The following is a 48,522-nucleotide window of genomic DNA, read 5'->3' as shown; positions in this document are numbered from 1 at the left end:
TTCAATCGTGGCGCATTAACCGCTTGATCCCGCCCGCGACCATCAGGCTTGGGGACTCCGCAGAAAAGAAAACAGCCTCACCGGAAAACCGGTGAGGCTGTTGATTTGTACCCCGTACGGGATTTGAACCCGTGTTACCGCCGTGAGAGGGCGGCGTCCTAGGCCGCTAGACGAACGGGGCATTAGGACGCGAGAGAAACTTAAAGTTAATCTTCGCTGCTGGCCTACCAGGACTCGAACCTAGAATGACGGTACCAGAAACCGTAGTGTTGCCAATTACACCATAGGCCAATCGTTAACACTGCGAGCATCTCCTTCTTGAGGAGCCCTGCGCTGTGCAACGATGACTACTATAGCCAGAAGCCATCGTCACACACAAATTGGCAGGTCGTCGCCTATTTTTAAACCTTAGTTCGCGGGCTGTTCAGCTTGGAATGGGGTCTGCTCCAAACCAGCGCGCAGGCGGGCCAGCGTGGAGCCCTTGCCCAGCAGTTCCATGGACTCGAACAGCGGCGGGGACACTGCCTGGCCACAGATCGAGACGCGCAGCGCACCGTAGGCCACGCGCGGCTTGAGCTCCATCTGCTCGATCAGTCGGGTGGACAGCGCCTTCTCGATCGCCTCGGTGCGGAAGTCCTCCTCCGCGATGGCTTCGAGCTCCTCGATCGCGGCAGCCAGTGGCTCCTTCGCAGCCTCCTTGAGGTTCTTACGCGCCGCCTTCGGCTCCAGCTCAAGGTCCTCGTCCTTGGTCAGCAGGAAGCGCAGCAAGCCATCGGCGTCCCCCAGCACCTTGATGCGGGTCTGCACCAGCTCGGCGGCGAAGGCGAACTTCTCCGCCGGGTAGTCGGCCGGCCAGTCCTTGAACTCCTCCAGGTAGGTGCGCAGACGCTGCGTGAAGTCCGCCAGATCCAGCATGCGGATGTGGTCGGCGTTGATGGCCTCCATCTTCTTGTGATCGAAGCGCGCCGGATTCGGCTTCACGTCGGCGATGTCGAAGTTCTCGATCAGCTGGGACATCGTGAAGATGTCCTCGTCGGCGGACAGGGACCAGCCGAGCAGCGAGAGGTAATTGAGCATGCCCTCCGGGATCACGCCGGCGTCGCGGTGGTTGAAGAGGTTCGACTCCGGGTCGCGCTTACTCAGCTTGCGGTTGCCCTCCCCCGTGACGAACGGCAGGTGCGCGAAGGTCGGCACTTCCTTGGCCACGTCGATGCGGATCAGCGCCTCGTAGAGCGCGATCTGGCGCGGGGTCGACGGCAGCAGGTCCTCGCCGCGCAGCACGTGGGTGATACCCATCAGCGCGTCGTCCAGCGGGTTGACGAGGGTGTACAGCGGCTGCCCATTGGAGCGGGCGACGACGAAGTCCGGCATCGTCTTGCCGTCGACGTCCATCTCCCCGCGGACCAGGTCGGTCCAGGTGTAGCGGCGGTCGTGGTCCATCTTCAGGCGCCAGACCGGCTTGCGGCCCTCCGCCTCAAACGCGGCGATCTGCTCCTCGGTGAGGTCGCGGTCGTAGTTGTCGTAGCCCAGCTTCGGGTCGCGGCCAGCGGCCTTGTGGCGCTCCTCGACCTCTTCCGGAGTGGAGTACGCCGGGTAGACCTCGCCGGCGGCCTTCAGCTTCTCCAGGACCTCGGCATAGATATCCATGCGCTGGGACTGGCGGTAGGGTTCGTGCGGGCCGCCGTTCTCGATCCCCTCGTCCCAGTCGAGGCCGAGCCACTTCAGGGAGTCGATGATGGCCTGGTAGGACTCCTCGGTATCGCGCTGAGCATCCGTATCCTCGATGCGGAAGATCAGCTTGCCGCCGGTGTGGCGGGCATAAGCCCAGTTGAACAGCGCGGTGCGCACCATGCCGACGTGCGGGGTGCCGGTGGGCGATGGACAAAAACGTACGCGAACTTCACTCATGGGCTCTTATCCTACCCGCGCTGCCCCGTCGCAAGATCGAGCGCCGGGGCTGAACCACAGGATCCGCCCTGAGAGCGCAAACCCCCGGGCTGTGCATCGCACACCCCGGGGCGGGCGCGGGTTATTTTCCCGCGCGTAGCACATGAATTACTTGAAGAAGTTCCAGGACTCCTGCGCAGCATCTGGACGGCTCGGGTACCAGGTGTGCTCGCCACCTGCGACCTTCTTCAGCACGGTCGTCGCGGCGCAGCCGCTGTAGCGGTAGGTCGTGATGTTGCCGTTCGTGGAGGCACTCGGCGCCTTGGAGAGGTCACACTTGTTCCGGGCAGCGAACTGACGGTGCACCTGGTTGATGGAGAGGTAGGTTGCACCGTGACGGGAACCGCCGTTGTAGTTCACGATGTCGTCGCCCGTGCCGTGGATGATCATGGTCGGCACCGAGGCATTCGCGCAGTTACTTACCGCAGGGGTGTAGTAGGCGCCGGACACACCAACAACGCCCTTGACCAGGTCGGGTGCGGCACAACCGAGACCGAGGGCCAGACCACCGCCATTGGACAGCCCGGTGGCGTAGACGCGGTTGCGGTCTGCCTTGCCCTCGCGGACCAGGGTGTTGACGATCTGGCGGACGAAGGCCACATCGGCGCTGCGGCTGGTGTTGGTGGCGTACGGGGCGCCACCCCACGCCGGGTAAGTCTCGCCCTTGAAGGTGCTGCGCACCGGCTCCGGGTACACGATGATCGCAGAGTCACCGGCTGCGGTGTTCTCCAGGCCGGCGTAGCTGCGGGCCTTGTTCGCGTCGTGCTGCCAACCGCCGAACATGAACACGACCGGCAGGTTGCTCCGCAGGCCGGACTTCGGCATCTTGACGATCGCCTTGCGGGTCTTGCCGTTGACGCTGAAGGTCCGCTCGCTCAGGTTGGCGTTATTGTTCGGGGCGGTACCCGCCCCGCCCCCGCCACCGTTTTCCAAGCCGCCGACGATGCCGTTGATGATGCCGGCGAGGTCCTCCAGGTCGCCCGCGGAAGAGCTGAGGCTTCCCATGGAGGACTGTGCCTGGGCTTCGGGGGATCCCTGCGGAACGAAAGAGAGGGAGAGGGCTGCTGCTGTGGCGAGTGCTCCGGTCAGGCCGCGGCGGAGAATGCGGCGGGACTGTGCCGGCTGCTCAGCGGGCTCACCGGCGCGCTGAGACAAATGGGGAAGAAAGTTCATGCGGCAAATGTACTCTATGCTCCCTAGGAAACCTAGCTACCCCGAAAATTGGTGCTTGAGGTGGCCATCGAGGAGCCCGCGGGGGCGGTCGGTAGACTGGCGGGTATGGATTCAGACAAAAGGCCGGTGACCGCTCCGGACTTTTTGCTGTCACGACCACATCACAGCATTCGGACTCAAGGGCGTAAGGCCACGTTCCCGGACCCTTTCGAGGCCAGCACGGCCCTGCGCGAGGGCACCGCTGAGCTGCTGGTCGGCGCGATTCCTTTCAACACTGGTTTTCGCGCCGCGCTCATGGAGCCGGAGAAGGTCGTCACCTTCGACGGCCCGCTTGAGCCACCCGCATACTTCCGGGGACGAGAGGCCGCCGAGTCCCTCGAGGCGGTCGAGGTCACCGTCGCGACCACGAAGGAAGAGCATCAGGCCCGGGTCGCCGCAGCGATTCAGACCATCCGCCGCACCAGTTTGGAGAAGGTGGTTCTGGCCCGCGTGGCGGATGTGTACTTCGCGGATACCATCGACCCGCTGCTCGTCGCCGCCCGCTTCATCGATCTTTCCGCCAACCGTGACGGCTACGCCGTGGACCTCTCCGCCACCGGACGCAAGGAGGACCAGGGGGCGATGTTCGTGGGCTCCTCCCCCGAGATGTTGGTCTCCCGGAAGGGCAGGACGGTTCGAGCTTTCCCGCTGGCGGGTTCAGCGCCGCGCACGGGCATTGCAGAGCGCGACGATGCGACCGCCGAAGAGCTGCGCTCCAGCGAAAAGAACCTCGTCGAGCACGCTCTTGTGGTGGAGCACTACCGCAGGATCTTGGAGCCGCTGTGTTCGGAGCTCGATATCCCCGCCGAGCCCCTCATTCACGAGACCACCGAGATGATTCACCTGGGAACCCCGATCGTCGGCACCCTGGCTGACGCGGACTACTCCGCTCTTGACCTTGCCCTGATGCTGCACCCAACCCCGGCGATCGGTGGCACCCCCACCGACGAGGCGGTGGGGATCATCGAGTCCGTGGAGGATCCCCGCGAGTTCTATGCCGGCGCCGTGGGCTGGTGTGATGCGGACGGCGACGGCGAGTGGATGGTCGCCATCCGTTGCGCCTGCGTGGAGGGGGATTCTGCGCGCGTGTGGGCCGGTGGCGGGATCGTCGCCGACTCCGATCCCCACGAGGAGGCGGAGGAAACCACCGCCAAGCTGCAAACCGCGCTGCGCGCGCTCAACGTCCCCGCCAGCATGCGAAACGTCTAACCCCCGCCCCCACGGCGCGGCGAACCTCCCCCGAGGCCGCCGACTCCGTATCTTCTAATACGCCTGAACCGGGTTGGCCAGCGTTCCCAGGCCTGGGATTTCCACCGCAATGCGGTCTCCCGGCACCATCTCCGCGGTTCCGGCCGGGGAACCGGTGCAGATCACATCGCCCGGCAGCAGGGTGAACGCGGAGGACACCCACTCGACGATCTCCGGGATATCCTTGATCATCTGGTTAGAGTTCGAGTCCTGCTTGGTCTCGGTCTTCCCGTCGTGGGTCAGGTGCGCCTTGATGGGCAGGCTGTCGATGTCGATCCCGTCGACGTTCGTCTCGATCCATGGGCCCAGCGGGCAGAAGCTGTCCAGGCCCTTAGCCCGAGACCACTGGCCGTCGGCGAACTGCAGGTCGCGAGAGCTGACGTCGTTGACGATGGTGAAGCCCAGGACGACGTCCTTCCAGTTGTTACGGTTGACGTCCTTGCACGGTCGTCCGATGACGATGGCGAGCTCGCCCTCGAACTCGACACGGGTGGCCCACTCCGGGATGCGGATCGGGGCTTCGGGGCCGACGACGGCTGTCGGGGGCTTCAGGAAGATGGTCGGTGGGAGGTGCTCCGCGCCCTGCTTGAAGACCTCCTTGACGTGGTCGGCATAGTTGCGGCCCACGGCAACGATCTTGCTGGGAAGGATCGGCGCGAGCAGCCGAACCTCCTCGATCGGCCACGACTTGCCGGTGAACTCCGGCTCGCCGAATGGGTGATTAGCGATTTCGCGGCAGGTGGCGCCGGTGCCGTCCGGCTGGCCACCCTCAAGCACCGCGAATGTCATTCCTTCTGGGTGAGCAATTCGGGCGATACGCATAGGTACCAACCCTACCTGGCTGTGCGCTCGATGATGTCGCTTAGGGTACTTGTTATCGAAAGATTATTTCTTTCGTGTTTCAGCATCGCGAGCAGCAGCTCCCCGCAGGCCAGCGCGTCGCTGAGCGCGTTGTGGGAACCGTAGTGCGGTAGCCCGTAGCGTTCCCGCACCCGTGGTAGCCGCAGATCCTCACCGCGCGGGTAGGTCGCCATGCGCTCGAAGTACCGGCGTTCGATGGCGAAGGTGTCGATGACCGGGACGGAGAGACCCGAACCGAAGTGTTGCCTGCACGCTTGCCCTAGGAACTGGGTCTCGATGGGCGAAAAATGCACGACCATCGCCCGGCCCCGGAGCGCCAACAGCAACCTGCTCAACACGTCGCGCAGCGGCTCCCCTGCCTCGATGTCCGTGTGGGTGATGCCATGGATCTTCGCCGATTCCATGCCGGCGGGTACGCGTTCCAGGACCTCCGGTTCGTGGTGGATCACCGCGTAGTCCGCCTCGGCCGGGGTGATGCGCCCGCCAGTCATGGGCACCCAACCGATGGAGAGAATGAGGTCCTTCTTTGGATCCAGGCCGGTGGTTTCGACGTCCACGGCCAGCAGTGGGGCCTCTCCGATGGGCTGGTTCACCTTGGCGCGGGGGACGTCGTAGTACTCCGCCAGGGCGCCCGTCGCCTTGCGGGTCCGCCAGGAAGTCCCCAGCCAGGGGGCCTGCCACCACTTCGCCATCGCTACTCCTTTAATAATCCTCTCGCTCGTTGCTGCACTACACGCTGCGCACCGGGAAACGCACCGAGAGCCCCGACTGGGCCTTCTTGATGATCTGGAAGGCATCCCGCAGGTGCTCCCGTTCCATCTTCTTCAGCTCCCCCGGGTCGACCCGGTAGTCCGGCGCCTCCCCTGCCGCGTCCTGCTTCGCCTGGTGATGAAGGCTGATGGAAGAGAGAAAATCGAAGGCATCGGTGAGGTCCGCCGCAGCCGATCGGCTGAGCGACTCCCCCGCCGCCGCGGCCAGCCGGGACCGGGTCGAAAGCTCGTGGCTGCCGCTCAGAATCGCGTGCAGGCGTGCGATCTGCACGACGGCGGCCAGCCCGCCCTTCTTGATGTCCAGGGTATGAGCGTGCTCGCCGCGTCGCCCCAGGATCAGGCCGCGGAAAACCCCGAGCGGGGGTTCCCGGCGTACCGCGAGCGCGGCGAGGTGCGCGTGCAGCCGGGGCGCCTGCTGGGCCGCAGCAGTTGCGTAGGCGTGGATCTCATCGACCATCTCCTCCCCGCCGCCGACGGCCCGCATGTCGAAGAAGGTCTGCGCGTGCAACAGGGCATCGGGTTCGGGGGCGGTGATCCAGTGGTGGAAGGTCGCCCGCCATTGGCTGACCGTCATCCGCCACTGCGGGTTGGAGGCCATCATGTCGCCGGGGCACAGCGGCTGCCCGGCGGTCGCCAGCCCCTGACAGACCATCTCGCCAAGGCGCCGGAAGTACTCGTCGTGCTCCTCGGGCTGGTATTCATCAGAGATGACCAGGGCGTTGTCCTGGTCGCTGGCGGTGCCCATCTCGCGGCGACCCTGGGATCCCAGCACGGCGAAGGCGAAGGGCACAGGGGCTGGCCCCAGTTCCTCCTCAGCGAGCGTGAGAAGCCGCCTCGTCAGCGCGTCGGTGGCCACGGTGAGCAGTCGCTGGGCCTCCTCAGAACTGGCCCCGCGCTCCAAGAAGCGGATGGCCACGGCCTTGGCGGAGCGATAGGTCTCGGCCAGCTCCTCCGGTGTGCTCTGGCGCGCGAGCTGGCCGGAAAGGTAAAGCGGGTCTGACTGCATGAGGCGCATGATGTCGGCCGCGGCGATGATGCCCGCAACCCTGCCGTCGTCGACGACCGGGATGTGGTGGATCCCGCGCTCCGCCATGAGCAGCATGGCCTCGAAGACGAGCGCATCCGACCCCAGGGAGATCGGGTTGGCGGTCATGGCCCCGGCGACCGGCGAGTCCCCGCTGATGTCCGCGGCGACGGAGCGTCTCATGTCGCGGTCGGTGATGATGCCGCGCAGCTCGCGGTCGTCGATGACCAGCAGCGAGCTGACGTTGTGCTCCCCCATGCTGATCGCGGCGTCCCGCAGCGTGGTCTGTGAGGTCGTGGCGGCGGGATCGGTGATAGCAAACGCCCCCAGCGGGGTGCGCAGCACCTCAGAGCTGGTGTTGCTGCGGGTCTGTTCCGCTGCGAGCCGGATGCGCTCGGAGAGGCTGGAGAAGTAGCGCAGGAAGTCGGCGAACTCTTCTGCGAGCGGGGCGAAGGTCTCCCGCGAGATGTAGATGATGAGGCTATCCTCCACAGCCTCCATCTGATAGTGGGATTCGGGCTCGGCAACGAGGGTGGAGTAGCCAAAGGTCTGGCCGATATCCCGGCGGTCCAGGAGGATGCCGTCCTCATCGATGACGTCCACGGCCCCGGAGCGGATCACGCCGAGCTCGTCGTTGACCTCCCCGTGGCGGATGAGGACCTCGCCTTTGCGGGCGTAGCCGATCTGGGTTCCCGCGGCGAGGGCGTTCAGTGCGGGTTCGGGAAGCCGGGAGAAGGGCTCGTGGGCGGCGAGGAAGCTACGGATCTCCTCGACTTCGACGCTTACTGGCGCATTCATGGCCTCAACCTACCCATTCGGACCTAGGTTTGGGCGCCAAACCACCGAAGTGTTTCTCACCGACGCGCCCAAGACATGACGGAGCCCGGGTCTTCACATGCGGAAAACCCGGGCGGGCGAGCTGGAGTGAGTGTGGAGCTAAGCCTGGACCGCTGCGGCGATGCGGTCGCCGACTTCGGCGGTGCGGATCGGGGAACCATCCCGGCCAGCAGCCTCGGCCAGCACGGCCTTCTCGATCTTTTCGGCGTTGGCCTCATCGCCGAGGTGGCGCAGCATCAGGGCCACGGAGAGGATCGCGGCGCACGGGTCGGCAATCCCTTGCCCGGCGATGTCCGGGGCCGAGCCGTGCACCGGCTCGAACATGGAGGGGTTGTTGTGGGTCGGGTCGATATTGCCCGAGGCGGCCAGGCCGATGCCGCCGGTGACCGCACCCGCCAGGTCGGTCAGGATGTCGCCGAAGAGGTTATCGGTGACGATGACGTCGTAGCGGGATGGGTCGGTGACCATGTAGATGGTCGCGGCGTCGATGTGGTTGTAGTCCACCTCGACGTCCGGGAATTCCTCACCAATGGTCTCGATGGCGCGCTGCCACAGGCCACCGGCATTGACGAGGACATTGGTCTTGTGGACCCAGGTCAGCTTCTTACGGCGCTCCTGGGCGCGACGGAAGGCGTCGCGGACGACGCGCTCGACGCCGAACCAGGTGTTCTGGCTAACCTCGCTCGCGACCTCCTGGTCGGTACCTTCGCGCAGGTTACCGCCGTTGCCGCAGTAGAGGCCCTCGGTGCCCTCGCGGACGACCACGAAGTCGATCTCGCCGGGGTTCTTCAGCGGCGAGCTCGCCCCCGGGTAGAGCTTGGAGGGGCGCAGGTTCACCGCGTGGTCGAGCTTGAAGCGCAGCGGCAGCAGCAGGCCGCGCTCCAGCACACCAGCCGGGACGGTACGCGGGTCGCCGATCGCGCCCAGCAGGATCGCGTCGTGCTGCTTGAGGCTCTCCAAGTCGGCGTCGGTCAGTGTCTCGCCATTGCGTAGGTAGCGCCGGGCGCCGAGGTCGTATTCCGTGGTCTCGACGTCATCGCGCACCGCCTTGAGAACCTTCAAGGCCTCCGCGGTGACCTCAACGCCAATGCCGTCACCATCAATAACCGCGAGTTTCATATAATGAACCCCTTCATCTCACTATTTGAACATTGTGAGTGTATCACCTCACAGCTTAGAGCTAAAAGAACCTCTATGGCCGTGGCGGAAATTCGCTCTCATCCCAGGGCACGCGGGGCCACTTTGCTAGCTTGAAAACATGAGTGAAGCCCATAGCATCCGCCCCTACCCCGGCAGCTCCGCCGACCGCCCCGACACCGACGAGGTGGCCTCCACCGCCCTGACGATGAGCGGACTGAGCAAGAGCTTCGGCGACACCCGCGCCGTCGATAACCTCAACCTTCGCATCCCGCGAGGCAGCATGTACGGCGTCGTCGGACCCAACGGTGCCGGAAAGACCACCGCACTGACCATCGCGACCGGGCTGCTGGAGCCCACCAGTGGCAACGCCTGGATCTGTGGCATCCCGATGTGGGATCACGCCTCCGCCGAGCAGATCATGGCAGCGAAGCAGCGCTTCGGGCTGTTGGCGGATGGGCTGCCCATCTTCGACCGGCTCACCGCCCGGGAATACCTCGACTACCTGGGCCACCTGCGCGGAATGGACCCGCAGGTCATCGAGCAGCGCACCGAGGAGCTCCTGGAGGCGATGGACCTCACCGGCGCAGAGGGTAAGTACATCGTGGACTTCTCCGCGGGCATGACCAAGAAGATCCTCCTCGCCGGCGCCATGCTCCACGGCCCGGAAGTGCTGATCCTAGACGAGCCCTTCGAGGCCGTCGACCCGGTCTCCGGGCAGGTCATTCGGGACATCCTGCGCCGCTATGTCGCGGCCGGCGGCACCGTCGTCATGAGTTCGCACGTCATGGAGTTGGTCGAGGGCCTGTGTGATCATGTGGCGATCATCGCCGACGGTCGGGTGCTGCGGGACGGCACAATCGACGAGGTCCGCCAGGGCCAACCCCTCAACGAGGTCTTCGTCTCCCTCGTGGGCGGCCGCAGCCTATCGCAGGGTTCCTTCAGCTGGCTCGGCACTCAGGGAGACGCCCAGTGAGCCTCTCCCCACGCCAACAACCCGCCCCAGCGCGTGCCACAAAGTCACTGACCAGGCACCTGATCCGCCTCCATCTGACAATGTGGCGCCGGAGCTTCAAAAAAGATTGGGTCCTCATTTTCAACGCCATCTTCATGGCTGTTTTTGGGATCGCCGGTGCCATCGGGCTCGGCGCGTTCAGCTACGCGATGCTCACGCAAGAACATGAGGTGCGTCTGCTACCGCTGACCATGGCTGCCGGCGCCCTCGCCTACCTCCTCATTGTGTTCGTGTGGCCCAGCCCGGAAAACCACTTGACCCCGCAGAAGTTTGCCACACTGCCGGTCACTGAGCGCCAACTATTTCCCGGGCTGACCTGCGCGGCGTTCCTGCAGTCCCGCGCCCTGCTCTCCCTCATCTGCTCGCTGATCATGGCTGGCTTCGGCGTGGCCGGAATCCAGGCGAGTGCTGCATCCGGCGCGGGTCTGCTCTCCGCGCTCTGGGTCATTGCCTGCCTCGCGCAGGGCATCGTCGCCGTCCTCCTGGGCGAGGCCTTAGGATCGCTGAGCTCGGCAATGGCGAACCGCGTGTGGTCGGAGCGCCTGGGTTACGCATTTTCCTTCCTTTTTCTCATCGCCATCATGGGGCTGAATTTCACCACCAATGGTGTACAAAGCCTGGATAAGCTGCTGGAGTTGGGCACGGTCTTTAGCTGGACGCCGTTTGGCGCAGCGGCTGGCGCGGCAGCCTCCGCCATCGAGGGCAACGCCGGCGCGGCGATCGCCCAGGGCTTCATTGCCGCCGCGACGATTCTGGGTTGCCTGTGGCTCTGGCGCACCGCCCTGCGTTTCGAGCTGACCCACCCGATCCGCAGTAGTTCTGATCAGGCCACGAAGCACACCGGTGGGGTCATGCTGCGGTGGGCCACTGCGGGTCCGCGCGACGCAGTCTATTCCCGCACGCTGCGGTATTGGCGCCGCGATGTGCGTTATTCCTATCAGGCCGTGGTGTTTATTTTGATCGGCGCCATGTTTCTCGCCCTTGGCGCGCTCCAGGGCACTGGGGTGCAGTGGTACGCGCCCTTCATCGTCGCGCAGGGCGTGCTGATGATCAACGGCAATGACTTCGGCCTGGATGGACCCTCCAACTGGGTGAACATGGTCTCAGGGGTGCGCCCGAAGGACCTCATCGCTGGCCGCCTGCTGGCTTCTCTGACGGTCATCGGCCCCATTTTCCTCCTCATCGTGATCGGGCTTGGGGCCATCGAAGACTTCCGCCCCCTCTGGGCGGGTATCAGCTTGCTCGCCGTGTGTTCCCTGGTGCAGTCTCTGGGGCTCAGTCCCGCTTTCGCATTGCGCTTCCCCTTCCCCAGCGCCGCACCGGGCACGAGCCCGATGAAGAACCGCTCCGGAACGTCCAGCAACGCGTTCATTCTTTCCATCGTCGGCCTGTTGGGGCTGTTCCTGCCGCTCATTCCTGGAACAGCGCTGCTGATCATCGACCTCCACGACGCCGATTCCTGGGCAGATGCATCCCGACTTAGCGCCATTGGCATCGGGGTGCAGGTACTGATCAGCGGAGCTATCGGGCTTTTCGGCTACCGCTGGGCGGTGAAGAACACCTCCCAGCGTTGGCCCAAGGCCTTCGCGAAGGTCCGAAACTGGGTTTAGCCTCGGCTTTCCTGGTTCATTCGCCCGCAGCGTCGTGTCCGGCGCCCAGCCGATTAAGCCTGCAGGCCCCGCCCAACACATGGCAAACCGCCCCCGGCGCAGAACATTAAGCCTGCGCCGGGGGCGGTTGCTGAAGAGAGCCTTGGCTCCGTTCGCTGCCCGCCGGTTGGCGGGAGGCGATGTGAGGAGTGCCTCTTAGAAGGCGACCTGGAAGGCGTTCTCGGCGGAGAGCTCCGCGTTAACAGCCTCCAGCTCATCCTCGGTCAGCACACGGTCGATGCGCAGCACGAGGGTTGCGGTGCCGTCCTCCGTGTTCGGGGACAGAGCTGCGGCAGCGATGTTCACGCCCTGCTTGCCCAGCAGGGTGCCGATGCGGCCCAGCGCACCGGTCTGGTCTGCGTAGACCAGGAAGAGGTTGGTGCCCTCGGCACGCAGGTCCAGGCCGCGGTCGTTGATGCGGACGATCTTGTCGACGCGCTCCAGGCCGGTCAGCGCACCAACGACGGTGGCCGAGGAGCCGTCAGCGGCGACGACCTTGACCTCCAGCACGCTGCGGTGGGTGACGGACTCGTCCTGGGAGTTCACCTCGAGAGCCACGCCGCGCTGCTCAGCAATGGACGGGGCGTTAACGAAGGTGACCTGCTCGTCCAGCACGCCGGAGAAGGTGCCGCGCAGGGCAGCCAGGCCGAGCGCGTCGATGGACTCGCTGGAGAGCTCGCCGCGGGCGGTGACGACCACGGACGCCGGAGCGCCGTCCAGCAGCTTGGCGGCAACCGCGCCCAGCTTCGTGGCCAGGTTCAGCCACAGGGCGACCTCCTCGGAGACCTTGCCACCGGAGACGTTGACGGCATCCGGGACGAAGTCGCCAGCCAGGGCCTTGAGGACGGAGGCAGCGACGTCGGTGCCTGCGCGGTCCTGCGCCTCAACGGTGGATGCACCCAGGTGCGGGGTGACGACGACCTCGTCGAGCTCGAACAGCGGGGAATCCGTGCACGGCTCGGAGGCGTAGACGTCGAAGCCCGCGCCACGGATGTGGCCGGACTTGATGGCATCGGCGAGAGCCTGCTCGTCGACGAGGCCGCCGCGGGCAGCGTTGATGATGATCTGACCCTTCTTGGACTTCGCCAGAAGGTCAGCGTCGAACATGCCGCTGGTCTCCGGGGTCTTCGGCAGGTGGATCGTCACGAAGTCCGAGCGGCCGATGAGCTCCTCAAGCTCAACGAGCTCCACGCCGAGCTGCGCGGCGCGGGCCGGGTTGGCGTAGGGATCGTAGGCGATGATCTCAGTCTCGAAAGCGGCGAGGCGCTGAGCGAACAGCTGACCGATGTGGCCGAAGCCCACGATGCCGACGGTCTTGCCGAGGATCTCCACGCCCTTGAAGGAAGAGCGCTTCCACTCGCCGTCGCGGAGGGTCTTATCGGCTGCCGGGATCTGGCGGGCGGTAGACAGCAGCAGGCTGATGGCGTGCTCGCAGGCGGAGTGGATGTTCGAGGTCGGCGCGTTGGCGACCATGACGCCGCGCTCGGTCGCGGTCTCGATGTCCACGTTGTCGAGCCCGACGCCGGCGCGACCGACGATCTTCAGATTCTTGGCGGCCTCGAGCACTTCCTTATCCACCGTGGTGGCGGAGCGCACGAGCAGGGCGTCGGCATCGACGACGGCCTCAAGGAGTTCTGGCCGGTTCGGGCCATCCACCCAACGGACGTCGACGGAATCGCCGAGTGCATCGACGGTGGACTGAGAGAGCTTATCTGCGATTAGTACAACCGGGCGGTTGGTGGTGCTCAAGGGAATTCTCCTGAAAAATTTTCACTTCCCCAGCGGGTGAAACGACCGCGTCACCCGAGGGGGCCCACGCCTGACCGTGTATGGCGCATGACCCCACAATCATATCCCTTGGCGGTGGCGTGTGTGTCGTAGGCCACCCTTAAAATCCCCCCGCTGGGCGGTGGTTTTGCATCTATTGGGAACCCCACCCCCGGCAGTGCCTTCACCGGCGAGCCCGAATCCTGGATTCGCCCAGATCATCTGCCCCTCACCCAGTAGGCACGAGCTCCAGTAACCAGCCCAACCATGTCGCGGCTGTTCACTCTCGCCCACTCACGTCGACCTCACTGCACCCCCTTGCAGCGGCGACCAACGTGAGTTGATCTGAGCCCCACCCCTGGTCCGCAACCCCGCGGACACCCAGGAATCGGGCTTGCCGGAAAGGTCGCCAGCCGAGCCCCGCCGCAGCGGTGCATCTTGCTGACAAAAACTAACCTAGGAAATTTGGTGAGCATTCGTTTCACCTTTTGCGTAATTGCGAAAAACTTTTCCCCTCACCACCCCCTGCATGTTCTATTGATTCCCCCGCTGCCAGCGCTTTTAAGAATTCTTTAGCACCCCCGTTAGCAGTCGCTCAGCGGACCGGTGGCGTTCGATTCACGCTCTGCGAGAATGATTCCCCGTGAATGCCTCCATGCTTGGCCCGCACTCTGGTCCGCAGCCCCCGCCCCGACTGGGACTTTCTCGCGCACCCGCCACACAGCCTGCCCAGCGATATGAGCTTTCCCAGCGGGCATACGACGTTCATCGCCGTCACGGTGGCTGTCAGCCTCATCGCGACGTATCGCGGTCTCGACCCGAGTCGATCCCGTTCGCCGGTGAGCTGGAGGGGGCTCAGCATCATCGCTGCGGTCGGTTGTGTCGCCATCGCTCTCATCGTGACCACCGTGATGGCCCGCGGCGTCCACTTCCCCAGCGACGCTGCCGGGGCCATTATCTTCTCCTTCACGCTGGCTCCACTGGTGTGGAAGCTATGGGAAAAGCTCGGGTTCCACCTTCTCCTTCGTGGTCGCTCACAGCACCTCAGGGGCTAGACCCCTGTGGCATGATTGGTGCCATGATGCACTCGCGACGCCACCCCACCGCCCCGATCCTGGCCCTCATGGGCATCGCGTGCGCCGGAGCAGCGCCCTGGCTTGTCACCGGAACGGCTGCTGCGGAACAGCCGGTAGCCCACAGCATCGTGCAGGCTCAAGCAGCACCGGCGGTTCCCCACGCCACGGTGGACGTCCAGGTCGCCGACGGCTCCGGCGTGCTGGGCGACGCCGCACGCCAGGGAATGATCGAACAGACTGCAAGGATCGATTTCCCCGATTCCGTCCAGAAGGTCGTCTACGTCCTCATCCCGGGCAGTAGCGATAACTTCAACGACGACGTCCTCGACTGGGCAGGCCGAAACATGCCGGAGCTGGTGCCCGACGGCACCGGCAAGGGTGCTGCATGGGAAAACGGAACGCTGATCCTGGGAGTGGGTACCAGCACCCGGACCAACGGTGTCTACTGCGGCAACGACGTCTGCCAGGACCTGGATATCTTCGAAGGCCCCCACTTGGACGCCTCCCTGGAGGCGATGAAGGACAGCTTCCGCCGCGGGAATTTCGCCAACGGCCTCGTCGAGGGCGCCAAGGTCGCCGCGGATACGGAGCTGGGCGCGCGCCTGGCCGAGGAGCAGGCTCGCGAAGACCGCAACGCCATGCTCGGCATCGGCGCGGTGGGCGTGGGAGCTGCAGGTGTGGGGGCGGCTGCCTGGCAGCGCCGAAAGAAGAAGCTGACGGCCACTGCGAAGCAGCAGTTCTACGAACTTTCCACCCGCTACTCCGAGCTCTCGCAGCGCCTGGACGCACTGGATATCCGCGCCAATTCGCTGAGCTCCCCGCTGGCGAATGCCGAGCTGCGCTCGCAGTGGACCACGATCCGCGACGAGTTCTTGAACCTCAACAACCGAGTGGGGGCACTAAACCTGACGCTCACGAGCGATGACAAGGAGTTCTACGCCAAGCACAAGCAGGTCGCGAGCGCGCACGAAACCCTCGAGTCGATGAGCAATGCCGAAGACAACATCAACCTGATGTTCGAGCTGGAAAACGGCGATCAGATCAAGCGCGAGCGAGAGCTGCGCTCCATCAAGCAGGATCTCTCCGAGGCCCTGTTCGAGGTGCGCAATCGGGAGGCGATCCGCCAGCTAAAGAATGTTGAGGCGCAAGTCGAGGCGTTGATGCGGGACCTTCAGGCCCCGGATTTCATGGACCGGCTGGCGCGCATCGTCAGTGACCAGGCGCACGCTCTGGAGCTGGCCTCCCGCGATATGAAGCACCTGGATCGCGAGGCTCACCGCGACGAGCGCCCCTCCCTCACCGACCGCGACTGGCGTCCCGGCTACGTGTACTCCAACTGGGTGCCCTACTACCTGCTGGCCTCGTGGCACAGCGCGGATACGCGTGCTGCTGAAAGCTCCAGCAGCAGCGGTGGTATTGCGAATACCAGCTTCAGCAGTGGTTTCTCCGGTGGCGGCGGCTCCTCCAGCTGGTAAACCCGCCCACGTACAACCAGCGCTCGCTGGCTAGCAGACGTTGTGCGGCCCCTCGTGCTCAACGTGGCTCGGGCGCTCCACCTGAATCGTCGAGTGGGCGATCCCCCGCTCTTGTAGGGCTTCCTGGGCCACGCACAACACGGCAGCCGGGTCGCGGTCTTCCGGAACGACCAGATGCACGGAGGCGAGCGCACTCGTCCCGTCGAGGGACCACAGGTGCAGGTCGTGAACATCCATCACGCCGTCTACCTCGCGGAGAAGCGCGTCGATCTCGGCCGGGTCGTAGCCCGGCGGAGCCTGCTCCAGCAGGATCCGCAGCGTGTGCATCATGAGCTGCCAGGCGCGTGGCAGCACGAGTGCTGCGATGACGAGAGAGGCAATGACGTCCGCGTACTGCCAGCCGGTCGTGATAATGACGCCACCAGCGATCAGGACGGCGACGGAGCCCAACATGTCCGCCAACACGTGCAGGAAGGCGCCCTGCACGTTTACGGAGTTATCCCGCTGGCTGTGCAGGATCCACGCGGAGACCACGTTCGCGATGAGACCAATCACGGCGATGATCATCATGGGGCCGGCGAGAATCTCGACGGGCTCGCGGAGCCTGCGGATGGCCTCCACCACGATCCACACGGAGATGCCCAGCACAGTGACCGCGTTGACGAGTGCGGCCAGCACCTCCACGCGCCGGTAGCCGAAGGTCGCCTGCGCGTTGGAGGCCCGGCGCCCGATGAGGATGGCGATCACCGCGATGATGATCCCCGCCGCATCGGAAAGCATGTGCATCGCGTCGGCCAGCAACGCAACGGAGCCGGTGACCAGCCCGCCGATGAGCTCGGCGAAGAAGATCGTGCCGGTCACCGCGAGCACGATGAGCAGTGCGCGCAGCGGGGCGTCCGTGGGCGCGTGGGAGTGGGAATGCCCGTGTGCCTCGGAATGGGAGTGAGAATGCGAAGAACCGTGGCGGTGCGGATCGGCACCACCACGGTTCTGTGGGCGCTCGGGGGCTGCGTCAATGTAATCGCTCATGCCCTCAAGCTTAGCGAGCGCCCCCCTTATTGACAACTTATTGAAAATAGTCGGGAGGCGCGGTCGCGGGGCTATACCCCGCGGGATAACGAGACCTTAGGCGGTCTCGTTCAGCGGGTTCTTCACCCAGCTCATCAGGTCGCGCAGCTTCTCGCCAGTCTTCTCGATCTCGTGATCGTTGTAGCTAGCGCGCAATTCCTCGAGCTCCTTGTTGCCACCCTCGACGTTGGCGACGAGGCGCTTGGTGAAGGTGCCGTCCTGAATATCGGACAGGATGCCCTTCATGCGCTCCTTGGTATCGGCGTCGATGACGCGCGGGCCGGAGATGTAGCCGCCGAACTCCGCGGTATCGGAGACGGAGTAGTTCATTTTCTTGATGCCGCCCTCGAAGATGAGGTCGACGATCAGCTTCAGCTCGTGCAGGCACTCGAAGTAAGCCATCTCTGGCTCGTAGCCAGCCTCGACCAGAACCTCGAAGCCGGTCTTGATGAGCTCCTCGGTACCACCGCACAGGACGGCCTGCTCACCGAAGAGGTCGGTGACGGTCTCTGCCTCGAAGGTGGTCGGGATGACGCCCGCGCGGCCGCCGCCGATTGCCGCAGCGTAGGACAGAGCCAGGTCGCGGCCGTTACCCTTCGGGTCCTGCTCGACGGCGATCAGGCACGGAACACCCTTACCGTCGACGTACTGACGGCGCACCAGGTGGCCCGGCCCCTTCGGTGCGACCATGCCGATGGTGATGTTGTCCTCCGGCTTGATCATGCCGAAGTGAATGTTCAGGCCGTGACCGAAGAACAGGGCGTCGCCGTCCTTCAGGTTCGGGGCGATGTCGTTTTCGTAGATCTGTGCCTGGGAGGTATCCGGGGCGAGCAGCATGATGACGTCTGCCCACTCGCTGGCCTCGGCGTTGTTCAGGACCTTGAAGCCGGCCTCTTCAGCCTTCTCGCGGGACTTGGAGCCCTCGCGCAGGCCGATGGCAATCTCTACGCCGGACTCGCGGAGGTTCTGCGCGTGAGCGTGCCCCTGGGAGCCGTAGCCAATGATCGCAACCTTGCGACCCTGGATGATCGACAGGTCAGCGTCGTCGTCGTAAAAAACATCAATTGCCATGAGGTTTCAACCTTTCTCGCCAGCCGCGTCTGCCCGCGGCTGGCTATCGATGAGCATGTTTAGATTATAACAGAAATTTCACTCTTTGAGATGAAATTTACCATTCTATGAAATTTTACCCGGGCGGGTGCCCCCGGTTTAACGGCTCGGCGCCATCGATCGCGGACCGCGGGACATCGCAGTCACGGAAGACTCAATGAGCTCGCGAATACCGAAGGGCTCCAGAACATCCAGCAGCGCCTGCAGCTTGGACGGAGTGCCCGTGGCCTCGATAATCAGCGAGTCCGGGCTGACGTCCACAACGTGCGCACGGAAGAGCTTCGCCGCCTCGACAACCTGGGTGCGGTTGCTATTGCCGGCAGCGACCTTGACCAGCAGCAGACCCCGCTGCACCGTGGTTTCCGGATCCTGACGCGAGACCTTGAGCACCGGAACCAGCTTGTTCAGCTGCTTCGTGATCTGCTCGACAACGATCTCCTCGCCCTCGACGACGAGCGTGATGCGATTGACGCCGTCGACCTCAGTGCGCCCCGAGCTAATGGAGACGATATTGAACGCACGCCGGGTGAACATTCCGGAGATGCGGGAGATGATGCCGTCCTCGTCCTGAGTCAGGACCGACAGAGTGTGAAGGTTGGACATTAGTTCTGTTCCCCTTCCTGGGCGTCGATGTTGTCGACTTCGGTGTCCTGAAATTCCTGCATGGTCTCGTGGATCTCGGCCGGGGTCTCCGCTGCCGATTCCTCGTCGTCGAAAAGCGGGCGCAGATCACGCGCATACTGCACCTCGTCGTTGGAGGTGCCGGCCGGAACCATCGGCCACACCTGGGCATCCTCCCCGACGATGAAGTCGATCACGACCGGGCGGTCATTGATTTCGCGTGCCTTCTTAATGGTCGGGAGGACGTCCTCCTCCTTCTCCACGCGGAAGGCGGCGCAGCCCATGGACTCCGCGAGCTGCAGGAAGTCCGGGAGGTAGGCCTCCTTGGGCTTGAGGTTGGTGTGCGAGTAGTGCCCGTCGTAGAACAGGGTCTGCCACTGGCGCACCATCCCGAGGTTGCCGTTGTTGATCAGCGCGATCTTGATCGGGAAGCCCTCGACCGCACAGGTGACGAGCTCCTGGTTTGTCATCTGGAAGCAGCCGTCACCATCGATGGCCCAAACTTCCTTATCCGGCGCGCCAGCCTTGGCCCCCATGGCCGCCGGCACCGCGTAGCCCATGGTGCCGAGGCCGCCGGAGTTCAGCCAGGTGCGCGGGTGCTCGAAGTCGAGGAACTGTGCGGACCACATCTGGTGCTGACCGACACCGGCGCAGTAAATCGCGTCGGGACCGACCTCCTTGGACAGGGTCTCGATGACGAACTGCGGGGCCATCTTCTCGTTCGGGGTGTGCTCGTAGCCGCGCGGGAAGTGCTCCTGCATCTCCCCCAGGTACTCACGCCACTCGGTGGTGTCCGGACGAGGCAGACCGTGGGTATCGATCGCCTTGTGTAGCGCCGCGAGGACCTCCTTGGCGTCACCGACGATCGGCACGTGGACCTCGCGAATCTTGCCGATTTCCGCAGGGTCGATATCCGCGTGGATGACCTTGGCGTTCGGGGCAAAGCTCTCCAGCTTGCCTGTCACACGGTCGTCGAAGCGAGTACCGATGGCGATGAGCAGGTCGGAGCGCTGGAGGGCGGCCACTGCGGGCACGGAACCGTGCATACCCGGCATGCCCATGTGCAGCTCGTGAGACTCCGGGAAGGCACCGAGCGCCATCAGGGTGGTGACCACCGGGATGTCATTGGCCTCGGCGAAGGTGCGCAGCTCCTTGTGCGCCTCGGACTTGATGACGCCCCCGCCGATGTAGAGCACCGGGCGCTTGGCCTCACTAATGAGGCGCACGGCCTCCTCAACCTGACGACCGTGGGGCGTGGTGACCGGGTGGTAGCCCGGCAGGTCGAACTGCGGTGGCCAGACGAAGTCCAGCTCGGCATTCTGCACATCTTTCGGCACATCAACCAGCACCGCACCCGGGCGCCCGGTGGATGCCAGGTGGAACGCCTCCGCCATCGCCGCAGGAATATCCTCTGGTCGGGTCACCATGAAGTTGTGCTTCGTAATCGGCATGGTCACGCCCCGAATATCGGCCTCCTGGAAGGCATCGGTGCCCAGCAGCCCCTTGCCTACCTGGCCAGTAATCGCCACGAGCGGCACGGAATCCATGTTGGCATCCGCGATCGGGGTGACCAGGTTCGTCGCACCCGGGCCGGAGGTAGCGATACACACGCCAACCTCACCGGTGACCTGGGCGTAGCCCGTGGCGGCATGGCCGGCCCCCTGCTCGTGGCGCACAAGAACGTGGCGGAGCTTTTCGGAGCCATACAGGGCCTCATACAGCGGGAGGACAGCGCCACCCGGGAGCCCGAAGACCACGCCGGCCCCCAGCTCTTCAAGGGAACGCACGATCGCCTCGGCGCCGTTAATGCGCTCGGGCTTGCGGGCCTGCGCGACGCCGCGGCTAGCCGCAGCGACCGTGGCGGGCGTGGGCTGTGAGCGTGAAGTGTTGTTCACGGTTTCAATCGCTCCTTGCTCGGCACGCGAGATTGTTACTCGCTTCTACTTCATCGGGAACAAAAACAAGAACGCTGCAACCTGCCGCATTTCCCCAGAGCTCGGAGACCGGCGGGCTAAGCATTGTGATGATACTAACAATATGAACCCCGGATGGCAAATGTCGCGACCTGCATGTTCCCAATGGTTGAAATGTTTATTCCCATAGAGTGACTGACCACGTGCGGTTCCCCACGCCCGAAAACTATCCCTGATACGCAGCAAACGCGCCCCCTTTCCGCGGCCAAGATGCTGCTTGAATTATCAGCAGAGACCCGGCGAGGTCACAGGCTGCCTTACTAGGGTTGTTCGCTATGCAAGCATCGACTTATTACCTCACGCATTACGCGATCAAGGCCTGGGAGTGGCTCATCCATCCCGGCTTGCCGCTGGCCGCACTAGCGGTCCTGGCGGTCCTGATACCGCGAGTCGGCAGACTGTGCGTCCGCGTCGTCGCCCAGCGGCTAGATGCCGATGAGGAGTCCACGAAGTCCACGCTCGCCCTTGCCGGCGCGCTGGTGTACCTCGTCGAAGCGGTGGTCTACTTCATCATCGCCATCCGCGCCCTCACCCTGCTCGGCGTACCGGCCGCCTCGGCTGCCGTCCCCGCCACAGTCGTTTCCGCCGCGATTGGTTTCGGCGCGCAGAACATCATCGGGGACTTCCTCTCCGGTGTCTTCATCATCACCGAGCGCCAGTTCGGCGTCGGCGACTATGTGAGTTTCGAGGGCACGAATAACTCGGTGGAAGGCACCGTCGTCGCGCTCACCCTCCGCGCCACGAAGCTGCGCACCGCCAGCGGCGAGATGGTGACCGTCCCCAACGGCAAGGTCGGCGCGATCACCAACTTCTCCCAGGACTGGTCCCGCGCCTTCGTCGAGATGGACATCCCGCTGCGCCCCGGCGAAAACATCGACCACCTGGTCTCACAGGTCGAAAAGGCAACGAAGCGCGCCGTGTCCGCCCCTGGCGTCAAGCCCAATGTCACCGGCGACGTCGACGTCATGCCCGCCATCGCCGTCGTCCAACCCCAGGCTGCCGGTCAGCCGTGGGCAGTGACCTTCCGCGTCACCGTCGACGTCGTCCCTGCGAAGCAGTGGGCCGTGGAGCGCGCCATCCGCTCCGCCATGCTGAATACCTTCTGGGAGCGCATGGAAACCGTTCCCGTCTCGCCCTTCGGCTCGGAAGAAAGCCCCGGCGCTTCCGCCCCACGCGGCACGGCGCCGGGAGTAGCCCCGAACACGTCAGCGGACGACTCCGCCCCCACAACCGTGTTCGCCACCCGGCAAGAAGCAAGCGCTTCTTCGCAGGGCTCGTTCCGCGACGGTGTCCACAGCACGGATAGGTCTCGTCCGTCCGATGACGAAGGTTCCGACACCCCACTGGACCCTGCGGAAGAGGTCGCGATCATCCGGTCCAAGGACGACGGTCCGGGGGCAGCCTCCGATGGCGCGCTCATCGTCGGCACCGAGGACGATGACGAGGAAGACCTCGATTCCGGCGTATTCAAGCGATATGACTACAGCTCACGCTTCCAACGCTGGCTGACCTTCGGTGGCCGAACCAGGGTCTCCACCACCCTGCTGCTCATCTCACTCGTGGTCCTGGGGCTGCTGGCCGCAGCGTCCTCTAATCCGGACGACGGCCGCGCCGGCGTGCTCAACCCCGCTTATTGGAGCGACCGGCCGGCGAAGACCAGCGAACAGACCGAAACGCCTGCGCCGGAGCCGACGCAGCCCGCAACCCAGGACTCCCCGGAGCAAGAGGGGCAGCAGCCCCAACAGACTGGCCAGGCGGACAGCCCGGAGCCCCGCTCCACGCAGGAGCCGAACGCCAACGAGCCGCAGCGCAGGCAGCAGAATCGGACACCGCAGCCGCAGTCGCAAAACCAGAATCAGAATCAAAACCAGCAGCCTGGCGGGAATCGCGGTGCCGAGGCACCGGCAACCGCTGGTGCAGACTCCGGGACTGGCACGGGAGACTCCGGTGAGGACACCGGGGGCTTCTAACGCGATCACTCTGAGAGCCCATAGCGAAGGAAAAGGGATTTAAACCCCACCCCGGGCACCTGGTTAAATGGCTCACATGAGCGCCCAGGACAACACCCCCACGAATAAGCCCCGCCCCGACCACAACCACGGTCGGCCGGCGGTGCGCCCCCAGACTTTCCACCCGAGCCGGGAAAACATCCTGGTCGGCTTCGTCATGTTCCTGATTAGCCTCATCTTCACCGGATACAACGTCTCGGCCTTCTTCTGGATCCCCCTAATCCCGCTGCTGTTCATCGCGTGGGTCATCAAGGCAGGGACCCGCGTGGATGGCAAGGGCATTACGGCCAAGCCTCTGATCCGACCGTCCAAGACCGTGACGTGGCAGGACTTCCAGGGCATCCGTTTCAACAAGGCGGGCAAGGCCTACGCCGCTGCCACAGATGACTCGCAATTCTGGCTGCCTGGCATCACCTTCAACAGCCTCCCTGCCCTCGCCGAGGCCACCGCAGGCCGCATCCCGGACCCCCTCACCCCGGCGTGCCTGGACATTCACAACAAGGTGCAGGTCGTCAACCGCGATGGTTCGGCTGTGCTGATGGACTCCGAGGATTACGCTGAGTACGAGAAGCAGCGTCGCGCGGAGTACGAGGCCGAGCACCCCACGGCCGAGCCAGCATCTGATGCGGATTCCGCCGCCTCCCCAGGGAACGCCGAGAATCCGGGTGCCAGCAGCAACCCCGAGCGCGCTCGCGATAACTAAAGAACACAACGCCGGCCTCGCGTTACCCGCTTCCAGGGACCGTACGGGGCCGGATAGCCACTTTCACCCATAGAGATATTGAAGAGAGCACTTCGACAATGACATCTCAGGACAACACCACTTCTTTCGGAGCCTCGATCCCGCTGCGCTCCGACGTCACGACGCAGGGCCGCAACGCTGCAGGTGCCCGTGCGCTGTGGCGCGCGACGGGCATGACGGATGATGATTTCCACAAGCCGATCATCGCCATCGCGAACTCCTATACCCAGTTCGTTCCGGGTCACGTCCACCTCAAGGACGTCGGCGACATCGTCGCTGAGGCCATCGAGGAGGCCGGCGGTGTGGCACGCGAATTCAACACCATCGCGGTCGACGATGGCATCGCGATGGGTCATGCCGGAATGCTCTACTCCCTGCCCTCCCGCGAGATCATCTCCGACAGCGTGGAGTACATGGTCAACGGGCACGCCGCGGACGCCCTGGTGTGCATCTCGAACTGCGACAAGATCACCCCGGGCATGCTGAACGCCGCGATGCGGTTGAACATCCCGGTCGTCTTCGTCTCGGGTGGCCCGATGGAGGCCGGCAAGGCCGTCGCCGTCGACGGCGTGGTCCAGGCCCCGACGGACCTGATCACCGCGATCTCCGCCTCCGCATCCGACAAGGTCGACGCCCAGGGCCTGCTGGACGTCGAGTCCGCAGCGTGCCCGACCTGCGGTTCCTGCTCCGGTATGTTCACCGCCAACTCCATGAACTGCCTCACCGAGGCGCTGGGCCTGTCCCTGCCGGGCAACGGCTCCACCTTGGCGACCCACGAGTACCGCCGCCGCCTGTTCACCCAGGCCGGCCACACCATCGTCGACCTGTGCCGCCGCTACTACGGCGAGGGCGACGAGTCCGTCCTGCCACGCAATATCGCGACCAAGCACGCCTTCCAGAACGCAATGGCGCTGGACATGGCGATGGGTGGGTCCACGAACACCGTGCTGCATATCCTCGCCGCCGCCCAGGAGGGCGAGGTGGACTTCACCCTGCAGGACATCGACGATCTCTCCCGCGAGGTGCCTTGCCTGTCCAAGGTCTCCCCGAACTCCGACTTCCACATGGAGGACGTCCACCGCGCCGGCGGTATCCCCGCGATCCTGGGTGAGCTGTGGCGTGGCGGCAAGCTCAATGAGGACGTCCACACCGTGCATGCAAGCAGCCTCTCCGAATGGTTGGAGGCCTGGGACATCCGCGCAAAGAACCCGAGCGATGCCGCCATCGACCTCTTCCACGCCGCTCCGGGCGGGGTGCGCACCACCGAGGCCTTCTCCACCGAGAACCGCTGGTCCTCCCTGGACACCGATGCGACTGCGGGCTGCATCCGCGACGTCGAGCACGCCTACACCGCCGACGGCGGCCTGGTGGTGCTGCGAGGCAACCTCGCCGAGGACGGCGCCATCATCAAGGCGGCCGGCATCGACGAGGAGCTGTGGCACTTCGAGGGCAAGGCCCTCGTCGTCGAATCCCAGGAGGACGCGGTGCGGGTGATCCTGGATAAGAAGGTTTCCCCAGGCGACTGCATCGTCGTCCGCTACGAGGGCCCAGCCGGTGGTCCGGGTATGCAGGAGATGCTGCACCCGACCGCCTTCCTGAAGGGCTCCGGGCTGGGTCGCGAGTGCGCGCTGATCACGGACGGCCGCTTCTCCGGCGGTTCCTCCGGCATCTCGGTCGGCCACATCTCCCCTGAGGCTGCCCACGGCGGGCTGATCGGCCTGGTCGAGGACGGCGACCCGATCCTCATCGACGTCCACAACCGCACGCTGGAGCTGCAGATCTCCGAAGACGAGATCGCGCGCCGTCGCGGCCAGATGGACGCCTCCGACACCCCGTGGCAGCCCACCACCCGCAAGCGCCGGGTGACCAAGGCCCTGCGCGCCTATGCGGCGATGGCAACCTCCGCCGATAAGGGCGCAGTTCGCGAGGTGAAGTAGCCACCATGGCTCAGGCCTCCTCCGGGTCCCCGGCTCCGCACACGACGGAGCGCGCGGGTCACGATCCGATGATCCGGGTGCGCGATGCGCACCTGCACAACCTGAAGCACATCGACGTCGACCTGCCCCGGGACACCCTCGTGGCGGTCACCGGCGTGTCGGGTTCGGGCAAGTCCAGCCTGGCCTTCGGCACCATCCACGGGGAGGCGCAGCGCCGCTACCTGGAGTCCGTCTCCCCCTTCGCACGCCGTCTCATTGGTGGCGCGGTCAACCCGCGCGTGGGATCTGTCACGGGGCTGCCGCCGACGGTGGCGCTGCAGCAGTCCACCACCCTGGGTGGGGCGCGCTCCTCGGTGGGCACGATCTCGAATATGTCGAATAGTATTCGGCTGCTCTTCTCCCGCTCCGGCAGCTACCCGGACGGCATGCGCGAGCGGTTGGAGTACGGCAGGCTCGATTCGGACGCCTTCTCCCCCAACACCACCGCCGGCATGTGCCCCGAGTGCCAGGGCACCGGCACCGTGCACCGGCCGACAGAAGAGTCGATGGTGCCGGATCCCAGCCTGTCCATCTGGGATGGTGCGATCGCCGCGTGGCCGGGAGCGTGGTTGGGCAAGAACTTCCGGGACATCCTGGGAACTCTCGGCTACCCGCTGGATATCCCGTGGCGGGATATTCCGCAGGAGGACCGCGACTGGATCCTGTTCACCGATGAGCAGCCCGTGGTCACCGTCCACCCGGTGCGGGATGAGAACGCCGTGCACGGTTCCTACAAGGGAAAGTGGCGCTCGGTTGCCACCTACCTCAACGACACCCTGGCGGAGACGGAGTCGGATAAGAACCGCCGCCGGGTGCTCTCCTTCATGCACTCATCGACGTGCCCGACGTGTCAGGGCCGCGGCTTTCAGCCGGATACCCTGCAGGTCACCTATGCCGGTTATGCCATCGACGAGTTCAATGGCCTGGCGTTGAAGGATGTTCTTGCTGTGCTGGAGGATCGCCTCCAGCACTTGGCGGGTATCGCCAAGCAGCAGTGGACCGAGCACGACGAGGCCGAGGAACTGTTGCTGGATCAGGTGCTGCCCACGGTGCGCGCCGCAATCGAGCTGGGGCTGGGGCACTTAAGCCTCTCCCGCCCGGCACGCAGCTTGTCTGCGGGCGAGCACCAGCGCCTGCGGCTGGCCTCCCAGTTGAACTCGAGCCTGTTCGGAACGACCTACGTGCTGGACGAGCCCTCGGCCGGTCTACACGTGGTGGAGCGGAAGGCGGTCTCTGAGCTGCTGCAGCGCTTCATCACTGCTGGGAACTCGGTGCTTCTGGTGGAGCACGATATGTCTCTGGTGGCCGGCTGCGCTTGGGTCGTGGACATCGGGCCTCGTGCTGGTGAGCGCGGCGGGCAGCTGGTGTTCTCCGGCCCTACTGACGAGTTCCGCGCCCGCGCCGACCAGCTGGGCTCCCCCACAGCCACCGCGCTGAACGAGGACTTCCCCGAGCTGACGGACACTCCGGCCGGCACCGGTGAAGCGATCGGACTTCGTGGCGTGCACGCACGTGCCTTCGACGGGGCCGACGTGGACTTTCCGCTGGGGGCGCTGACCGCGGTCACGGGAGTGTCCGGCTCCGGCAAGTCCACCCTGGTCATCGGGGTTCTGGCCGACGTGGTGTCCCGCTCGGCCAAGCAGGTAGTCGGCGCCGACGAGGTCTCGGACGAGGACCCGGATGCTGAGGTCACGGCAAGTACCGACGCTCACGGGGATTTCCGCGTGGATAGCGCCACGGGGGTCGATAAGATCCGCCGGTTGGTGCACATCACCCAGAAGCCGATTGGACGCACGGTGCGTTCTACCGTCGCGACCTACACGGGGCTGTTCGATCACGTCCGCAGGCTCTTCGCCGCGACCCCAGAGGCGAAGCGGCGGGGCATGTCAGTGTCGGACTTTTCTTATAACACCAAAAAGGGCCGCTGCCCGGAGTGCGATGGCGCGGGCAGCATCGAGGTCGAGCTGGTTTTCCTGCCCGGCACGTACACCACCTGCCCGGCCTGCCACGGCAAGCGCTATAAGCCAGAGATCCTTGAGGTGCAGTGGAACGGCCGCAGCATCGCCGATATCTTGGCGCTGACCGTGGACGAGGCGCTGGAGGTCTTCGCCGAGGAGCCGAGGATTCTGCGCTCCGTCGAATTCCTGCACGCCCTCGGCCTGGGCTACCTGCGGCTGGGGCAAGGTTCCCCGGAGCTCTCAGGTGGCGAGGCACAGCGCATCAAGTTGGCCTCCGAGATGCAGCGGGGTTCCAGCCATAAGCACAGCCTGTACCTCCTGGACGAGCCGACGACGGGGCTGCATCCAGCGGATGTGGACCTGCTGCTTGCCCAGCTGCGTCGCCTGGTCGACGACGGCGCGACGGTGGTCGTCGTCGAGCACGACCTCCGGGTGGTCGCGCAGGCAGACCACGTCATCGACGTCGGTCCGGGAGCCGGAGACGAGGGGGGCCAGATCCTGGCCACCGGGACGCCGGCGGCGGTCGCTCAGCAGGGTATGCAGCCGGATTCCCGCTCGGTGACGGCCCAGGTTCTGGCCGATCGAGCCGGATTGCGCTGAGCCTGAAAACCCAAGGCCTGCCCAAAGACATAAGAAAACCCGAGCCCCTGGTGGTGGGCTCGGGTTCTGTTTTCGCTGGCGCTTGAACGCGCCGTACCGCGAAGTTTAGAAGGGGTTACGACCGCCCGTGAGCAGCCAGAGCGCGGCGAAACCGGCGATACCCAGGACCGCAAAGATCCAGGAGGAGGCTAGCGGTCGGGTCGCCCAGCTACGGGAGCGATCCAGGGATGCCCCGCCAGGGCCCGTGAAGATCAGGCTGAGGCTGATCAGCGCGTAGAGCGCCCACTGGTGGATCACCGGGTTCAGCCCGTAGGGCCACAGCGATCCCTGGTGGCCGGAAAGGTGGAAGGTCGCTATGAAGGCCGAGACCACGAAGGCGAGGGCGGCGGCGAACGGCGTGAGCAGACCCAGGATCAGCAGCCCACCGGCGATGACCTCGGCGGCGGGGATAGCGACGGCGAGCACCCCAGATCCGCTGAAGAAACTAAGTCGGCTTTCGAGGGCGCTGATGCCCGGATCCCCGGCAAAGCCAAAGAGGGTCTGCAGGCCGGAGATCAGCAGCACCGCGCCCGCGACGATGCGCAGGATGGCCAGGCCGAGGGACTGGGTACCGCGGCGGGTCTCCACTGGCTCGGCGATCGGAGCAAGCGGCTGGCCGTCAGGCCCGTAGGCAACCTCGCCCTCAGGACCGACCGGCTGCGCGTTCGGATCCCACTGCGCGTCCGCGTCGAAGGCGCCCTGGGGGTGAGCTTCGCCCGGCTGCGCGGGGTAGCCTTGCGCGGCGGTGTCGGCGTCGTTCTTCGGAGCGCCGACGCCAGCGGCGTACCCGCCGGCGGCTCCCGCGGCCCCTGCCCCGGCCGCCCCAGCGCCGAGCGCTACGGTGTTCGTGCCGGTCTGCGGCTGGGACTGCTGCTGCGCCACTGTGCCCTGCGAACCCGTGCCCTGAGAGCCCGTGCCCGCACCAGCGCCAGAGAGGTCGAGCACCTCAGTGCGCTGCTCCTCGGCGGCGGGCTGCTCACCATCGGTTTTCGGAACATCGGCTGCCGGCGCGGACTCAGCCTCGGGAGCTGGTTCCGGCGCGGGTGCCTCGATGCGCTGGGGGCGGGCGCGGCCCGCGAGCGCATAAATATCGCGCGGACGGCTCTGCTCCGCGGTCCCCCGCTCTGCCACTCCTGCGGTGTCAGTCCGCTCCGCTGCGTCCTTGCCCTTGGCCGGGGCCTTAGCGTCAGCCGCTGCGGTGTCGGCCTTCTTAGCCTCGGCAGGCTGCGGACCAGCCGCCTTGGCTGCTGCCTTCGGGGCATCGCCCTTGGCAGACTTCGCCTGAGCGGAGGCTGGGGACTTGTCGTCACTCGACTTCGCCTTGGGCTTGGCCGCAGCCTTCGCGGTGGGGGTAACCTTCGCAGCCGGCTTCTTATCTGCGGGGGCAGCGCCACTCTTCGTAGCCTTCGCTGCTGGAGCAGCCGGAGCCTTCGGGGCGCCCGGCGCCTTCGGGGCGTCTTTGGTGGCCGGCTCCGGGGTTGCGCCCTCGTAATCTGGCACATCGATATCGGCGTACGGTTCCGATGCGCGGTCGCTGTGCCCGAAGGGCGAACCTCCAAGCGCCCCCTTCTGGGGCTTCTTGCCATTATTCGATGCGTCAGTCATGTCCCCAGCCTAAACGAGTTTCCCCAGGAACAGACCGAACAGACGCGGAGTGTCGGAGAACACTGCATCCGCCCAATCGAGCAATTTCCCGGGGATGGAGTTATGAAACCCGCAGTTCAGGGCAGCTGAACCCCCAAGCGACCGACTTTTGGTGACATATCATCAATAATGGAGGAGGGCCTACCGGCTCAGGCCTCCAACAGAGCACGCAAAAATAGAGGACAGTGAGGGATATGGCTTACGTTGAATCGGGTGGCGAATTCGACCGCGACATGAACTACATCGACGACCGCATCGTCAAGGTCGTCGAAAATTTCGACACCAGCACCACCGCCTCCGGCAAAGGGCGGGCCTGGCCGGTGAAGCCCAATGCCTACCGACTGATCGCAGCACGCGCCTGCCCGTGGGCACACCGCGCGGTGATCACCCGGCGCTTGATGGGGCTGGAGGACGTGATCTCCCTGGGACTGACCGGCCCCACCCACGACTGGAAGTCCTGGACTTTCGACCTCAACGAGGACTCCGTCGACCCCGTGCTGAAGATCGGCAAGCTCCGCGACGCTTACTTCAACCGCTACCGGGACTACCCTCGCGGGATCACCGTGCCGGCGATGGTGGACGTCGCGTCGAAGTCCGTGGTCAGCAACGACTTCTTCAGCATCGTCGAGGACCTCGCCACCCAGTGGACCGATTATCAGCGCCCCGGAGCCCCGGACCTCTACCCGGAGGCATTGCGCGCGGAGATCGACGAGATCAACGAGCGCGTCTTCCGCACCGTCAACAACGGCGTCTACCGCGCAGGGTTCACCGGTTCGCAGGAGGCCTACGAGAAGGCTTTCAACGAACTCTTCAGCACCCTCGACTGGCTGGAGGAACGACTGAGCAGCCGCCGCTACCTGGTCGGCGATCACATCACGCTGGCGGATGTCTACCTCTACCCCACCCTGATTCGCTTTGACATGGTGTATCACAACCACTTCAAGTGCAATCGAAACAAGATCTCGGAGATGCCGAACCTGTGGGGCTACCTGCGGGATCTCTTCCAGACACCGGGCTTCGGCGACAGCACGAACTTCCAGCAGATCAAGGACCACTACTTCCTGGTACACACGGACATCAACCCCACCGGAGTGGTCCCGGTCGGCCCAAACCCGGAGATCTTCTACACCGAGCACGGCCGCGAGGAGCTCCCGGGCAGCCCGTTCGGCGAGGGCACCGCCCCGGGCGCTCCCCAAGGGGAGGACCTGCTAGACGGCGACGAGGCCGGGGCCTTCACCTAACCCGGCGGTTCGTTAGTTACGCTTCGGCACTAACGCTTGGTGCCGATCTTCTCGGCGACGTCCTCCAGCCCCTCGGTGATCTTCGAACCCGCGGAGGCACCGGTGGTTGCCGGGGAAATCAGCTCCACCCGTGCGCCCAGCTCGGCGATCGCCGGCTGGTCCAGAAGATCCGCGAAGGCCTCCTTGCCCTGCCCGCGGAAGTCTTCGACGAGGATGACGTCCGGAGCAAGCGCGGCGATGCGCTCCGGGTCTGCCGGTGCCGCACCCCGCATGCCCTCAGCCTCGGAGATCAGCTCGCCACCGGCCTCCTTCACCAGGCCGCTGGCCATCGTGGACGGCGCCATGATCATCTTCTTGCCGCCGCGAGCCATGAGCAGCAGGACGCGGGGCTTGGCTTCCTTGTCCAGCGACCCCACGATCTCATCGCGTCGCTCGCCGATCTTCGCGCTCAGCTCCTGGGCCTTGTCCTGCTCGCCGGTCAGCTCGCCGAGGGTGGTCATGCTCTTCATGAGGCTGTCGATGGAGCTCCAGTCGGAGTCCTTGAAGGTGTGAATCTTCACCCCGCTATTGTCGAGCAAATCCGCGGCGGAGCCCTCGGAGCCGTGCCGCTCGGTAAGCACGACCAGATCCGGGTTGAGCGCCAGCACCTGCTCCGGGTCGGCGTGCACCCCATCGGGAAGCGCGGTCTCGCCAACCGGCTTGCTGCCAGGGGTCGCCGGGGATGCCACGATGCGCTCGTGATCGACGAGCTCCGCGAGCACGCTGGTCGCATCGGAGGACAAGGAGGCGATGCGCTGCGGCTTGGTTACCGCCTCTCCGGACTCGGTGGACTCCGCGCTGCGGCTTTCCTCCGCACTCTGCGTAGCTTGCGCAGCGCCGTCGTCCTCGGCCGGGGAGCAGGCCGCGGCGAAAGTGAACAGCGGGAGGGTCAGCGCGACGAGCGCGTGGCGCCAGCGCTTACGGGCAGTAGTCATTCTCATCCTTAAAGTCTTTTGTCTTGGGTCTCGGGGCGTAGCGTTTCAGCGCTCCGCCACCGTGGGATTCGGGTTTTACGGCGCATCCGGAAGCAGCGGCCAACCCGCCGCCACGCGGTGTCACACCGGGGTGTCACAGCGGGGTGACTCGCAGGCTCTCCGTCACCGGGTCCGGCCTAATGTCCACCGGGACGCCGTAGACATCGGATACCAGCTCCGGGGAAAGCACCGACTCAGGCGGCCCCGTGGCAGCCACGTTCCGCTCCGCCATGAGGACGAGCCGGTCGCAGTACCGCGCCGCCAGAGTCAGATCGTGTAGGACGACCACCACGGTCTTTTCGTCCTGTGCCTGTTCCCTCAGGAGGTTGAGCACCCGCACCTGGTGTTTAAGGTCGAGCGCGCTGGTGGGCTCGTCGCACAGCAGAACCGGGGTGTCCTGCGCGATCGCGCGTGCGACATGAACGAGCTGGCGCTCGCCACCAGAAATCTGGTTAACCGATTTCTCCCTCAGGTGCTCGATCCCCACCCTCGCCAGCGAGTCTTCCACGATCTGGCGGTCGGAATCCGTGAACTGTTGGAACCGGGACACGTGGGGGTGGCGTCCGAACTGGACGACCTCGGCGACGGAGAAGTCGAAGCTCATCGTCGTGTCCTGGGGAACGACCGCCATCTGCCGGGCACGCTGCCGGTCGGAGATTCCAGCATCCAGCCAGACCCCGCGCAGCAGCGTCGACTTGCCGGCCCCGTTGGGGCCGATGATTCCGGTGACCTGGCCCTGTTCGGCCGAGAAGGCGACGTCGGAAAGAATGCCGGGGACGGTGATGCGGGCGTCGATCATGCCGACCACCCCGCCGGACGACGGCCACGCAGCAGCAGCCAGAGGAAGATCGGCGAACCGATGAAGGCCACGACCGTTCCGGTCTGCAGCGTGACTGGGGCGAAGAGCATGCGGGCGATCGTGTCTGCTGCCAGCAGAAAGGCCGCACCGGCCAGCGCAGCGGTGGGCAGCAAGGACTTGTGATTCGGGCCGATGATCAGGCGGATGAGGTGCGGCACCACGAGCCCCACGAAGCCGATCACACCGGAGACCGCCACCGCCGACGCGGTGATCAATGCAGCAACCGTGAGTGTGACAACGCGAACCCGGCGCACATTCACTCCCGTGGTACGGGCAGCCTGGTCTCCCATCAGCAGGATGTTGAGGTCCCGGCTAAAGAACAACAGAAGCACAATGCCGAGCACAATGGGCAGGCTCGCGATGGCGACGTGCTCCCAGGTGCGGGCGACAAGATCGCCGTTGAGCCAGAACGCCACGCCGCGGATATCCGAGTCCGAGGGGGCGTTGGCGATCGCAGCCGCGGTGACCGCACCCAAAAACGCGCTGAGCGCAATACCGACGAGCACGAGGGTGGCCGGCCCTCCCCCGCGCATCGCCGCGGCCAGCTGCACGATGGCCACCGCCCCCAGCGCGCCGAGGAAAGCCGAGGCCGGCAGCGCCCAGGCGGCCACCGCGCTGAATCCGGTGACGATGGCCAGCACCGCGGCACTCGCCGCCCCGGCGGACACACCGATGATGCCCGGGTCTGCCAGCGGGTTGCGGAAGATCGCCTGCATCACGGTTCCGGCCACGGCCAGGGCCGCGCCCACGAGAGCGGCGATGATTGCGCGAGGCAGGCGGATGGTCGCCACGACGTTATAAGCGCTCCCCAGCGCCGGATCCTGCCGGGCGATCTCTCCGCGCCCAGTGATCTGTGCCCAGACGCTGGCCAGCACATCCGGCAACGCGATGGTGACCGGCCCGATGGCGAGCGCTGCGATAAAGAGGACTGCCGCCAGAACCGCCGCGATGGCGATTGCTACCGCCGGCGAGCTAAGACGACGTTTCTGCACACCGCGAACCTACCGTAACTGGTAGCCATTTTCAATATTTGCACAGGTCGCCGACCCTACGCTCACCTTAGGACCCCGAGCAGCAGTTAGTGGATTTTGGCCTCCTGCCCTTGCCACGCCTCGTCACGCAGTTCCCTCTTGCGCACCTTGCCGGTAGAGGTCCGGGGCAGCTCGTCGAGAATGACGATATCCTTGGGAACCTTATAGCCCGCCATATTCACCCGGCAGTGGGCGATGATCGCCTCAGAAATCGCCTCCGGATCATCCCCTCGAGCCTCCGACCGCAGCACCACGTACGCACGCGGCCTCTCGCCCCATTTCTCGTCCGGCACTCCAATGACCGCACAATCGGAGACGTCCGGGTAACTGACGATGCCCTGCTCCACCTCGATGGTGGAAATGTTCTCACCGCCACTAACCACCACATCCTTGGCCCGATCCAGCAGCTGGATATAGCCATCGGGATGCTTGACACCGAGATCGCCGGTGTGGAAATACCCACCTCGGAAGGCGATGCGGGTGGCTTCCTCATTCTCGAAGTATCCCGCCATCACCCCATTGCCAGTCATGACGATTTCGCCCATCGTCGTACCGTCACTAGGCACCTCGACAATCGAATCATCATCTTCAGCGGTTTGCTCGATGACCAGTACCTCTTCGTTGGTGATCATTGCAACGCCCTGCCGGGCCTTGAGCACCGCGCGACGCCGGACAGTCATATCCGACCACTCGCGCTGTGGCTCACAGACGGTGAACGGCCCATAGGATTCCGTCAGCCCATAAACGTGCGTGACTTCGATGCCGAGATTCTCACACCGAGTGATGATGGTGGGGCTCGGCGGGGCTCCCGCGGTCACGATCCTGAGGTTCTTCACGCGCCGCTTGTTCTCATCATCGACCAACGTGGTGAGTACCGCGGGAGCGCCACACATGTGAGTGATCCCCTCTTCTGCGATCAAGCGCCACATCTCTGGCCCTCGCACCGCCCGGAGCGCCACCTGGGTTGCCGAAACTGCCATCGTCGCCCAGCCGGTACACCAGCCTGAGCAGTGAAACATGGGCAGCGTCCACAGATACACGCTGTCGCTGGCGAATTTTTGCGCGTTAACCTCACCGATGGCGTTGAGGTAGGCCCCGCGGTGTGTGTACACGGCACCCTTCGGCTTTCCGGTCGTGCCCGAGGTGTAGTTGATCGCAATGGGCTCATTATCGTCGGCCACCCGATAACTCAGGTCCTCGCCCTCCCTGTGGGGCGCGATGAAATCCGCGAAAGAGGGGAACTTCCCGGGCTGGGTGCCGTCCAACTCTGGGATCTCCAACAGCCGCAGTTCTTCTGGCAGTTCCTCAACCACGCCGGCTAGCAGGTCAGCTGCACCGATGAGGATATTAAACCCCGCGTGACCTTGGATATAGGCCACCTCCGCAGCCGCGAGCCGGGTGTTGATAGGCACGGTCACTCCCCCAGCGAGAGGCACGGCAAACTGCGCCAGCAGAGCCTCGTAGCTATTCGGGGCGAGCACCCCTACCCGGTCGTGCAGCCCCAAGCCGTGGGCCCGCAACGCACGAGCGAAGGCCTCCGCATCCTCTCGGAACTGCCTGAAGCTGATGCGCCGCACTCCGTCAATGCAGGCCGTGGCTTCTGGAAAGATATTGGCGCTGCGCTCTAGGAACCGCAGCGGAGTCAGGGGAACATTCAGACCTCGGTACTTAGTTTCCATAACCAACACGCTACATTCCCGCGCCCTCTCAAAGCGAGAGAAAATAAGAAACCTCCGAGCCCGATTTCTCGGGGCCCGGAGGCTTCTACGCGACCGCCCGCGCGTCACGCACGCGAGCAGTGGCCGCGTGCGGTGCTAGTTCAGCTTCTCGGCGATCAGCTTGTTGACCTGAGCCGGGTCAGCCTTGCCCTTGGTCGCCTTCATCACCGCACCGACGATCGCGCCGGTGACCTTCTTATTGCCCGCGCGGTACTTCTCCACGATGTCCGGGTTTGCAGCCAGGGCCTCGTCGACGGCGGCCTCAATCGCTCCGTCGTCGCGGACGACCTCCAGGCCACGATCCTTGACCACCTGGTCGACGTCACCCTCCCCTGCCAGCACGCCGTCCACGGCCTGGCGGGCGAGCTTGGTGGTCAGCTTGCCTTCCTTAACCAGCTCGATGATGCGGGCGACCTGCGCTGGGGTGATGTCGAGCTGCTCGAGCTCCACACCCTGCTCGTTAGCCTTCTGCGCCAGGTAGGCCACCCACCAGCTGCGGGCATCCGCCGGATCCGCGCCAGCCTCGGTGGTCTCAACAATCAGGTCGAGCGCGCCAGCGTTGACGAGGTCACGCATCTCCGCATCCGGCAGGCCCCACTCCTTCTGGATACGGGCGCGACGGATCCACGGCATCTCCGGCAGGGTCGCGCGGATCTCCTCGACCCACTCCTCCGGCGCGAGGACCGGCGGCAGGTCCGGGTCGTTGAAGTAACGGTAGTCCGCCATCGACTCCTTCGGACGGCCCTTCGAGGTGGTGCCATCCTCCTGGTAGTGGCGGGTCTCCTGCTGGATCTCCACGCCGTTGACAAGGCACGCGGCGTGACGCTGCATCTCGAAGCGCACGGCCTGCTCCACGGAGCGCAGGGAGTTGATGTTCTTGGTCTCGGTGCGGGTACCGAACTCCGTGCTGCCCTTCTCGCGCAGGGAGAGGTTCGAGTCCACGCGCATGGAGCCCTGGTCCATGCGCGCGTTGGACACGCCAAGAGCCTTGACCAGGTCGCGCAGCGCGGTGACGTAGGCGCGGGCGATCTCCGGGGCCCGCTCGCCGGCGCCCTCGATTGGCTTCGTGACGATCTCAATCAGCGGCACGCCGGCGCGGTTGCAGTCCACCAAGGAGGCCGTCGCACCGTGAATACGGCCGGAGGCGCCACCGAGGTGGGTCAGCTTTCCGGTGTCTTCCTCCATGTGGGCGCGTTCGATCTCGACGCGCCACTCGGTGCCGTCATCGAGGACGACGTCCAGGTAGCCGTCGTAGGCGATCGGCTCGTCGTACTGGCTGATCTGGTAGTTCTTCGGCTGGTCCGGGTAGAAGTAATTCTTGCGCGCGAAGCGGGAGTACGGCGCGATCTTGCAGTTCAGCGCAAGCCCGATCTTGATGGCCCACTCCACGCCCTGCTTGTTGACGACCGGCAATGCGCCCGGCAGACCCAGGCTGCACGGGTCCACGTGGGTATTCGGATCCCCGCCGAAGGCAGCGGTCGAGGTGGAGAACATCTTGGTGTTCGTGGACAGCTCGACGTGGACCTCCATTCCCATCACGGGTTCGAAGCGCTCCAGCACTTCGTCGAAATCCATCACATCGTCGGAATAGTCATACAACTGCGCAGTCATGGCGCCCATCTTAGTACCTTTGCCACCGGTCATCTGTAATCGGCTCGGGTGCTTTTAGCCCAGCAGGCCCTGGAGGTTTTGGTAGCGGTAGTCCGGCACGGACTTCACCCGCCCGACGGCCTGCTTGAAGTCGATGAGGTCGATTTTCTCGCCGTGCAGGGCGGCCACTTTTCCGGTCTTGCCTTCCAGCACTGCCTTGGTCGCGTTGACCCCACAGCGGGTGGCCAGCACCCGGTCGAAGGCAGTCGGGGTCCCGCCGCGCTGCATGTGCCCCAGCACCGAGGAACGCACCTCCACTCCCAGGCGCTTCTCCACGGCTCGGGCTACCTGGTAGCCCATGCCCTGGAGCTTGACGTGCCCGAACTCGTCGAGCTCCTCTTCCCCGTCGCCTTGGCCGTCCAGGCTGCCGCCCTTCGGTTCCGCGCCTTCTGCCACGCAGATGATCCCGTAGCGCTCGCCCTGCTCGAAGCGCTTCTCCATGCGGGCGCAGACCTCGTCGATGTCGAAGGGGAACTCCGGCAGCAGCACGTCGTGGGCACCACCGGCCATGCCCGCATGCAGCGCGATCCAACCGGTGTGGCGCCCCATGACCTCAACGATCATGACGCGCTTGTGGGACTCCGCCGTGGTGTGCAGGCGGTCGATGGCCTCGGTGGCCACGGCGACGGCGGAGTCGAAGCCGAAGGTGTAATCCATGCCGTCGACGTCGTTGTCGATGGTCTGCGGAATGCCGACGACCGGGATGCCGTTGTCGTGCAAGAACTGTGCACCCCGCAGGGTGCCGTCGCCGCCGATCGGGATCAACGCGTCGACCTCGTGCTCCGCAAGGTTGGCCTTGATTGTGTCGATCTGCGCCTTGAACTTATCCGGGTGCAGCCGACCAGTGCCGAGAATCGTGCCGCCGTAACGAATGATGCGGTCGATGTAGGCGTCGTCGTAGAGCGGGACCACGCGGTTTTCCACCAGCCCCTGGTAACCATCCTCGAAGCCAATAACCTCGACACCGGCGGCACCCGCGGTGCGCACGACACCACGAATCACTGCATTCAAGCCGGGGCAATCCCCACCACTGGTCAAAATCGCGATACGCATATCCTTAAGCTCTCCTCCCGAGCTGTGCCACCGGCACGTGTGCTTCCGTTGCAGCCTTACGCCAGCAACACTAGTTGCGCGGGGCAGGTCCTGGCTTAGCACTTCCCGAGACGGCCGTGGCTACGAGCCCGACCAGCAGCGCAGCGGCGATCGGGAGGAAGGACTGGCCGAAGGCATAAGCAAGCTGCTCCCCCGCACCGTCGCCGTAGTGGCTCAAGCGCACCTGGAGGACGGCGCCCACCACGGCCACGCCGGTGACCGCACCGACCTGGCGGATCGTGTTATATGCCCCCGATCCGGCACCGGCCAGGTGGGGCGGCAAATCCCGCAGCGTCATCGCGGAGTTGGGCGACCAGAAGGCAGCGTTGCCCGCCCCCATCAGCAGCATGGGCACGATGATCGCCCCGGCCGATCCTCCCGGGCGAAGGCAGAAAAACAACCCGAGAATCCCGGCGATCATGAACACGAAACCGGCCACGGCGATGGGCCGGGCGTCCTTCCGGTCGATGAGCCAACCGATCCAGGGCGACAGCGGCAGCGCCAGGACGGACATGGGCAGCACATAGGCCACGGCCGTCATCGCGGAGAGTCCGTGGACCTGCTGCAAGTACATCATCAGCGGCAGCATCATGCTCGCGGTGGCAAAGCCCATCGTGAAGATCGCGAGGTTTCCCATCGAGAAGCTGCGGCGGGAAAACAGCGTGGTGGGCAAGACCGGATCCTTGCCTTCCGCGCCGTGCGTGAGCCGGGCCTGGCGGCGGAAGAAGAGCACGCCGATGGCGATACCCGCAGCCATCACGGCCCAGATCCACCAAGCCCAGGCCACGGTCTCGCCCTGCTGAATCGCGAAAATGAGGCAGCTGACCGCGAGCATGGACTGGGCCATCGAGATCCCGTCGATGGGCTTATCGGTGGGCTCGAAGGGCGGCACCCAGGCTGCGACCATTCCGATGGACAGGATGCCGATGGGAACGTTGACCAAGAAGATCCAGTGCCACGAGAGCGTGGAGGTGATGACCCCTCCCAGGATCGGCCCCATCATGGTGGATAGGCCTGCCACGGCACCCCACACCCCCATGGCCGCACCCCGCTTCTCTCGCGGAAAGACCCGGTTGATCACCGACATGGTCTGCGGGGTCAGCAGTGCGGCGCCGAGCCCCTGCACCGCCCGGGAGATCATCAGCCACTCGATCGTCGCGGAGTAGCTGCACGCCAGTGAGGCCAGCGTGAAGATCACCATGCCCACGATGTAGACGTTCTTCGGCCCGTAGCGGTCCCCCAGCCGCCCGGTGACCAGCAGCGGGACGGCGAAGAAGAGCAAGTACACCGAGGTCACCCAGATGACCTGGTTATAGGTGGCGTCCAGCTGTGCCTGCAGATCCGGGGTGGCAACGGCCACGATCGATTGATCCAGCAGGATCATGAAGAAACCGATGCAGAGGGCGGTCAGCGCCCGCCAGGCCGCCACGCTGTTCAGCGGGAGGGTCGGATACTTGTGCTCAGTCACAGGCACCATCTAATCACCTCCCCGGTCCGCTCTCCCCTCCCCGGGCCACGCCGGGCGGGAAGGCCGGGTCAGTTACCAGCCTCCGGCGGGAATAGTTGTGGAGCGGGCTCTGTGTCTTAGTCCAAGAGCTGTTTTAGCCCCAGAGCTGCGCCACCCGCTGCCGCACCTCCGGCAGCGTGGCCCGGAATTCGGGCATGAGGTTGAGCTCCTCCAGCTTCGAGAGCGGCTGCCATCGCAGGTCCGTGGATTCCTCGGTGAGGACGAACTCCAGCGGGTGCTCAGCGCGCGCAATGACGGTGCTATACCGCCATTCAGTCACGGTCTCATCGAGCACCTCCCACCAGAACTTGGCGCCGAGCCCGAAGACCGCCCGTCCCCCGTGTTCTGGGTGGTAAATGGGCTGCTCCTGCAGTGCCTGGCGGACATCGCCGTCGCGCTCGATCATGGCGCGCACAGGATCCAACAGGTGTTCCTCCTCCGGGAGGACGGCTTCGCGGCGCAGCACGTGGTTCAGCTCGACGCGAGAGGTGACCAGCGTGTCCAGGACGGTGACGTCCGCGGGGTCGATCCCAGTCTCCTCCTGAGTCTCGCGCAGCGCGCCCTGCTCGGGGGATTCACCGTGGTCGATCGCCCCACCCGGCAACGCCCAGGTATCCCCGCGGTTGGTCCACCAGGCACGGTGCTGCATGAGGACGACCGGCTCGGCGGAGTCCTCGGCCGGGGCGCACAGGAACAGCCCGGCTGCCCCCAGGGTCCCCCACCTGCGGGAGCCATCGACGCCAATTGCCCAGCCATCACCCGTAGTAACCATAGGGTCTACTGTACGCCAGCGGCCCCGCCCCCAAATCGAATCTGGGTGCGGGGCCGCTCGGTGTGCCTAGTTCAAGGAGCCTTAGTTCTCGCGGCCTGCCTCAAAGGCGGAGCCGACGCGGTAGATGCTCTCCTCACCATGGGCCGGGCCCATCAGCTGCAGACCGGTTGGCAGCTGGGTATCGCTGCTCAGTCCGCCCGGAACGGACATGCCGCAGACACCGGCGAGGTTCAGCGGGAGGGTGAACAGGTCGAAGAGGTACATCTGCAGCGGATCGTCGACTAGTTCGCCGAGCTTGAACGCGGTGGTTGGGGTCGTCGGCGCGGCGATGACGTCCACCTGCTCGAAGGCCTTGGCGTAGTCCTGCGCGACGAGGTTACGCACGCGCTGTGCCTGCAGGTAGTAGGCGTCGTAGTAACCAACGGAGAGCGCGTAGGTGCCCAACATGATGCGGCGCTTCACCTCCGGACCAAAGCCCTGCGCGCGACTCAGGCTCATGACCTCATCGGCGCTGCGGGTGCCGTCGTCACCGGCGCGCAGGCCGTAACGCATCCCGTCAAAGCGGGCGAGGTTGGAGGAGATCTCGGAGAACTGGATCAGGTAGTAGGCATTCAGCGCGTGGTCGAAGTTCGGGCAGTCGACCTCCACGAGCTCCGCGCCCTGGGACTTCAACTGCTCCAGGTTGGCCTCGTAGCGCTCGCGCACGCCCGCCTGCAGGGCCTCTGCCTGCTGGAACTGCTTGATCACACCGACCTTCACGCCCTTTAGGTCACCGTTCGCACCCTGCTTGGCGGCTGCGACCACGTCGGCGATCTCGTGGCGGGAGGACGTGGCGTCGTTCTGGTCGAAGCCGGCAATAACCTGGTGCAGGCGGGCGGTGTCCTCGACCGTACGGGCCGCCGGGCCACCCTGGTCCAGGGAGGAGGCGCAGGCGATAAGGCCATAGCGGGAGACGGTGCCGTAAGTCGGCTTCACACCCACGGTGTTGGTCAGTGCAGCCGGCTGGCGGATGGAGCCGCCCGTGTCGGTGCCGATGGCCAGCGGCGCCATGCCCGCAGCCAGCGCGGCGGAGGAGCCACCGCCGGAGCCACCCGGGGTACGCTCCAGATCCCACGGGTTGCGGGTCACGCCATAAGCGGAGTTCTCGGTGGAGGACCCCATCGCGAACTCGTCCATGTTGGTCTTACCCAGGATCGGGATCCCAGCGCTGCGCAGACGCAGGGTCAGCGTCGCGTCGTAGGGGCTCATGTACCCCTCGAGCATCTTCGAACCGGAGGTGGTGGGCGCGTCGGTGGTGACGAAGGCATCCTTCAGCGCGAGCGGCACACCGGCCAGGCTCGAGGTCGGCGTATCACCAGCGGCGATGGCGGCGTCGACGTTGTGGGCGGCAGCCAGTGCCTCGTCGGCGCTGACGTGAATGAAAGCGTTGATCTCCCCATCAACGTCGCTAATGCGGTCCAGGTGAGCCTGGGTCACCTCGACAGAGCTGATGTCCCGCGAGTGAATCTTCTCTGCCAGTTCGGCGGCGGTCCAGGTCGTGAAGTCGGAGTCCGTACGCTCCCCGACCGTCAGGCGCTGAGCTTCAGTCATCAATAATCCTTTGAGCTGTAATCATCGGCAGCGTGGGTACGCTGCGTGGAGTTGGTGTTGTTATTCCGGCGTGCCAGCCAGGCACAAAGCTAAGGCAGGTTAATCGGCGAGGATCTGCGGAACCTGGAAGCGCTGATCCTGCACTGCCGGTGCCTGATCCAGAGCCTGCTCGGCGGTCAGCACGGGCATGACGACGTCCTCGCGCATCACGGAGACGGCACCGTCGACGTTCTGAGTCGGGTGGCTCAGCGGCTCAACCCCCTCGGTATCGACCTTGGAGATCGCGGCGACGTGCTCGATGATGTCGTCGATCTGGTCGGCGTAGCTCTGCAGCTCATCCTCCGGGATCTCGAGGCGTGCCAGCTTGGCCAAGTGGGCAACATTTTCGCGGGAAATTTCAGACATGCCCATAACTCTAGTCAAGGCCGTGCACGTTCACCTAGCATGCCCCGGCCGGAAAAGAGCTCCTTAAGTTTTTCGCACGGATCGCTAGACTTTAGGCATGTCTTATTTGATGCGCGTGCGCGTACCCGATTCGCCCGGCGCCCTTGGCAAGATCGCCCAGGCGCTCGGCAACGTCGACGGCAACATCCAAGGCGTCGACATCGTCGGCTACGACGAAGACGACTCCCTGAACAACGAGATCGTCGTCGTTGACGACATCGTCGTGGACCTGCCCCACGGCACGTTGCCGGACGTCTTGATCACCGCAGCCCAGGAAGTCGAGGGCGTGTTCGTCGACTCCATCCGCCCGTTCTCCGGCTCGATCGACCGCCGCGGCCAGGTGCAGATGTTGGCCTCCATCGCGGCGCTGCGCTCCCGCCGCGCTGAGGCCCTGGAGACGCTGATGGCGGATCTGCCGCGCTCCATGTCCGCGGGCTGGGCCATCGTGTTGGATACCGCGCCCCGCACCCATCGCATCGCGGCCTCGAGCGCTGCTCCTGAGGACAACGGCCAGGAGCTGGATTCCGCGCCCGTACTCGAGGCCCGGGTTCTCAACCCCGAGCAGGAGGACTGGATCCCCGAGCCCTGGGCGGTCATGGACTCCTCGCTTGCCGCCACCCCCATCGAGGGTTCCTCGCTGATCCTCATCGTGGGTCGCCCGGGCGGCCCGGACTTCCTGCTCTCCGAGGTGGAGCACCTGCGGCAGCTGGGCAGCATCCTGGGCGCGTTCTTCGCCGACTGATCCCTCGCCGGCGAAATACAACGCCCCGCGGCCGGGCGGGCGACCGTCGGGGGCTGGGGTGTTTTAGGCCTTCAGGAAGAACTGATAAGCCGGGCTGGAGCTGACCTCCGTGGCGTGATAACCCAGCTTCTCCAGGTGCTCGGCGAACTCCGCGTCCCCCTCCACATTCTCGAACGCGGCGAGCACGCGACCATAGTCCATGCCGATGCTTCGGTAGTGGAAGGCCGACACATTCCACCGCGTTCCCAGCACCTCGAGGAAGCGGATGAGAGCGCCCGGGTGCTCCGGGAACTCGAAAGCGAACACGCTCTCGGTCACGGCGTGTGGTGGCTGGCCGCCAATCATGTACCGCACGTGTTCCTTGGCCACCTCGTCCTCGGAGAGGTCGACCACCCCATAGTCAGCCGCAGCCAGGTCGGTGAGGATGGATTCCCGCTCCTGGTGGCCACCCTTGAGCTGCACACCGACGAAGATCTTCGCTGGTTCGTCGGTCTCCCCCACGCGGTAGCTGAACTCGGTGACCGCGCGGCTACCCAACACGGTGCAGAAGTCCAGGAAGGCACCCTTGGCCTCGGGGATCGTCACGCCGAACAGGGCCTCGCTGCCCTCGCCGAGCTCCGCGCGCTCGGAGACATAGCGCAGCGAGTGGAAGTTGACGTTGGCGCCCGAGAGTACGTGGACGAGGGTTTCGTCGGTGATCTCGTGTTCGGCGCAGTAGCGCTTGAGGCCCGCCAGCGCCACCGCACCGGCAGGCTCGGCGATCGCGCGAGTGTCGTCGAAGATGTCCTTGATCGCCGCGCTGATCTCGTCGGAGGTGACGGTCACGACGTCATCCAGCCACTCGTCCAGGATGCGGAAGTTCTCATCCCCGATGCGCTTGACCGCCACGCCCTCGGCAAACAGGCTGGTGTAGGCCAGGTCCACCGGCCCGCCCGCCTTCTTCGCGGCGACGAAGCAGGCGGACTCCTCCGGCTCCACGCCAATGACCTGGATTGTGGGGTTCAGCTGCTTGAGCAGGATCGCCACACCGGCAGCCAGGCCGCCGCCTCCGATGGGGACGAAGACACGGTCGATCTCGGGGACGTCCTGGAAAATCTCCAGGCCGATGGTTCCCTGACCGGCGACCACCGCCTCGTCGTCGAAGGGGGCGACGAAGACCATGCCCTCGGTCTCGGAGAGCTCGATGGCCTTCGCCTTGGCCTCGTCGAAGTTGGCACCGTGCAGCAGCACACCGCCGCCCAGCCCCTGCACTGCAGCGACCTTGATCTGCGGGGTGATCTCCGGCATTACGATGGTGGTCTGGATACCCAGCTCGCGGCCGGACAGGGCCACCCCCTGCGCGTGGTTTCCAGCGGATGCCGCGACCACGCCCCGATTGCGCTCCTCCGGGCTCAGTTGAGCCATGCGGTTGAAAGCGCCGCGAATCTTGAAACTGTGCACCGGCTGCAGGTCCTCGCGCTTGACGAGCACGCGGTTATTCAAGCGCTTGGACAGCACGGGCATCGCGTCGGTGGGAGTGTGCTTCGCCGCCCGGTAGACGGGTGCTGCGACGATCTCCTTGAGGTAATCGGCTGCGGTGGGCTGTGGTGAGGAAGACATGTTTAGAAATTATAGGCAACCGGCCTATTGCAGCGGCCAGCTGGTGTTCACGTTCGCGTCGCGCCCCTTGGAGCGGAAGTACTCTGCCAAGCTGGACTGCTGCTCGTAGTACCAAGTGGACTGGTTCAACATGAGTTCGTCGGCGCTCATCTGGGTCAGCTCCGGGTGCTCACGGGCGATCTTCCATGCCACGCGGGCCGCGGCGATCGCATCAGCGGTGGCCTCGTGCGCATTGTCGAGGGCCACCTCGTAGTGTTCGCAGACCGCCCCCAGGGTGCGCTTGCCCTTGCGATACTGGTCGAAGTGGCGGTCCAGCAGCAGCGGGTCGATGACTGGACCGTCCACGGTGAAGCTCGGGTCTTGGCTGCGCAGCACCGTCAGGTCATAGGGGGCATTGAAGACCACGAGGGTCGCGCCGTCCTCCCAACCCTGCCGGATCGCCCGGATCGTCTCCGCCAGGACCTCGTCGTGCGGCTGACCGTGCTCTCGTGCGTATTCGGTCGTGATGCCGTGCACCGCGCTGGCCTGCTCGGGGATCTCGACCCCCGGGTCAGCGAGCAATTCGACGTCATCCACCTGACTGCCGCGGATGCGCACCATGGCGCTGGTCACGATGCGGGCGGACAGTGGATTGGTGCCGGTGGTCTCTAGGTCGAAGCTCAACATGTGAGCCGGATTGAAATGCGCTGCGGTCATGATCCTTACTCTAACCGGAGCACCAGACAGGCCAGAGCGGATCCTCGATAGACTTGGAACCCGTGAGCACTCAATACGATTCCGATTCCTCGCCCGCCGCCAACCCCGGAGCCGCAGATCCTGCGCTTGCAGAGCTGAGCCAGCAGTGGCAGTCCCTCGCGGACCAGGTCAGGCACCACCGCGAGGTGTACTACTACGGCAATCCGGAGATCTCCGACGCCGAGTTCGACGCCCTGCTCACCCAACTTCAGGAGTTCGAAAACACCCACCCCGAGGCGGTAACCGGCCCCAGCCCCACCACCGAGGTCGCCCCGGCCCCTCCTGAGTCCAGCCCGTTTCGCAACGTGGACCACCAGGAGCCGATGCTCTCGCTCGATAACGTCTTCGACACCGAGCAGCTTTCCTCCTGGCTGGAGCGCACCCCGGCCAAGGCCTACCTCACCGAACTGAAGATCGACGGCGCGTCGATCAACCTGCTCTACCGTAACGGCGTCCTGGAGCTCGCTCTCACCCGCGGCGACGGCACGACCGGCGAGGACATCACCCACAATGCCCGCACCCTCTCCGATATCCCGGCGCGCCTGCAGCCCTCCGAGGACTTCCCAGTGCCGGAGCTCGTGGAGATCCGCGGCGAGGTGTTCATCCGCGTCGAGGACTTCGCGAAGATGAACGCCCAGCGCCAGGCGGAGGGGCTGAAAATGTTTGCGAATCCGCGCAACGCCGCGGCCGGAGCGATGCGCCAAAAGGACCCGGCAGAGACCGCGCGCCGCCCGCTGCGCCTGATCTGTCACGGCATCGGCGCCCGCGAGGGCTTCACCCCGGCCTCCCAGCACGCGGCCTACGAAGCGCTGGCTGCCTGGGGCCTGCCGGTGAGCCCGTACACCAAGCAGGTGCACAGCGCCAAGGAAGTGCTGGAGCAGGTCACCTACTGGGCAGACCACCGCCACGATGCGGACCACGAGATGGACGGGCTCGTCATCAAGGTGGACGATACACAGTCCCAGCAGCGACTCGGCACGACCAGCCGCGCCCCGCGCTGGGCAATCGCCTATAAGTACCCACCGGAGGAAGCCCGCACCCGGCTGCACGACATCCGCCTAGGGATCGGGCGCACCGGCCGGGCGACCCCGTATGCGGTGATGGAACCGAAGTACGTCGCGGGCTCCACCGTGACCATGGCGACCCTGCATAACCCCTCCGAGGCCCACCGCAAGGGCGTGCGCCTGGGTGATGAGATCATGATCCGCAAGGCCGGGGAGGTCATCCCGGAGGTGCTCGGCCCGGTGGAGGACGCCCGGAGTGGTGCGGAGCGCGAGTTTCTCTTCAGCAGCCTGTGCCCGGAGTGCGGCACTCCCCTGGCCCCGGCCCGCGGAGAGGATGCGGACTGGCGCTGCCCGAATACCCGCTACTGCCCCGGCCAGCTGCACACCCGCCTGACCTACATCGCCGGCCGCGGGGCCTTCGACATCGACGCCCTCGGCGAGAAGGCGGCCTATGACCTCATCCATTCCGGCGTGCTGCCCGACGAGACGGGGCTGTTCTCGCTCACGGAGGAGGATCTGCGCCGCACGGACGCGTATACGACGAAGTCCGGCGCGCTGAATAAGCAAGGTGAGACGTTGCTGACGACGCTCGCGGCGGCCAAGGAGGTCGACCTGTGGCGCGTCATCGTCGCCCTGTCCATCCGACACGTCGGACCGACCGCGGCGAAGGCCCTGGCCAATCACTACGGTTCCATTCCGGACGTCGCCGCCGCCGATGTGGAGACGATGTCCACCGTCGACGGGGTGGGTCCCATCATCGCCGAATCCGTCCGCGACTGGTTTGCGGTCTCCTGGCATAAGGAGATCGTCGACGCCTGGGCGGCCGCTGGGGTGCGGATGGAGCAGGACGTCACCGAGCAGCCTTCTGCCGACGCGGCCGGGTCCATCCAAACCGACCTGCTGGCTGGGTTGAGCATCGTTGTCACGGGCACGCTGGAGGACTTCGACCGCAGCAGCGCGAAGGAGGCCATCGAGTCCCGCGGCGGGAAGGCAACCGGCAGCGTGTCCAAGAAGACGGATTATCTGGTCGCCGGGGCCAAGGCCGGCTCGAAGCTCACGAAGGCCGAGGAGCTGGGCATCCCGGTGCTCGACGAGGCCGGCTTCCACAAGCTGCTGAGCGAGGGGCCGGGCGAGGGCGACGCCGAGGAGGACTAGTCCCGGAACGCTGGGATCAACACTTCGCTGCTGCGAGCCGGTCGTTCCAGGCTGCCCTGCTGGGTGAGGCCTAGCCCGCAGCGAGGTTGCGCGCGGCGATTCGTGCGGTCGCGGACCACGTGGCCGCCACTGCGGGGCTCACAGCGACCTCGTCCAGCCCCGGGGTGATCGCGCAGAGGTCAACCTGCTGGATCAGTCGCTCCGCGGGGAAGCTCCATTGCTGCCACAGGCGCTGAACTGCACCCGCGTACGTGGCGGCACTGTCCTCGATCGCCGCGGCCCCCTGCGGCTCTGCGGGGCGCGGCACGCAGATGCCGATGCCCTGGCCCGCCCCCACGCTGGTACCAATGACGTCCTTGAGCTCCGAGGTGGACTGCTCGCCGAAGAGGTGCCCGGCGGCCACACCGACGCGGTCAAAGCCCACCTGCGGGATGTCCCGGAATAGCTCCGGTGGACATTCGTGCAGCACGGCCCCAACCCCCTCAGGCAACTGGCCGAGCAGCCGCTGCCACACGCCCAGGATGTGCTCGGGATCCACCGGGGCCAGCCGGTCCCACCGCGTGGCCCCGGCCAGCCCGGCCAGTAGTTGCGGCACGGCGGGCTCGTGGAGTC

At 65.3% G+C, this 48,522-nt stretch carries 36 protein-coding genes, 2 tRNA genes and 1 pseudogene; 12 read left to right on the top strand and 27 right to left on the bottom strand.

The window, feature by feature from the left end:
• Positions 1 to 108: 108 nt before the first annotated feature.
• The 4 genes from HMPREF3088_RS08445 to HMPREF3088_RS08430 form a co-directional block, all read right to left on the bottom strand.
• Positions 109 to 181, bottom strand: a tRNA-Glu gene (locus HMPREF3088_RS08445).
• A 38-nt stretch (positions 182 to 219) separates the two neighbouring features.
• A tRNA-Gln gene (locus tag HMPREF3088_RS08440) sits at positions 220 to 291 on the bottom strand.
• A 117-nt stretch (positions 292 to 408) separates the two neighbouring features.
• Positions 409 to 1,908 carry a glutamate--tRNA ligase gene (gene gltX / locus HMPREF3088_RS08435; protein WP_070759363.1) on the bottom strand — a complete coding sequence of 500 codons (1,500 nt, stop codon included), beginning with the start codon at positions 1,906 to 1,908 and terminating at the stop codon, positions 409 to 411.
• A gap of 147 nt (positions 1,909 to 2,055) precedes the next feature.
• Positions 2,056 to 3,120, bottom strand: coding sequence for a CE1 family esterase (locus tag HMPREF3088_RS08430; RefSeq protein ID WP_070759361.1), 1,065 nt, complete (start codon positions 3,118 to 3,120; stop codon positions 2,056 to 2,058).
• Positions 3,121 to 3,225: 105 nt separating this feature from the next.
• On the opposite strand from HMPREF3088_RS08430, the gene HMPREF3088_RS08425 reads away from it, so the two are divergent.
• Positions 3,226 to 4,368 carry an isochorismate synthase gene (locus HMPREF3088_RS08425; RefSeq protein ID WP_070759385.1) on the top strand — a complete coding sequence of 381 codons (1,143 nt, stop codon included), beginning with the start codon at positions 3,226 to 3,228 and terminating at the stop codon, positions 4,366 to 4,368.
• Positions 4,369 to 4,422: 54 nt separating this feature from the next.
• Here HMPREF3088_RS08425 and HMPREF3088_RS08420 read toward each other — a convergent pair whose 3' ends face one another.
• From HMPREF3088_RS08420 to HMPREF3088_RS08405, 4 genes are all read right to left on the bottom strand, one after another.
• On the bottom strand, positions 4,423 to 5,229 hold the full coding sequence (locus HMPREF3088_RS08420; protein ID WP_012360016.1) for a fumarylacetoacetate hydrolase family protein: 807 nt from the start codon (positions 5,227 to 5,229) through the stop codon (positions 4,423 to 4,425).
• Between the two features lie 11 nt (positions 5,230 to 5,240).
• Positions 5,241 to 5,960: an exonuclease domain-containing protein gene (locus tag HMPREF3088_RS08415; protein WP_070759359.1), complete on the bottom strand. Its 720-nt coding sequence runs from the start codon at positions 5,958 to 5,960 to the stop codon at positions 5,241 to 5,243.
• 37 nt (positions 5,961 to 5,997) lie between these two features.
• Positions 5,998 to 7,860, bottom strand: coding sequence for a DUF294 nucleotidyltransferase-like domain-containing protein (locus HMPREF3088_RS08410; RefSeq protein WP_070759357.1), 1,863 nt, complete (start codon positions 7,858 to 7,860; stop codon positions 5,998 to 6,000).
• Between the two features lie 138 nt (positions 7,861 to 7,998).
• On the bottom strand, positions 7,999 to 9,018 hold the full coding sequence (locus HMPREF3088_RS08405) for a 3-isopropylmalate dehydrogenase (protein WP_070759355.1): 1,020 nt from the start codon (positions 9,016 to 9,018) through the stop codon (positions 7,999 to 8,001).
• A 139-nt stretch (positions 9,019 to 9,157) separates the two neighbouring features.
• Here HMPREF3088_RS08405 and HMPREF3088_RS08400 point away from each other — a divergent pair, with 139 nt between their 5' ends.
• Positions 9,158 to 10,012 carry an ABC transporter ATP-binding protein gene (locus tag HMPREF3088_RS08400; RefSeq protein ID WP_070759353.1) on the top strand — a complete coding sequence of 285 codons (855 nt, stop codon included), beginning with the start codon at positions 9,158 to 9,160 and terminating at the stop codon, positions 10,010 to 10,012.
• A gap of 134 nt (positions 10,013 to 10,146) precedes the next feature.
• Positions 10,147 to 11,661: an ABC transporter permease gene (locus HMPREF3088_RS08395; protein ID WP_246818130.1), complete on the top strand. Its 1,515-nt coding sequence runs from the start codon at positions 10,147 to 10,149 to the stop codon at positions 11,659 to 11,661.
• Positions 11,662 to 11,856: 195 nt separating this feature from the next.
• Here HMPREF3088_RS08395 and serA read toward each other — a convergent pair whose 3' ends face one another.
• Positions 11,857 to 13,449 (bottom strand): phosphoglycerate dehydrogenase, encoded by a 1,593-nt coding sequence (serA, locus tag HMPREF3088_RS08390; RefSeq protein WP_070759349.1) that lies wholly within the window; start codon positions 13,447 to 13,449, stop codon positions 11,857 to 11,859.
• Between the two features lie 665 nt (positions 13,450 to 14,114).
• On the opposite strand from serA, the gene HMPREF3088_RS08385 reads away from it, so the two are divergent.
• Together HMPREF3088_RS08385 and HMPREF3088_RS08380 are read left to right on the top strand one after the other, a co-directional pair.
• Entirely contained in the window at positions 14,115 to 14,522 is a 408-nt protein-coding gene (locus tag HMPREF3088_RS08385) for a phosphatase PAP2 family protein (RefSeq protein WP_246818129.1), read from the top strand.
• A gap of 23 nt (positions 14,523 to 14,545) precedes the next feature.
• A complete protein-coding gene (locus HMPREF3088_RS08380; protein WP_246818128.1) occupies positions 14,546 to 16,018 on the top strand; it encodes a DUF5129 domain-containing protein in 1,473 nt (490 codons plus the stop codon).
• Positions 16,019 to 16,048: 30 nt separating this feature from the next.
• Here HMPREF3088_RS08380 and HMPREF3088_RS08375 read toward each other — a convergent pair whose 3' ends face one another.
• The 4 genes from HMPREF3088_RS08375 to HMPREF3088_RS08360 form a co-directional block, all read right to left on the bottom strand.
• Positions 16,049 to 17,047, bottom strand: coding sequence for a cation diffusion facilitator family transporter (locus HMPREF3088_RS08375; protein ID WP_083317377.1), 999 nt, complete (start codon positions 17,045 to 17,047; stop codon positions 16,049 to 16,051).
• Positions 17,048 to 17,143: 96 nt separating this feature from the next.
• Complete coding sequence (gene ilvC, locus HMPREF3088_RS08370; RefSeq protein ID WP_070759345.1) at positions 17,144 to 18,157, bottom strand: ketol-acid reductoisomerase; 1,014 nt, start codon at positions 18,155 to 18,157, stop codon at positions 17,144 to 17,146.
• A gap of 138 nt (positions 18,158 to 18,295) precedes the next feature.
• Positions 18,296 to 18,799 (bottom strand): acetolactate synthase small subunit, encoded by a 504-nt coding sequence (gene ilvN, locus HMPREF3088_RS08365; RefSeq protein WP_070759343.1) that lies wholly within the window; start codon positions 18,797 to 18,799, stop codon positions 18,296 to 18,298.
• Entirely contained in the window at positions 18,799 to 20,712 is a 1,914-nt protein-coding gene (locus tag HMPREF3088_RS08360; protein ID WP_070759341.1) for an acetolactate synthase large subunit, read from the bottom strand. Before HMPREF3088_RS08360 ends, ilvN begins: the two co-directional genes overlap by 1 nt.
• 353 nt (positions 20,713 to 21,065) lie before the next feature.
• On the opposite strand from HMPREF3088_RS08360, the gene HMPREF3088_RS08355 reads away from it, so the two are divergent.
• From HMPREF3088_RS08355 to HMPREF3088_RS08340, 4 genes are all read left to right on the top strand, one after another.
• Positions 21,066 to 22,760 carry a mechanosensitive ion channel family protein gene (locus HMPREF3088_RS08355; RefSeq protein WP_070759339.1) on the top strand — a complete coding sequence of 565 codons (1,695 nt, stop codon included), beginning with the start codon at positions 21,066 to 21,068 and terminating at the stop codon, positions 22,758 to 22,760.
• A 76-nt stretch (positions 22,761 to 22,836) separates the two neighbouring features.
• Positions 22,837 to 23,502: a PH domain-containing protein gene (locus HMPREF3088_RS08350; protein WP_246818127.1), complete on the top strand. Its 666-nt coding sequence runs from the start codon at positions 22,837 to 22,839 to the stop codon at positions 23,500 to 23,502.
• A gap of 98 nt (positions 23,503 to 23,600) precedes the next feature.
• Positions 23,601 to 25,478 (top strand): dihydroxy-acid dehydratase, encoded by a 1,878-nt coding sequence (gene ilvD, locus HMPREF3088_RS08345; protein ID WP_070759335.1) that lies wholly within the window; start codon positions 23,601 to 23,603, stop codon positions 25,476 to 25,478.
• Positions 25,479 to 25,483: 5 nt separating this feature from the next.
• The gene (locus tag HMPREF3088_RS08340; RefSeq protein WP_070759333.1) at positions 25,484 to 28,075 is read left to right on the top strand and encodes an excinuclease ABC subunit UvrA; all 2,592 of its coding nucleotides are present in this window, start codon (positions 25,484 to 25,486) and stop codon (positions 28,073 to 28,075) included.
• 105 nt (positions 28,076 to 28,180) lie between these two features.
• Here HMPREF3088_RS08340 and HMPREF3088_RS10830 read toward each other — a convergent pair whose 3' ends face one another.
• Entirely contained in the window at positions 28,181 to 29,719 is a 1,539-nt protein-coding gene (locus HMPREF3088_RS10830; protein WP_070759331.1) for a DoxX family protein, read from the bottom strand.
• Positions 29,720 to 29,952: 233 nt separating this feature from the next.
• Between HMPREF3088_RS10830 and HMPREF3088_RS08330 the strand changes: the two genes are divergently transcribed.
• Positions 29,953 to 30,999: a glutathione S-transferase family protein gene (locus HMPREF3088_RS08330; protein WP_070759329.1), complete on the top strand. Its 1,047-nt coding sequence runs from the start codon at positions 29,953 to 29,955 to the stop codon at positions 30,997 to 30,999.
• A 29-nt stretch (positions 31,000 to 31,028) separates the two neighbouring features.
• On the opposite strand, the gene HMPREF3088_RS08325 is transcribed toward HMPREF3088_RS08330, so the two are convergent.
• The 10 genes from HMPREF3088_RS08325 to gatC all read right to left on the bottom strand — a co-directional run bounded on the left by HMPREF3088_RS08325 (position 31,029) and on the right by gatC (position 42,636).
• The gene (locus tag HMPREF3088_RS08325; protein ID WP_246818126.1) at positions 31,029 to 31,973 is read right to left on the bottom strand and encodes an ABC transporter substrate-binding protein; all 945 of its coding nucleotides are present in this window, start codon (positions 31,971 to 31,973) and stop codon (positions 31,029 to 31,031) included.
• A gap of 133 nt (positions 31,974 to 32,106) precedes the next feature.
• Positions 32,107 to 32,811 carry an ABC transporter ATP-binding protein gene (locus tag HMPREF3088_RS08320; RefSeq protein ID WP_070759379.1) on the bottom strand — a complete coding sequence of 235 codons (705 nt, stop codon included), beginning with the start codon at positions 32,809 to 32,811 and terminating at the stop codon, positions 32,107 to 32,109.
• On the bottom strand, positions 32,808 to 33,863 hold the full coding sequence (locus HMPREF3088_RS08315) for a FecCD family ABC transporter permease (protein ID WP_070759327.1): 1,056 nt from the start codon (positions 33,861 to 33,863) through the stop codon (positions 32,808 to 32,810). Before HMPREF3088_RS08315 ends, HMPREF3088_RS08320 begins: the two co-directional genes overlap by 4 nt.
• Positions 33,864 to 33,949: 86 nt before the next feature.
• Positions 33,950 to 35,581 carry an AMP-binding protein gene (locus tag HMPREF3088_RS08310; protein WP_070759325.1) on the bottom strand — a complete coding sequence of 544 codons (1,632 nt, stop codon included), beginning with the start codon at positions 35,579 to 35,581 and terminating at the stop codon, positions 33,950 to 33,952.
• A gap of 135 nt (positions 35,582 to 35,716) precedes the next feature.
• Entirely contained in the window at positions 35,717 to 37,231 is a 1,515-nt protein-coding gene (gene gatB / locus HMPREF3088_RS08305; RefSeq protein WP_173362309.1) for an Asp-tRNA(Asn)/Glu-tRNA(Gln) amidotransferase subunit GatB, read from the bottom strand.
• Positions 37,232 to 37,285: 54 nt separating this feature from the next.
• The gene (locus HMPREF3088_RS08300) at positions 37,286 to 38,323 is read right to left on the bottom strand and encodes a 6-phosphofructokinase (protein ID WP_070759324.1); all 1,038 of its coding nucleotides are present in this window, start codon (positions 38,321 to 38,323) and stop codon (positions 37,286 to 37,288) included.
• 70 nt (positions 38,324 to 38,393) lie between these two features.
• Entirely contained in the window at positions 38,394 to 39,839 is a 1,446-nt protein-coding gene (locus tag HMPREF3088_RS08295) for an MFS transporter (RefSeq protein WP_070759322.1), read from the bottom strand.
• A 124-nt stretch (positions 39,840 to 39,963) separates the two neighbouring features.
• Positions 39,964 to 40,641, bottom strand: a complete 678-nt coding sequence (locus HMPREF3088_RS08290; RefSeq protein WP_070759320.1) for an NUDIX domain-containing protein — start codon at positions 40,639 to 40,641, stop codon at positions 39,964 to 39,966.
• Positions 40,642 to 40,722: 81 nt separating this feature from the next.
• Positions 40,723 to 42,231, bottom strand: a complete 1,509-nt coding sequence (gatA, locus tag HMPREF3088_RS08285) for an Asp-tRNA(Asn)/Glu-tRNA(Gln) amidotransferase subunit GatA (RefSeq protein ID WP_070759318.1) — start codon at positions 42,229 to 42,231, stop codon at positions 40,723 to 40,725.
• A 99-nt stretch (positions 42,232 to 42,330) separates the two neighbouring features.
• Positions 42,331 to 42,636 carry an Asp-tRNA(Asn)/Glu-tRNA(Gln) amidotransferase subunit GatC gene (gatC, locus tag HMPREF3088_RS08280; RefSeq protein ID WP_070759377.1) on the bottom strand — a complete coding sequence of 102 codons (306 nt, stop codon included), beginning with the start codon at positions 42,634 to 42,636 and terminating at the stop codon, positions 42,331 to 42,333.
• A 97-nt stretch (positions 42,637 to 42,733) separates the two neighbouring features.
• Between gatC and HMPREF3088_RS08275 the strand changes: the two genes are divergently transcribed.
• Positions 42,734 to 43,417, top strand: a complete 684-nt coding sequence (locus HMPREF3088_RS08275) for an ACT domain-containing protein (protein WP_070759316.1) — start codon at positions 42,734 to 42,736, stop codon at positions 43,415 to 43,417.
• A gap of 63 nt (positions 43,418 to 43,480) precedes the next feature.
• On the opposite strand, the gene ilvA is transcribed toward HMPREF3088_RS08275, so the two are convergent.
• On the bottom strand, positions 43,481 to 45,016 hold the full coding sequence (gene ilvA, locus HMPREF3088_RS08270; protein ID WP_070759314.1) for a threonine ammonia-lyase, biosynthetic: 1,536 nt from the start codon (positions 45,014 to 45,016) through the stop codon (positions 43,481 to 43,483).
• Positions 45,017 to 45,040: 24 nt separating this feature from the next.
• Positions 45,041 to 45,712, bottom strand: a complete 672-nt coding sequence (locus HMPREF3088_RS08265; RefSeq protein WP_246818125.1) for a 3'-5' exonuclease — start codon at positions 45,710 to 45,712, stop codon at positions 45,041 to 45,043.
• A 62-nt stretch (positions 45,713 to 45,774) separates the two neighbouring features.
• Here HMPREF3088_RS08265 and ligA point away from each other — a divergent pair, with 62 nt between their 5' ends.
• Positions 45,775 to 47,910 (top strand): NAD-dependent DNA ligase LigA, encoded by a 2,136-nt coding sequence (ligA, locus tag HMPREF3088_RS08260; RefSeq protein ID WP_070759310.1) that lies wholly within the window; start codon positions 45,775 to 45,777, stop codon positions 47,908 to 47,910.
• A gap of 70 nt (positions 47,911 to 47,980) precedes the next feature.
• Here ligA and HMPREF3088_RS10745 read toward each other — a convergent pair.
• Positions 47,981 to 48,522, bottom strand: a pseudogene (locus HMPREF3088_RS10745) (hypothetical protein); the annotation flags it as partial.

It is taken from the genome of Corynebacterium sp. HMSC22B11, from assembly GCF_001815965.1.
Taxonomy (GTDB): Bacteria; Actinomycetota; Actinomycetes; order Mycobacteriales; family Mycobacteriaceae; genus Corynebacterium.
This window is presented reverse-complemented; position numbering and strand designations above follow the sequence as displayed.

Excerpts from the sequence above, each read along its gene's own strand:
- gltX (WP_070759363.1), bottom strand. The coding sequence starts at position 1,908 with ATGAGTGAAGTTCGCGTACGTTTTTGTCCATCGCCCACCGGCACCCCG.
- HMPREF3088_RS08430 (WP_070759361.1), bottom strand. The coding sequence starts at position 3,120 with ATGAACTTTCTTCCCCATTTGTCTCAGCGCGCCGGTGAGCCCGCTGAG.
- HMPREF3088_RS08425 (WP_070759385.1), top strand. The coding sequence starts at position 3,226 with ATGGATTCAGACAAAAGGCCGGTGACCGCTCCGGACTTTTTGCTGTCA.
- HMPREF3088_RS08420 (WP_012360016.1), bottom strand. The coding sequence starts at position 5,229 with ATGCGTATCGCCCGAATTGCTCACCCAGAAGGAATGACATTCGCGGTG.
- HMPREF3088_RS08415 (WP_070759359.1), bottom strand. The coding sequence starts at position 5,960 with ATGGCGAAGTGGTGGCAGGCCCCCTGGCTGGGGACTTCCTGGCGGACC.
- HMPREF3088_RS08410 (WP_070759357.1), bottom strand. The coding sequence starts at position 7,860 with ATGAATGCGCCAGTAAGCGTCGAAGTCGAGGAGATCCGTAGCTTCCTC.
- HMPREF3088_RS08405 (WP_070759355.1), bottom strand. The coding sequence starts at position 9,018 with ATGAAACTCGCGGTTATTGATGGTGACGGCATTGGCGTTGAGGTCACC.
- HMPREF3088_RS08400 (WP_070759353.1), top strand. The coding sequence starts at position 9,158 with ATGAGTGAAGCCCATAGCATCCGCCCCTACCCCGGCAGCTCCGCCGAC.
- HMPREF3088_RS08395 (WP_246818130.1), top strand. The coding sequence starts at position 10,147 with ATGGCTGTTTTTGGGATCGCCGGTGCCATCGGGCTCGGCGCGTTCAGC.
- HMPREF3088_RS08385 (WP_246818129.1), top strand. The coding sequence starts at position 14,115 with ATGCCTCCATGCTTGGCCCGCACTCTGGTCCGCAGCCCCCGCCCCGAC.
- HMPREF3088_RS08380 (WP_246818128.1), top strand. The coding sequence starts at position 14,546 with ATGATGCACTCGCGACGCCACCCCACCGCCCCGATCCTGGCCCTCATG.
- HMPREF3088_RS08375 (WP_083317377.1), bottom strand. The coding sequence starts at position 17,047 with ATGAGCGATTACATTGACGCAGCCCCCGAGCGCCCACAGAACCGTGGT.
- ilvC (WP_070759345.1), bottom strand. The coding sequence starts at position 18,157 with ATGGCAATTGATGTTTTTTACGACGACGACGCTGACCTGTCGATCATC.
- ilvN (WP_070759343.1), bottom strand. The coding sequence starts at position 18,799 with ATGTCCAACCTTCACACTCTGTCGGTCCTGACTCAGGACGAGGACGGC.
- HMPREF3088_RS08355 (WP_070759339.1), top strand. The coding sequence starts at position 21,066 with ATGCAAGCATCGACTTATTACCTCACGCATTACGCGATCAAGGCCTGG.
- HMPREF3088_RS08350 (WP_246818127.1), top strand. The coding sequence starts at position 22,837 with ATGAGCGCCCAGGACAACACCCCCACGAATAAGCCCCGCCCCGACCAC.
- ilvD (WP_070759335.1), top strand. The coding sequence starts at position 23,601 with ATGACATCTCAGGACAACACCACTTCTTTCGGAGCCTCGATCCCGCTG.
- HMPREF3088_RS08340 (WP_070759333.1), top strand. The coding sequence starts at position 25,484 with ATGGCTCAGGCCTCCTCCGGGTCCCCGGCTCCGCACACGACGGAGCGC.
- HMPREF3088_RS10830 (WP_070759331.1), bottom strand. The coding sequence starts at position 29,719 with ATGACTGACGCATCGAATAATGGCAAGAAGCCCCAGAAGGGGGCGCTT.
- HMPREF3088_RS08330 (WP_070759329.1), top strand. The coding sequence starts at position 29,953 with ATGGCTTACGTTGAATCGGGTGGCGAATTCGACCGCGACATGAACTAC.
- HMPREF3088_RS08325 (WP_246818126.1), bottom strand. The coding sequence starts at position 31,973 with ATGACTACTGCCCGTAAGCGCTGGCGCCACGCGCTCGTCGCGCTGACC.
- HMPREF3088_RS08320 (WP_070759379.1), bottom strand. The coding sequence starts at position 32,811 with ATGATCGACGCCCGCATCACCGTCCCCGGCATTCTTTCCGACGTCGCC.
- HMPREF3088_RS08310 (WP_070759325.1), bottom strand. The coding sequence starts at position 35,581 with ATGGAAACTAAGTACCGAGGTCTGAATGTTCCCCTGACTCCGCTGCGG.
- gatB (WP_173362309.1), bottom strand. The coding sequence starts at position 37,231 with ATGACTGCGCAGTTGTATGACTATTCCGACGATGTGATGGATTTCGAC.
- HMPREF3088_RS08300 (WP_070759324.1), bottom strand. The coding sequence starts at position 38,323 with ATGCGTATCGCGATTTTGACCAGTGGTGGGGATTGCCCCGGCTTGAAT.
- HMPREF3088_RS08295 (WP_070759322.1), bottom strand. The coding sequence starts at position 39,839 with ATGGTGCCTGTGACTGAGCACAAGTATCCGACCCTCCCGCTGAACAGC.
- HMPREF3088_RS08290 (WP_070759320.1), bottom strand. The coding sequence starts at position 40,641 with ATGGTTACTACGGGTGATGGCTGGGCAATTGGCGTCGATGGCTCCCGC.
- gatA (WP_070759318.1), bottom strand. The coding sequence starts at position 42,231 with ATGACTGAAGCTCAGCGCCTGACGGTCGGGGAGCGTACGGACTCCGAC.
- gatC (WP_070759377.1), bottom strand. The coding sequence starts at position 42,636 with ATGTCTGAAATTTCCCGCGAAAATGTTGCCCACTTGGCCAAGCTGGCA.
- HMPREF3088_RS08275 (WP_070759316.1), top strand. The coding sequence starts at position 42,734 with ATGTCTTATTTGATGCGCGTGCGCGTACCCGATTCGCCCGGCGCCCTT.
- ilvA (WP_070759314.1), bottom strand. The coding sequence starts at position 45,016 with ATGTCTTCCTCACCACAGCCCACCGCAGCCGATTACCTCAAGGAGATC.
- HMPREF3088_RS08265 (WP_246818125.1), bottom strand. The coding sequence starts at position 45,712 with ATGACCGCAGCGCATTTCAATCCGGCTCACATGTTGAGCTTCGACCTA.